Raw genomic sequence first — 57,671 nt, forward strand, 5'->3', positions numbered from 1 at the left:
CTGGCCGTCGCGCACCGCGACAACCGGCGGCCGGGGCACATGGTTGTAGTTGCTGGCCATGCTTCGGCAGTACGCACCAGTGCCGGGCACTGCGACAAGATCTCCGGGCTGCACGTCGGCGGGCAGGAATTCATCCTTCACCACGATGTCCCCGGACTCACAGTGCTTTCCCACCACGCGGGCGAGCAACGGCTGCGCGTCGGAGGTCCGCGAGGCGAGTGTGGCCGAGTAGGACGCGTCGTAGAGGGCGGTACGGATGTTGTCGCTCATCCCACCGTCGACGCTGACGTACGTGCGGAGGCCGTCGAGGGGCTTGACCGTGCCGACCTCGTAGAGGGTGAAGACGGCCGGCCCGACGATGGCCCGGCCCGGCTCGATCGACAGGCGCGGCACGGCCAGGTTCTCCGCCGCGCACTCCGAGTCGACGATCTTGCGGAGCCGCTTGGCCAGATCCTGCGGTGCCGCCGGGTCGTCCTGCGTGGTGTACGCGATGCCGAAGCCGCCGCCCAGGTCCAGCTCGGGCAGCTCCACCCCCCGGGCGTCGCGGATCTGCGCCTGGAGGGCGAGCACCCGACGGGCCGAGACCTCGAAGCCGCTGGCGTCGAAGATCTGCGAACCGATGTGCGAGTGCAGACCGCGCAGCTCCAGCACACCCTCGTCCAGGATCTTGAACGCGGCGTTGGCGGCGGCACCCCCGGCCAGCGAGAAGCCGAACTTCTGGTCCTCGTGGGCGGTGGCGATGAACTCGTGGGTGTGCGCCTCGACGCCCACCGTCACCCGCACCAGCACCCGGGGCCGGACCCCACGCTCGCGGGCCAGCGCGGTGAGCCTGTCGATCTCGGTGGACGAGTCGACGATGATCCGGCCCACCCCGGCGTCCAGTGCCCGGCTCAGCTCGGTGACCGACTTGTTGTTGCCGTGGAAGCCGATCCGCTCCGGCGGCATCCCGGCGGAGAGCGCGGTGGCCAGCTCGCCACCCGAACAGACGTCCAGGTGCAGCCCCTCCTCGGCGATCATCCGGACCACCGCCCGGCAGAGGAACGCCTTGCCGGCGTAGAAGATGTCCTCGGTCGGGAAGGCGGCCCGGAAGTCGCGGCAGCGCGAGCGCAGGTCGGCCTCGTCGAGGACGTACACCGGGGTGCCGAACTCGGCCGCGATGTCGCGGACGCTCAGGCCCGCGACGGCGACCGCGCCGTCCGCGCCGCGCGCCACGCTGCGCGGCCACAGCGTCGGGAGCAGGGCGTTGACGTCCTCCGGGGTACGCAGCCAGGCCGGCCCCCGGTTGTTGATGTCAGCGTGCAGCGCACCCGCCTCATGAGCCCTCATGTCACATCCTCTCGGGTGCGGAGACGCCCAGCAGGAACAGGCCGTTGGCGATCACCGTGCGGGTGGCGTTGTTGAGCCAGAGCCGGGCCCGGTGCCGGTCGGTGATCTTCTCGTCGCCCAGCGGCAGCACCCGGCAGTTGTCGTAGAACCGGTGGTAGGAGGCGGCGACGCTCTCCTCCAGGTAGCGGGCCACCCGGTGCGGCTCCCGCAGCTCGGCGGCGGTCGCCACCACCGCCGGGAACTGGGCGAGCGCCTTGAGCAGCTCGTTTTCCTTCTCGTGGTCGAGCAGCTCGGGGTGGAACGCGTCGGCGTCGCCCGGAACCAGCCCCACCTCGGCGGCGTTGCGGGCCACGCCCGCCGTCCGGGCGGCGACGTACTGCACGTAGTAGACCGGGTTGTCGCGGGTCGCCCGCGTCCACAACTCGATGTCGATGTCGATCGGCGAGTCGCTGGAGTAGCGCGCCAGCGCGTACCGGGAGGCGTCCACGCCGATCGCCTCGACCAGGTCCTCCAGGGTGATCACGGTGCCGGCCCGCTTGCTCATCCGCATGGGGGCGCCGTCGCGCAGCAGGTTGACCAGCTGCCCGATGAGGATCTCCAGGTTGCGTTCCGGGTCGTCGCCGAAACAGGCCGACATCGCCTTCATCCGGCCGATGTAGCCGTGGTGGTCGGCGCCCAGCATGATCACGACCCGCTCGAAGCCGCGCTCGCGCTTGTCCAGGTAGTAGGCGCAGTCCGCGGCGAAGTACGTCCACTCGCCGTTGGACTTGCGCAGCACCCGGTCCTTGTCGTCGCCGAAGTCGGTGGTGCGCAGCCAGGTCGCGCCCTCGGACTCGTACAGGTGCCCCTGCTGGCGCAGCCGGTTCAACGCCAGGTCCAACTCGCCCCGGTCGTGCAGGTCCTTCTCATTGAAGTAGGTGTCGAACTCCACCCCGAAGTCCCGCAGCGAGGAGCGGATCTCGTCGAACATCAGCGCGACGCCCTCGACCCGGAAGACCTCCTGGGCGGCGTCGTCGTCCAGCGAGCGCACCTCCGGCCGGCGGGCCTGCACCTCGGCGGCGATCTCGCCGATGTACGCCCCGCCGTAGCCGTCCTCCGGCGCCGGCTCACCCTTCGACGCGGCGAGCAGCGACCTGGCGAACCTGTCGATCTGCGAACCGGCGTCGTTGAAGTAGTACTCGGTGCCGACGTCGGCACCGGTGGCCCGCAGCAGCCGGCTCAGCGCGTCACCGACGGCCGCCCAACGGACCCCGCCGATGTGCACCGGCCCGGTCGGGTTGGCCGAGACGAACTCCAGGTTGATCTTTTCGCCGGCGAGCCGGTCACTGCGGCCGTACTCCGCGCCGGCCTCGACGATCACCCGGGCGAGCTGGCCGGCGGCGGCCGCGTCGAGCCGGATGTTGAGGAAGCCCGGCCCGGCGATTTCCACCGACTTGACCCCCGGTGCCCGACCCAGCTCGTCGGCCAGGGCCGTCGCCAGCTCCCGGGGCGGAACGCCCACCTTCTTGCTCAACTGCAGCGCGAGCGTCGAGGCGTAGTCGCCGTGCTCGGGGTTGCGCGGTCGCTCCACCACGGTGCTCGCCGGCAGTGCGGCGAGGTCGAGCCCACGCTGCTCGAAGACGGCGTGGGCGGCGGTAAGGACGACCGAGGCTAGTTCTGCAGGAGTCACCCAACCATGTTATCGGGGGTAGACTCGGGCACTCGGCGGCTCCCCTGCGCGTCATCCGGCCCGCCATTCCCCTGACCGACCGACTTGACGAGGCACGATGAGCATCAGCACCCCGGGTGGCCCTGAGCGCCGCCAGACCGTGGTCAGCACCGGCAAGAAGCCGGCCGCGGGCCGGCCGGCGTCCGGCGCCAAGGCCGGTTCCGGCAAGCCGACGGGCTCCCCCCGCGCCGGCGGCAAGGGCCCGCGCAAGCCGGTCACCCCGGTCAAGGTGAGCCAGGGCCGCGCGTGGGGGCCGATCGCGCTCTTCGTCGCGGTGGGCGTGCTCGCGGCCGGCATCCTCGGGTACGGCGCCTGGGCGTCGTTCCAGGGCTCCAAGCCGTGGGACAAGCGGGCCGACGCCATCGACGGCATCGTCAACATCCGCAAGACCGACAAGACGAGCCTCGACTACGAGTCGCACAAGGCGGGCCCGCTCACCTACAAGTACTCGCCACCGGTGGGTGGCGTGCACAACGCCGCCTGGCAGAACTGCATGGGCGACGTCTACGACGCCCCGATCGCCAGCGAGCACGCGGTGCACAGCCTGGAGCACGGCGCGGTGTGGGTCACCTACCGCCCGGACCTGCCCAAGGACCAGGTCGAGAAGCTCGCCGGCAAGGTGCGCGGTGTCGAGAAGATGCTGATGAGCCCGTACGACAACCTCGACAAGCCGATCTCGCTGCAGGCCTGGGGCTACCAGCTGAAGCTCGACAACGCCGACGACCCGCGGATCGACGAGTTCATCAAGGACCTGCGGGTGAACGCCTCCGTCGAGGGCCCGACGGCGCTCTGCAACACGGGCATCACCGCCACCGGCACCACGCCGCGTGAACTCCAGCAGCAGCAGCCCACCCAGTAAGGACGGCAATGACCGCTCCGGCCACCACCGACAGCGAGTACGACGAGATCCCGGCCGACCCGGACGAGGGCGGCCGGGCCCCGGCGTCGCGCTACGGCCTGCTGGCGCTCGCCATCATGCTGGTGGTCGGGCTCCTGCTCGGCTACGCGGGCGGTTTACTCACCCCGCGGATCACCCGACCCGGTGACGCCTCGGTCGAGGCGGGCTTCGCCCGGGACATGACGACCCATCACGCGCAGGCGGTGGAGATGAGCCTGATCGCGTACCGGTCGGCGACCCTCCCCGAGGTGCGGCAGATCGCCGTCGACATCGCCACCGGGCAGCAGGGCGAGATCGGCGCGATGCAGACCTGGCTGCGTGAGTGGGGCCTCAGCCCGACCGGGTCGAAGCCGCCGATGTCGTGGATGTCCGACGGGGCGACGACCACTGACGGTCTGATGCCGGGCATGGCGACGCCGCAACAGATGACCGCCCTGCGCAACGCTCAGGGCATCGAGGTGGACAGGCAGTTCCTGACCCTGATGTACGCACACCACCTGGGCGGCATCCACATGATCGACGCGGCGCTCGACGCTACCGACAACGCCGAGGTGGTGCGGGTGGCGCAGACCATGAAGAACACCCAGCAGAGCGAACTCAACAACCTCCGGCAGCTCCAGGCGCAGGCCAAGGGCTGACCGGCGGGCAGGCGCATCCGGCCCGCGTCACCACCGCAGGACGGCGGTGACGCGGGCCGCACCATGCCACGACCTGGGTGTGGGGCCTTGATCGACTCGGGTTGCAGGAAACCGCGCTGTCCGCGTGATCCGGACGCCCCGACTTCCGTGAAACCGAGTCGATCAACGCGGACAGACCGCCCCACATATCCCTAACGTCCCATATTGCCCTTTGTGGGTGTTTTGCGTGGCACAGGCGATTACGTTGCTTAGAGAGTTTTCTCCCCACATATCGTGACCAGTTGCGATTCGGGCTCGTTGCCCAAGACGTGGGGGTTGCACTCAGAGACGCACGGCGTTCGGTCACCAGCTGGTGCCGACGCCACACCATCGGTGGTGACGGGGCGGTGGCAGCCGTCCGTCGCGGACAGCGGCAGGGCGAGCCGGGATTGCTCAGTCGCGAACAGGAACTCGAGCTGATCGACATGCTGCGGGGCGTTCACCCCGATGAGTTCGACCTGGACGAGGAGTTGTGGACGAGGCAGAGCCTCACCACGCTCATCCAGCGGCGTTTCGAGCTGCCGTTGGACGTCGGGGCGGTCGGGGCGTACCTGCGGGCCTGGGGGTTGGGTCCGAGGGAGCCGCGCGAGCGGGCCTGCGGGCTCTGCGTCAGCGCGGTCGAGCGGTGGGTCCGCAGTGAGTACCCGGGGATCACCCGGGCCGCCCAGGAGCACCTCGCGGAGGTCTACTGGATCGGCCGGGTCCGGCTGCGCGGCACGATGCCGGCCGCCGACGTGATCTCCGCGGTCTCGTCTCGCGGCCGGGTGCGCTTCATGATCACTACGCCGACCGTGGACCCGCCGCTCCCCCGCGACTTCGTGTTGCGGCTCAGCGGCGAGGAGCAGCGCACCGTGCACCTCATCGTGGACGGCTCGTGGCCACGCAACGAGTGGCCGCGCCGGCTTCCGCGCCGGATCGTCCTCCACCCGCTGCCCAGCTGCGGGCGGGCGGTAGCCGCCTGAGCACCGGGTGGGCCGATCCGACAGGATCGGCTCACCCGATACCGATTCGGCGTACCCACTGGAGGTTTGCTAGTCTTCTCCAGTCGCTGAGCCCCCGTAGCTCAGGGGATAGAGCACCGCCCTCCGGAGGCGGTGGCGCAGGTTCGAATCCTGCCGGGGGCACACTTGTCAAAGAAACTTGATCACCACCAGAGGCTCCTGACCAGCAACTCGGTCAGGAGCCTTCATCGTGTTGACCAGACAGCCGTCGGCACCGGGGGTGGGACGAGCGTCGGCTGGTGCCGGTGCTGCCCGCGGCCGGGGCGCTGCCACCAGGTGCCGGGCTGACCGTCGGCTCTCACCAGCAGCAGGAGCGCGAGCAGCAACCACACGACCGTCGCGCAGCGGTTGGCGGTGAGGGCGGGCAACCCGGTGGAGGCGCCGATGAGCAGCAGGATCAACGCGCCGGCGAACGGCGACTCGGGGCGGTGACTCCGGTTCCGCAACCACCCCACGGCGAGCGAGGCCAGGACGGCGGTGTGCAGGACGACACCTATGACGCCCGCGACGACGAGCGCCTCCACCCAGCCGTTGTCGTACGCGACCCGCAACCCTCCGAAGCCCATCCCGGACGCCGGGGACAGCGCGGTCATGACGTCCACTGCCTGCTGCAAACTGGACTGGCCGCCGACCCGGCCGGCGGTGTACAGGCCGAGCTGGTCGTCGCCGCCGCTGCCCGGCAACAGGCGCATGGCGAACCGTTGCCCGTCCCACTGGTCCAGGTAGGCGTGGGCGGTGAACCAGACGGCGACGCTCGCGGCGGCGGCTGCCGACAGTCGCCGTCGCCGGCCGCTGGCCAGGATGACGTAAGCGATCCCGATCGGTGCGCCGACCAGCAGGAAGATCTTCGAGACGGAGAGGACCCCGCCGACGCTGAGCAGCAGCAACACGACCGCCAGCTTGCCGACCTGCCGCTGGTAGAGGTAGAGGGCGGCGAGGACGGCCACCGAGTACAGCACCCCCGCCTCGGCCGGCTGGTTGAAGATTCCCGAGTAGCGGCCCAACTGTTCGGCGCGGTCAGCGACGCTCTCCGTCTCACCGAAGAGCCGGAAGCGGGCCAGCAGATCACTCTCGACACCGGCTGCCGAGAACACGGCGACGAGGGCGTTCGCGGCCATCGCCAGGACGGTCACCGTGCACACCGCACGGAGCATCCGGGCCGGGTCCGCACCGGCTCCCACGAGCATCGCGACAGCCGCGACGACCACGAGCGGCAGGGCGATGTTGTCGAAGCCCGCCACGACGTCGCCGGCCTTGTACAACGTGTGGTTCTGGGGCGGGAGGACCACCCCGATGGTGGCGACCGCGAAGAGACTGAGGTGCGCCCCGAGGGCCCAGACGGCGGTGCCGGTGAAGCGGGGTCGCATCCACAACCCGGCCAGGCACAGGACGGCGGCGGCACCGTAGACGGCCACCTGCTCCGTACGCAGGCCCGGCGCGAGGTACGGGCCGAACGCGGCGGCGGTGAGCCCGATGACGATGCGGCGTCCCCAGCGGGTTGCGGTGGGCGAGTGAGCCGGGACGGAGGTCACACAGTGTGCAACGACAGTCCGACACCTCGCGTCGCGTGTGGTCCGCGTTGCCGTCCGGACCCCGGACGAGCTGGCGGCGCGGCCCGTCAGGTGCCGACGTACGCCGCCAGGTGCTCGCCGGTGAGGGTGCGGCGGGTGGCGACGAGGTCCGCCGGTGTGCCCTCGAAGACGACCCGGCCACCGTCGTGGCCGGCGCCGGGGCCGAGGTCGATGATCCAGTCGGCGTGCGCCATGACCGCCTGGTGATGCTCGATGACGATCACCGACTTACCGGCGTCGACCAGGCGGTCGAGCAGGCCGAGTAGTTGCTCGACGTCGGCCAGGTGCAGGCCGGTGGTCGGCTCGTCGAGGACGTAGACGCCGCCCTTCTCGGCCATGTGGGTGGCCAGCTTGAGTCGTTGCCGCTCGCCGCCGGAGAGGGTGGTGAGCGGCTGCCCCAGGCTCAGGTAGCCAAGCCCGACGTCGGCGAGACGGTCGAGGATGGCGTGTGCTGCCGGCGTACGCGCCTCGCCGGCGCCGAAGAACTTCTCGGCCTCCGTCACCGACATCGCGAGCACCTCGCTGATGTCGCGACCGCCGAAGCGGTACTCCAGCACCGACGCCTGGAACCGCTTGCCCTCGCACTCCTCGCAGGGGGCGGCGACGCCCGCCATCATCCCCAGGTCGGTGTAGATGACGCCGGCGCCGTTGCAACTCGGGCAGGCGCCCTCGGAGTTGGCGCTGAACAGCGCCGGCTTCACCCCGTTGGCCTTCGCGAACGCCTTGCGGATCGGGTCGAGCAACCCGGTGTACGTGGCCGGGTTGCTGCGCCGTGAGCCGCGGATCGCGCCCTGGTCGATCGACACGACACCAGCGCCGGCCGGGATCGAGGAGTGCACCAGCGAGCTCTTGCCGGAGCCGGCGACGCCGGTCACGACGACGAGCACCCCGAGGGGTACGTCGACGTCGACCTCCTGCAGGTTGTTGGCGGTGGCGCCCCGGATCTCCAGGGTGCCGGTGGCCGTCCGCACCGTCTCCTTGAGAGCCGCCCGGTCGTCGAGGTGGCGACCGGTGATGGTGCCGCTGGCCCGCAGACCTGCCAGGCTGCCCTGGTAGCAGATTGTTCCGCCGTCAGTGCCAGCGCCGGGCCCGAGGTCGACGACGTGGTCGGCGATGGCGATGGCCTCGGGTTTGTGCTCCACGACCAGCACCGTGTTGCCCTTGTCACGCAGTTGGAGCAGCAACTCGTTCATCCGTTGGATGTCGTGCGGGTGCAGCCCGATCGTCGGCTCGTCGAAGACGTAGGTGACGTCGGTGAGCGAGGAGCCGAGGTGGCGGATCATCTTGGTGCGCTGCGCCTCGCCGCCGGAGAGCGTGCCGGACGGCCGATCGAGTGACAGGTAGCCCAGCCCGATCTCCTCGAAGGAGTCGAGGAGGTGTTGCAGGCCGGCGATCAACGGGGCCACCGACGGCTCGTCGATCTCGCGTACCCAGGCGGCCAGGTCGCTGATCTGCATCGCGCACGCGTCGGCGATGTTCCTGCCCTTGATCTTGGACGACCGGGCCTCCTTGCTGAGCCGGGTGCCGGCGCACTCGGGGCAGGTAGTGAAGGTCACCGCGCGCTCCACGAAGGCGCGGATGTGCGGCTGCAACGCGTCGATGTCCTTGGCGAGGAAGGACTTCTGGATCGACGGGATCAGGCCCGCGTACGTCAGGTTGATGCCGTCGATTTTTATCTTGGTGGGCTCCCGGTGGAGCAGGTCGTGCAGCTCACGCTTGGTGAACTTGGCGACCGGCTTGTCCGGATCGAAGTAGCCGCAGCCCCGGAAGATCCGGCCGAACCAGCCCTCCATGCTGTAACCCGGGATGGTGATCGCACCCTCGTTGAGCGAGAGGCTGTCGTCGTAGAGCGCCGACAGGTCGATGTCGGTGACCGCGCCCATGCCCTCACAGCGCGGGCACATGCCGCCGAGACGGTTGAAGGTCGCCTTCTCGGTCTTCGTCCTGCCCACGCCGCGATCGACGGTGATCGCCCCGGTCGCCTTCACCGAGGGAACATTGAAGGAGTACGCGTTGGGAGAGCCGATGTGCGGCTGCCCGAGGCGGCTGAACAGGATGCGCAGCATCGCGTTGGCGTCGGTGGCGGTGCCGACGGTGGAGCGGGAGTTGGCGCCCATCCGCTCCTGGTCCACGATGATCGCCGTGGTCAGGCCGGCCAGCAGGTCGACATCGGGCCGCGCCAGCGTCGGCATGAAGCCCTGCACGAAGGTGCTGTAGGTCTCGTTGATCATCCGCTGGGACTCGGCAGCGATGGTGCCGAACACGAGCGAACTCTTGCCGGAGCCGGAGACACCTGTGAACACGGTCAGCCGCCGCTTCGGGATCTCGATGCTGACGTCCCTCAGGTTGTTGACCCGCGCTCCCTGCACCCGGATCAGGTCATGCCTGTCGGCGACGTGCGGCGCGGACGGCTGGCTGGCCGTGCTCATCGTGTCTCCATCTGTCTGGCGCGCAGGGATCAGCGCAGTTCCTGAATGCGGACCATGTTGCCGGCCGGGTCCCGGAAGGCACAGTCGCGCACACCGTACGGCTGCTCGGTCGGCTCCTGGACCACCTCGGCGTCGCTGGCCTCCAGCTTCGCGAAGGTGGCGTCGAGGTCGGCGGTGGCCAGGTTGACGCCGAAGTAGCTGCCCTTGGCCATCAGCTCGAGGATGGTCTGCCGCTCGTCGTCGGTGATGCCCGGATTGGCGGCCGGCGGGTGCAGGACGATGGCGGTGCTGGGCTGGCCGACCGGCCCGACCGTGATCCACCGCATCCCCTCGTATCCGACGTCGAGGCGGACCTCGAAGCCGAGGATGTCGCGGTAGAAGGCAAGCGAGGCCTCCGGGTCGGTGTGCGGCAGGAAACTCGAATGAATGGTGATGTCCATGCTGGTCACGCTAGTTGCGCCTCGGTGACCCGCGCTTCTCGATTCCTGACCGGTCTGGTGACCTGCTTGACCACGCACGACGGCATCTCGGCCGTCGCCTGCGCCGTCCGCCGCCGGTAGACGCTCGGCGGCACACCCACCAGCTCGGTGAAGCGGGTGCTGAAGGTGCCCAGCGACGAACAACCGACGGCGAAACAGACGGCGGTGACGCTCAGGTCGCCACGGCGCAGCAGGGCCATGGCCCGCTCGATCCGCCGGGTCATCAGGTAGCTGTACGGAGATTCGCCGTACGCGAGGCGGAACTCGCGGCTGAGGTGACCGGCTGACATGTGCGCGCCATCGGCGAGCGCCCCGACGTCGAGCGGCTGCGCGTACTCCCTGTCGATCCGGTCGCGGACCCGGCGCAGCCGCGCCAGGTCGTCCAGTCGCTGGGTCGCCTCGGATTTGCTGCTCACCTGCGAAATCGTGCCACAACCCACCGACAGTCGGCCGCTCGCCGGGCGCGGGCCTGCCGTCATCCCCGACGCGTCCCGGCCCCACGATCGAGCCCGGCTGACCCGGGCCCCCGTTCCGGGTCCGGGTCAGCCGTCTGGAGAAGCCGGCCCGGTCAGCCGGCGTCACGGCGGGCGCGGGCCCGGCGCTTCCCCTCGTGCATGGCCTGCACCCGAGCCACCGGGATGGTCCTCCCCTCGGCCACCAGGTCGGCGGGGAGCGGTTGCGGGGCCGGCATCAGCGCCGCCCACGGGTCGCCGTCGGCGAGCAGTGCGGGCGCGGTCCGGATGGTGAAGTCGGCGGGGGTCACAGCGGTCAGGTCGGCCCAGTCGACCGGGAACGACACAGGCATCCCGGGGCGCAGCCGAGGGCTGTACGCGGCGGCCACCGTCGCCCCACCCGCCCGGGTGGCGTCCACGAACACCCGGCCACCCCGGTCCTCCTTGATGTACGCCGTGGTGGCCAACGCCGGGTCGAGCCGCTCGGCGCGGACGGCGAGCGCCCGGGTGGCAGCGGCCAACTCCTCGGCCGTCGGCTCGTCGGTCACCGGGACGAAGACGTGCACGCCCTTGGCACCGCTGGTCTTGACGGCACCGGCCAGGCCGGCGTCGGCGAGTGCCTGGCGGACCAGCAGGGCCGCGTCGACGGCCGCGCGGAACCCGTCGCCGTCCGGCGGGTCCAGGTCGAGGATCAGGTGGGTCGGCCGGTGCAGGTCCGTCACCGTGGCAAGCGTCGGGTGGTACTCCACGGCCCGCTGGTTGGCGAACCAGAGCAGGGTGCGGCGGTCGTCGCAGAGGGCGTACGAGATCTCCCGGTGCGACGCCTCCGCCCACACCGGCGCCCGGCGTACCCAGTCCGGGGTGTAGCGGGGCAGGTTCTTCTGCATGAACGGCGGCTGGCCGGGGCGGACCCGGATCACCGACAGCGGCCGACCCCGCAGCTGCGGCAGGATCCGGTCGCGGACGGCGTCGAGGTAGTCGACCAGGTCACGCTTCGTCGCGTCATCGCGGTCGGACAGCGGCTGGTCCAGGTTGGTCAGGGCCACGCCGTCCCGGGTCTCGTCAGCCTCACTCACCCGACCACCCTCCCGGCCCCGGTGCCGTCGGTCAACCGGACGCGGCGCTTCGGTGCGTATCGGTTCCGGCGCCCACCACGGCCGGGCCGCCGGATCGGTGGTCTGCGACGACCCGGTCGAGCGTCGCGGCAGGGTGGTGAGCGCCACCAGCCACGCGACGACCACGAGTGCGGCGGCCACGGCGAACGCGGTCCGGTAACCGCCCGCGAGCGCGGCGGTCTCGGCCCAGCCGGCGGCCCGCAGCCCGTCGCTACGCGCGGCGGCCAGGGTGGCCAGCGCGGCCAGGCCGACCGCCCCGCCGACCTGTTGGGTGGTGTTGGCCAGGCCGGAGGCGAGCCCGGCGTCCGTGTCGGTCGCGCCGGCCATGGCCAGTGTGGTGACCGCCGGCAGGGTCAGACCGCCGGCCACGCCGAAGATCAGCATTGCGGGGAGTACGTCAGCGACGTAGGCGCCGTCGGCGGGCAGCCGGGCGAGCACCAGGAAACCGACGGTCGCCAGGCCGAGCCCGACCAGCAGTACGGTGCGCGCACCGAAGCGGGCGATCAGCGGGCCGGCCAGGCCGAGCGAGACCACAGCGATCACGACCGGGGTGGGCAGGAACGCCCAGCCGGTCGCGGCGGCGTCCAGCCCCAGCACCAGTTGCAGCTCGACGGCGAGCAGGAACTGGAACCCGAAGTACGCGCAGACCATGAGGAACTGCACGGCGTTCGCCGCCAGCAGACCCGGGACACGCAGCACCCGGGACGGCACCAGCGGGGCCGCCGCCACCCGTTGCCGTAGCGCGAACCCGCCGAGCAGCAGCGCCGCGAGGGCCACCGCGCCGAGCGTCCGAGGGCTGGTCCAGCCGTGCTCGCCCGTTCCCACGATGCCCAGCACGGCGGCCATCAGGCCGGCGGTGGCGAGCAGCGCGCCGGGCAGGTCCAGGCCGGCGCGCAGGCCGATCCCCCGTTCGGCCGGGAGTCGGCGGAGGGCCGCGACCAGGATGACCGCCCCGATCGGCACGTTGACCAGGAAGATCGTCCGCCATCCGGCCGCCTCGGTGAGCACCCCTCCGGCGACGGTGCCGACGGACGCGCCGGCCGCACCGGTGAAGCTGAAGACGGCGATGGCGCGGGCCCGCTCGGCCGGTTCGGGATAGAGCCGGACGATCATGCCGAGGCTGACCGCCATGGCCAGCGCCCCGCCGACCCCCTGCCCGAATCGCGCAATCACCAGCAGGGCCGGTCCGGTGGCGACAGCGCAGGCCAGCGAGGCCACTGTGAACAGCACGACGCCGGCCAGGAAGACCCCCCGCCGCCCCAGCAGGTCGCCGAGTCGGCCGGCGAGCAGCAGCAGCCCGCCGAACGCGACAAGGTAGGCGTTGACCACCCAGGCGAGGCCTGCGGCGGTGAAGCCCAGGTCGCGTTGCACGGCGGGCAGTGCCACCGCGACGACTGTGCCGTCCAGGATGATCATCAGGCTGCCGGCGCAGAGCACGAGCAGCGCTGGCCAGCGGGACGGGGCGACACGCTCCACGAGAACCCTCCTTGGTGCACGGTTTGTTACCGAGGTCATCGTCTGTGACCATGAACCGGAGCGGAAGGAGGCACTTTGATGTCCCAGAGGAACAGCGATGTGTCCGCCGAGGTCGCAGCCGAGCTGACCTGTGCGGCCGAGAACGTTCCGTTCACCCCCGGGCAGGCGCGGGCGTGCACAGTCCGCGAGGTGCTCGACCGGGTCGGCGGCAAGTGGAGCATCAGCATCCTGGTGTCCGCCTCGCACGGCCCGGTGCGCTTCACCGAGTTGGAGCGGCACGTCGAGGGAATCAGTCGCCGGATGCTCACGCTGACGCTGCGCAACCTGGAACGGGACGGCCTGCTGCACCGCACTGTCTACCCGACGGTTCCGCCGAAGGTCGAATACACGGCCACCCCGATGGCACTGGAGCTCTACGAGTCGCTCGTCGCGCTGACCAGCTGGGCCGAACGGCACCGCCGGGCCATCGCCGAGGCGCGGACCAGGTACGACGCCCGGCACACCGACTGAAACCGGGCTGCGGTGTGGTGAACGCCACCGCCTCGGTCTGACCGATCGGTCAGGGTCTGACCGATCGGTCAGGCATGCTGGTCTGCGGGAGGTGGACCGGGCATGGCCAGAGCGGTACCCGACACGCACGGCGAGATCCTCGCCGCGGCGGCGCGGCAGTTCACGGTGACCGGCTACCGGGGCACCTCCCTGCAGGACATCGCCCGCGAGGTCGGCTGTTCCAAGGCCACCGTGCTCTACCACTTCGCCAACAAGGAAGCCCTGCTCGCCGAGCTGATGGCACCCGCGATCGACGTGCTCCGCAGCCTCGACGACCAACTCGACGGCCTGACCGGCGCGGCCGCCCAGGAGGTCGCCGCACGGGGCTTCGTCGACCTCGCCGTCCGATTCCGGCAGGAGATCGCCGTGCTCCGCGGCGAGTTCCCAGAGCTGCTGTGCCAGCCGGCCTTCGCGCACATCCAGCAGATCTCCGACCGGCTGCGGGACGCCCTCGCCGGGCACTCCGCCCGACCGGGCGCCCAGGTCGCCGCGCTGGTGCTCCTCGCCGGCATCTCCGAGGCGTGCGCCGCGTTCGTCGACATCCCCGACGACGAACTGCGTGCCGCCCTGCTCACCCTCGCCCGGCGGGCTGTCGAACCCGTCGACGCACCCCTGCCCCTTCCACCCACGACCGAGGACAAGGACTCCTGATGGCCACCCTGCTCTACCGGCTCGGCCGGGGCGCGTTGCGCCGGCGACGGCTCGTCGTCGCGCTCTGGCTCGTCGTACTCGTCGGCGCCGGCCTGGCCGCGGCGACCCTGCGCGGCCCGACGGCGAGCAACTTCACCATGCCCGGCACCGAGAGCCAGCGCGCACTCGACCTGCTGGCCGACCAGTTCCCCGCGGCCAGTGGCGCCACCGGCACCATCACGATCAAGGCGCCCGCCGACGGCCAACTGGCCACCCCGCAGGGGCAGGCAGTGGTGCAGGAACTCGTCCAGCAGGCGTCGACACTGCCCGGCGTGGTCGGCGCGGTGAACCCGCTCCAGGTCGGCGCGGTCTCACCGAACGGCCGGTACGCGCTGGTCCAGGTTCAGTTCGCCACCGGCGGCGACGACGTGACCGACGCGCAGCGCACCGCGTACGAGGAGGTCGGCGCGGCGGCCAAGGCCCAGGGTTGGCAGGTCGCCCCGGGCGGTGAGGTGCTCGGCGGTGAGCCGGAGATCGGCTCCACCGAGGCGCTCGGCGTCCTGGTCGCCGCGATCGTCCTGATCATCACGTTCGGGTCCCTGGTCGCCGCCGGCATGACGATGCTCAACGCGCTGATCGGCGTGGGCGCCGGCATGGCCGGCCTGTTCGCGCTGAGCGGCGTCGTCCAGCTCACCAGCACCGCACCGATCCTGGCGCTGATGCTCGGCCTCGCGGTCGGCATCGACTACTCACTCTTCATCACGTCCCGGCACCGGCAGAACCTGCTCGACGGCCTGTCCCCGGAGGAGGCTGTCGGCCGGGCCGTCGGCACCGCCGGCTCGGCAGTGGTCTTCGCCGGCGCGACAGTGGTCATCGCCCTCGCCGGGCTCGCCGTGGTGGACATCCCGTTCCTCACCGTGATGGGTCTCGCCGCCGCCGGCACTGTCACCGTCGCCGTCCTCGTCGCCATCACCCTGCAGCCGGCGCTGCTCGGCTTCGCCGGTCGCCGGGTACTCCCCCGGCGGCTCCGCTCCGTCCCCACCGACGGCACCGTTCCCACCGACGGCGCCGCCGAGGACGACTCGGACGTCACCGACCGGCCGGCGGCGATCGACGAGCACAACAGGTTCGGCTTCCGCTGGGCGCGGCTGATCACCCGCTTCCGCGTACCTGTCATCCTGGTCGGCCTGCTCGGCCTGGGCCTGCTCGCGCTGCCCACGCCCGACATGCGGCTGGCCCTGCCGGGCGCCGCGACGGCCGCCGTCGGCTCACCCGCCCGGGTGGCGAACGACCTCACCGTCGAGGGCTTCGGCCCGGGCTTCACCGGCCGGCTCGCCGTGGTGGTCGCCGGTGACACGCCGCAGGCCACCTCGGCCGCCGTACCGCAGGTCACCGCCCTGCTCCAGCGCACCGAGAACGTCCTCGCGGTGGCACCGCCGCAGCTCAGCCCGGACGGTCGGACCGCGCTGCTCGGCGTGGTGCCGAAGACCGGCCCGACCGACGAGGCCACCGAAACCCTGGTGCACGACATCCGGGGCGCGGTCGGCGGGATCTCCGACGCGGACGTGCTGCTCACCGGCGTCACCGCGATCGGCATCGACGTCTCCGAGAAGCTCTCCGACGCGCTGCCGGTCTACCTGCTGCTGGTGGTCGGCCTCTCGGTGCTGCTGCTGATGCTCGTGTTCCGCTCGCTGCTGGTGCCGATCAAGGCGGCGCTGGGCTTCCTGCTCACCGTCGCCGCCACGTTCGGCATCACGGTGGCCGTCTTCCAGCAGGGGCACCTCGCCGACCTCGTCGGCCTGGACACGCCCGGCCCGCTGATCAGCTTCCTGCCGATCCTGCTCATCGGCATCCTGTTCGGCCTGGCCATGGACTACGAGGTGTTCCTGGTCAGCCGGATGCGGGAGGACTTCGTCCACGGTGAGACCGCCCGCCAGGCCACCATCAGCGGCATGGGGCACGGCGCGCGGGTGGTCACCGCCGCCGCGCTGATCATGATGTCGGTCTTCGGGGGCTTCGTCTTCCTGGAGGACCCGGTGATCAAGTCGATGGGCTTCGCGCTCGCCGTCGGCGTTGCCATCGACGCGTTCGTGGTCCGGATGACGATCGTCCCGGCGGTGATGTCGCTCCTCGGCGACCGGGCCTGGTGGCTGCCCCGCTGGCTCAACCGCGTCCTGCCCAACGTGGACATCGAGGGCGAGGGCTTGCGCCACCACCTCGAAGACCGCACGCCGACGCACGTCTGACCCGCTCGACCTGGTCGATCATGGAGTTGTGGTGCCCGTCGTGCCCCGATGAAGGGCATTCCGTCAAGCACCACAACTCCATGATCGGCGCACCCGGGCGGCGTCAGACTCCGGCGGGGTAGGTCTGCATCTCGCCGGGGGCCGCCCCGACCGGCAGCGGGTGCAGGGCCGTGGTGTCGTCGCACCAGATCAAAGCGTCGTAGCGGTCACCGAGCCTGGTCGGCACGTAGTTCCCCCAGGACTCGAACGACGGGTCGTAGACGACCCCGATCGCCCGGTGGTCCGCTGTCTCGGTGACCCAACCCGGCTGGTCGTCGCCGCCGAAGATCAGCACCGCCCGTTCCGGCATCAGCTCGTGCAGCCGCCGCTCGATCGACCCCTCCCGAGCCGGCGGCACCACCATCGCCTCCGGCGGCGAACCCCACCGGGGTGCGGCGATCACCGTTCCCCGGTAACTGCCGAAGCCGACCAGGGCAACCGCGTCCTCCCCGTGCCGCTCCCGGGCCAACTGACCGATGTTGACCATCCCGTCCGCGGCCATGTCGGTGGCCCGCGCATCACCGATGTGCGTGTTGTGCGCCCAGACGACGCCCCGGGCGTCCGGGCCGTACCGGTCCAGCAGCCGGTCCAGGGTGTCCTGCATGTGGGTGTCACGGATGTTCCACGAGTCGGGCCCGCCGGCCACCATCGCCCGGTAGTACCGTTCGGCGCCGGCCACCACCTCCGCGTTCTGCCAGGCGGAGAAACGATCCGGGCCGCCGGAGATGGCATGTTCGCGGGTCCGGGCAAGCAACCGGACGACCTCCTCCTCACAGCGGGCGGAGACGAACCGGCTGGCCGCGCCGTACTCCTCGACCCTCTTGCCGTACGGCTCGAAACACCGGTACGCGTCCTGCGCTGCCTCCAGCGACTTCGGGTCCTCCTCCCCCAGGTAGTCGAAGATCGCCTGCATCGACTCCCAGAGGCTGTACACGTCGAGCCCGTGGAACCCGGCCCGTTGCCCCTCCGGCCGCTCCACGTTCCAGGCCCGCAACCAGGTGGCGAACCGGGACACCTCGGCGTTTGCCCACATCCAGGTCGGCCAGCGCTCAAACTGGTCGAGCGCGAGCTGCGGTTCGAGCGCGCCGCCGGGCGCCGCCGTCACCGACCGGTGCACCCGATCACAGTCGGGCCAGTCGCCCTCGACGGCGACGAAGGAGAAGCCGCACTCCGCTATCAGCCGGCGGGTGAGCTGTTCCCGCAGCCGGTAGTAGTCGTAAGTGCCGTGGGTCGACTCACCGATCATCACCACCCGGGCGTTGCGAACGCGCTCCAGCAACGGGTCGAAATCGCTCGGCGCGCCGAGCCGCTGAACCAGCATGCCAGCGGCTACCCGGCCGCCACTGCGGCAAACCGTGGGCGCGTCGCGGGCCGACACGCCGGCTGCCGGGTCGTCGTGGGTGCACGATCCGGCCGGTGTACGGCCACCGCGAGCGGGTAGCCGGCCGACATGACGGTCACCGGGGTTCAGTTGCAGGAGTATCTGGCCGGGCTCGACTACCCGGTCTCCCGGGAGGACCTGATCCGCTGGGGGCAGGAGAACGGGGCCAGCACGGCGATGCTGCAGATGTTGCAGGCCCTTTCCCCGGACCAGTTCAACTCGCCCGACGAGTTGAACGCCGCCCTGTCCACCCTCACCTGACCAACCCCCACCCCGCCCGCCCCGCCCCCGCCCCGCCTCATCCCGTTGATCAAGACGTTTGCGTCAAGCCGAGCGGCTTTTTTGACGCAAACGTCTTGATCAACCCGGGCTGGGGGTGGGGGGTGGGGGGTGGGGGGGTCGTTAGGGGACGGGGATGGTGCGGGATTCGGCTCGGGCTGTTTCGGCGGCGGCGATGATGGTGACGACCTCGCGGCCGAAGTGGACGTCGCAGCGGTGGTCCCGGGTGCCGGCCCGCACCTGCTCGACGAGCTGGTCGATGGCGACGCCGAACGCAGTGGCGGCGTCGTTCTCGCCGAACGGGACGTTCTCGATGCCGTTCTCGCCGTAGAACACGAACTCCCGGGCCATCGACTCGGTCGGGGCGTCCAGCGAGAGCGAGGCGCTGCTCGTCGCACCGCCCTCGTGGGTGAGCAGCAGGTGCACCATCCCGCTGGGGCCGTCCATCGCCGCCACCTGCGTCACCCGGCCCAGCACCGGCAGGAGGATCGAGAGCGCGTGCGGAGCGATGTCCCAGAGCGCCCCGTGCTCCCGACGCCACAGCGAGCCGCCGTACGGGCTGCCGTCCTGGAAGATCGACGCGAACGCGGTGGTCCGGCCGTGCTGCCAGCCCCCGGCGGCGGCGGTGGCCGCGAGAAACGCTGTCACGTTCGGCTGGAACCGCTGGGTGAAGAAGACGACCGAGGCGACCCCGGACTCGTCGGCGGCGGCCACCACGCGGTCGGCGTCGGCCACGCTGAGCGCCAGCGGCTTGTCCAACAGCAGGTGCCGGCCGGCACGGGCGGCCCGGACCGCGATGTCGGCCTGGATGTCCGGCGGCAGGGCGACGGCGACGGCCTCGCACTGCTCGATCAGCGCGTCGACGTCGGCGTAGGCGGGCACCCCGTACCGCTCGGCCAGTGCGGAGGCGCGCTCCGGGTTGCGACCCCACACCCCCACCAGTTCCGCGTCGGGATGAGCGTGCAGCGCCTTCCCGTGCGTCTCGATCGCCCAGTGACCGGTGCCGAACAACCCGAACCGCAGCACGTGTACCTCCGCTGTCTCCCCCGCACCGTGGCAACGCCACGGACGTGATTCACGCTAGTCGCCCCGGCGGTCATGATGGCGGCGGGTTGGACCAATCGAAGCAGCCCACCGCCGTTGAGGTTCTCGGTAACGCCAGGTCCGATTGCCGCCAGACACACCGGGTGCGGCGCGGCAGTCTCGACGACATGCCGAACGCGAATCCAGCGATCACCAGCGGTGTCGTGACGTTTGACCACTGGTACGACTTCACCGAGGGTGGCCCCGTGCACCGCGGGCTGCTGCCGTTTGCGTCGACGGCGCCCGCCCCGTTCGAGGTCGCCCGCTGGTCGGTGGCCCCGCACACCTCGAATGACCTGGACGTCCATCGGTCTCGTGAGATGTGGATCATCGTGTCCGGGACCGGAACGTTGACGTTCGCCGACCAGACGTGTGTCCTGCGGGCCGGCGACGTCGCGGCGTTCGACAGCCGGGTGCCGCACCAGCTTCGGAACGACGGGCCCGACGAGCTTTCCGCCGTCTCGGTCTACTGGCTGCAGGCAGGCGACTGAACGCTCGCCCTCGCCCCGTCACGCGGGGCGAGCGAGCAAACGGGCCGCAGCACAGATGCGCCGCCTTTGCTCTGCACCCGCCCACGCGCCAGTCACGCAGCGTGAGTGGTGCACGGGCGGGTGCAGAGCAAAGGGCGAACCCCGCGCGCGACGCCCCCGCCCGAGAGCCAGCGATCCGCCGGGCGGCGTCGGGGCGGAGGGCGGCGGCAACCGTGACGGGCGTGCGTCACACGCGGAGAGGCAGGGCACTCCTTTACTACGACGGTTAGTAGGCTGTGCCGGTGACCGAGGCAACGACCGGGTGGTGCCGGTGACCAGCGTGGCCACCGACTCACCGGTGGATGGGATCGTCGCGACAGTGTCGATAGTGCTGTCCCTGCTCGTGGCGGTGTGGGCGCTGGTGGCGGCACTACGCCACCGGCCGCCGGACCGGGTGCAGGTCGTCGGTCTGGGCGTACTCGAAGTGGCGTTGCTGGTGTTGACGGTGCTGGCGCTCGTCGCGGTGGGCGGCGGGGATCGCCCCGGCGAGCCCGGCGCCTTCTTCGGCTACCTGGTCACGCTCGTGAGCCTGCCGCCGCTGGCCTGGGTGCTGGCCCGGATGGAGCCGACCCGCTGGGGGTCGGCGATCGTGTGCGCGGTCTGCCTGGTGGCCCCGGTGGTCGTGGTCCGGTTGCAGCAGACCTGGGAGGTGCTCGGTGGTTGAGACAGGACCGGCCCCGCGGCGGACGAACTCCGGCCCGGGTCGACTGCTGATCGCCGTCTACCTGCTGTTCGCCATCGCGGCGACGAGTCGGGCGGGCCTGCAGATCGCCACCAAGTTCGACGAGGCGCCGGTGGCGTACCTGCTCTCCGGGGTGGCCGCGCTCATCTACATCGTGGCGGCGGTGGGGTTGGCCCGCGCCGGGCACACCGGCCGACGGGTCGCGCTGGTGTGCTGCTCAGTGGAGCTGGTCGGGGTGGTGGCGGTCGGCATCCTGAGCCTCGTCGACAAGGAACTCTTCCCGGACGAGACGGTCTGGTCGCAGTTCGGCAGCGGGTACGGCTACATCCCGTTGGTGCTGCCGGTGCTCGGCCTGCTCTGGCTCTGGCGCACCCGCCGCACCCCGGCCTGACCCCGCGACGAGGGCGCCGCCCGTTCAGGGAAGCGCCCTCGTTTGGAGTACGGGTCAGTCCCGTGGGCCGCCGGCGACGTAGATGACCTGACCGGAGACGAACCCGGCGCCCTCGCTCGCCAGGAACGAGATGGTGTGCGCGACGTCCTCCGGCCGGCCCGGCCGACGGACCGGAATCTCGGCGGCGGCGTGCTTCTGGAAGTCGTCGAAGTCGACCTTCATCCGGGCGGCGGTGGCCGCCGTCATGTCGGTGACGATGAAGCCGGGCGCGACAGCGTTGACAGTCACCCCGAACGGCCCCAGCTCGATGGCGAGCGTCTTGGTGAAACCCTGCAGACCGGCCTTGGCCGCGGCGTAGTTCGCCTGGCCCCGGTTGCCGAGCGCGGAGGTGCTGGAGAGGTTGACGATCCGCCCCCACTTCCGGTCCACCATGTGCTTCTGGGCGGCCTGACTGAACAGGAACGCACCGCGCAGGTGCACGCCCATCACGGTGTCCCAGTCGGCGTTCGTCATCTTGAACAGCAGGTTGTCGCGGAGCACACCGGCGTTGTTGACAAGCACAGTGGGCGGGCCCAACTCGGCGGCGACCCGGCTCACCGCCGCTTCGACCTGGTCCCGGTCGGACACGTCGGCGCCCACCCCGAGCGCTCGGCCCCCGGCAGCGACGACGGCGTCCACCGTCTCCTTGGTGGCCGCCTCCTCGATGTCGACCACGGCGACAGCCATTCCGTCGGCGGCCAGCCGTCGGGCGGTGGCCGCGCCGATGCCGCGTGCGGCTCCGGTGACGATGGCGACGCGGGGCTCCTCCGACATGATTACCTCCCGGTAACGTGGGGTCGATCGGAGGAGCTTAACGTCAACAGGCCGACCCTCGGCATAGGCGAATCCACCGGTATCCGTGGCCGGAGACCTTCACCGCGCCGAGCTTCCCCAACTCTCCGTAACCACGGTCGGCGAGCACGTCGATCGGCAGGTCAGCTTCCGACTCCAGACTGCTGAGGTCGACCTCGACGTCGTCGGTGCCCAGGTTGTGCAGGAAGACCATCGTTCCCGTCGGCCCGTCGGCCCGGTGCGCCAGCACACCAGCCGGCATCGCCACGTCGATGTGGGTGGTCGAGCCGGAGCCGATCTCCGGAGCCTCGCGCAGCGTACGGATCATGCGCTCGAACCAGGCGAGCAGCGACTTCGAGTCGCCCCGCTGGGCGGTGACGTTCACCGTCTGGTAGCCGAACTCACCCTTGTCGATCACCGGGCGGAGCAGCTTCTCCGGGTCTGCCGTGGAGAAGCCGGCATTCGGCTTGTACGACCACTGCATCGGCGTACGGATCGCCTCCCGACCGGGCAGCGACAGGTCCTCGCCCATCCCGATCTCCTCGCCGTAGCGCAGCACCGGCGTGCCGCGCATCGAGAACTGCAGGGCGTACGCCAGCTCGATGTGCCGCCGGTCGTTGCCGAGCATCGGGGCGAGCCGGCGCCGGATGCCCCTGTCGTAGATGCGCATGTTCTCGTCCGGGCCGAACTTCGCGTACACCTGGTTGCGCTGTTCGGTGGTCAACCGGGACAGGTCGATCTCGTCGTGGTTGCGTAGGAAGGTTGCCCACTGCCCGCCGACCGGCAGCTTCGGGGTGTCGCGGAGCGCCTCGATCAGCGACTCCGGGTCCTCCCGGGCCAGGGCGAGCATGAGTCGCCCGTTGAGCATGAAGTCGAAGAGCATGTGGATGCGGTTGCCGGAACCGCTGGCGTCACCGAAGAACGTCGGCAGCTGGTCCGGCTCGACGTTCGCCTCGGCCAGCAGGACGGCGTCGCCGCGACGCCACTGGACGTGCTGGCGCATCTCGGTGAGGAACTCGAAGTCCTTCGGGGAGTTCGGGTTGCCCGGCTCGGTCAGCTCGATGATGAACGGCACCGCGTCCATCCGGAAGCCGGATACGCCGAGCTGGAGCCAGAACGACATGATCTTCTTGACCTCGGCGCGAACCTGCGGGTTGGCGAAGTTGAGGTCCGGCTGGAACTTGTAGAACCGGTGGTAGAACCACGACTTGGCGGTCCGGTCGTAGCTCCAGGTCTCGTCCTGTTCGCCGGGGAAGACCATGCCCTGGTGCCGGTCGGCAGGCTCGGTGTCGGACCAGACGTACCAGTCCCGGTACGGCGAGTCGGGCGACGAACGGGCGAACTGGAACCAGGGGTGCTCGTCGGAGGTGTGGTTGACCACCAGGTCGATGATCACGCGGATGCCCCGGTTCTGCGCCTGGTGCAGCAGCTCGGCGAAGTCGCCGAGCGTGCCGAAGCGCGGGTCCACGTTGTAGAAGTCGGTGGCGTCGTAGCCGTCGTCGCGGTTGGGCGAGGGGTGGATGGGGTGCAGCCACAGGCAGGTCACCCCGAGCCGGGCCAGGTAGTCCAGCCTCCCGATCAGCCCACGGATGTCACCGACCCCGTCGCCGTCGGAGTCGGCGTACGTGTCGATGTCGAGGCAGTAGACGACGGCTTCGGAATACCAACGGTCACCCATGCCGAAGAAATCTCTCCAGTTGATCACTGTGGCAAACCAGCCGGGCCGACCGGCGAGCACGGTGGGCTACCGTGCCGGTCATGGAGAACGACCTCGTACCGCCGACTGAACTGCTGGACTGGTCCCGGGGCACGTGGCTGCACCCGCCGGTCCGCGTCGAGGAGGGCCCGACCGGCGAGCTGGTCGTCGAGCCGGCCGCGGACAGCGACTTCTGGCGGCGGACCAGTTACGGCTTCGTCCACGACAACGGCCCGGCCCTGCTGGCGCCGCTGCCGGTCGGCACCGCCATGGAGGTGAGCTTCCGGCTCGACTTCTCCGCGCAGTTCGACCAGGCCGGCGCGTTCGTGCGTGTCGACGAACGGACCTGGACGAAGGCGGGTGTGGAGATCAGCGACGGCGAGGTGCAGCTCGGCGCCGTGGTGACCAGGGAGTTCTCCGACTGGTCGGTGGCGCCGGTGCCGGAGTGGGCGGGCCGGGAGGTGACCGTCCGCGTCAGCCGGGCCGGCGACGCGCTCACCGTCCGCGCCCGGGTCGACGAGGAGCAGTGGCTTCTGGTCCGCCTCGCCCCGCTGGACCCGGCCGCCGACGCGATGGCCGGCCCGTTCTGCTGCGCGCCGTCCCGCGCCGGCCTGACAGTGGTGTTCACCGGCTGGCGGCAGGGGCCGGCGGACACCGCGCTGCACCCGGAGGTGTAGATCGCGCCCAGGTGGGTATGACCCTCCGATCCCCGACAGCCGACCGGAAGGACGACAATGGCGTACGCCCAGGCTGGCGACCCGTCCGAATTCACTGGGTTGACCGGTTGGGTGGCCACTGTCATCGAGGCGATGGGCCCGGTCGGCGTGGCGCTGCTGGTGGCGCTGGAGAGCATCGTGCCGCCGATCCCCAGCGAGATCGTGCTGGCGCTCGCCGGTTTCCTGGCGCACGAGGGCAAGTTCAACGTCCTGCTCGTGGTGCTGGCCGCGACGGTCGGCTCGCTCGTGGGCGCGTTGGTGCTCTACTGGCTGGGCGCGGCGCTGGGTGAGGAACGGCTCAAGCGCTGGTTGGACCACATTCCGCTGGTCGACAGCGACGACCTGGAGAAGGCCGACAGGTGGTTCGAGCGGCACGGCCGGTGGGCGGTGCTGATCGGCCGGGTGGTGCCGGTGGTCCGCAGCCTGGTCTCCGTGCCGGCCGGGGCCAACCGGATGCCGCTCGGCGAGTTCATCCTGCTCACCACCATCGGCAGCGCGGCGTGGAACGGTCTCATCGTGGGAGCCGGTTACGCGCTCGGCAGCCGGTGGCAGGACGTCGCGCGTTACAGCGACTGGTTCAACTACGCGATCATCGCGGTGTTCGTCGTGATGGTGGCCAGCTGGGCGATCCGTAAGGTCCGCAAGCGCCGCAAGCGCGACGACCGGCGGTCGGTGACCGCCGGTCGCTGATCCGCGACACCGCCCGTCGCCGACGCCCCGCCCGGCGTCGGCGACGACGGTCAGGGCAGGGTGTCCAGGTGCGGGCCCACCGTGTTGGCGAAACCGTTGCCGTTGCTGACGTCCCAGTTCACCGACCAGGTCATCGCGCCGCGGATGCCCGGGTAGGTGCGTGGCGGGCGGAAGCTCCCGCAGTTGGTGCCCCGGGCCAGGCAGTCCAGGGCGGCGTTCACCACGCTGGGCGCGACGATGCCGCCGCCTGCCGCACCCGCCCCGGCGGGTAGGCCGAGGCCGACCTGGTCGGGGCGCAACCCGGCCTCCAACTGGATGCAGGCCAACGCGACGATGAAGTTCACCGTGCCCTGGCCGTACGCGGCGTTCTGGTCGCAGCCGAGCATCGCGCCGGAGTTGTAGAACTGGGTGTTGACGACGGTCAAGATGTCCTTGATGTCGAGCGCCAGCTTGAAGTAGCCGCCGGCCGGGTTCTGCATGTCGATGGTCTGCGGTGCCATCGCGATGATCAGGCCCGATCCGACGGTGGCCCGCAGCGCGCGCAGCGCCTGCGCCATGTACGTCGGGTTGAGTCCGTTCTCCAGGTCGATGTCGATCCCGTCGAAGCCGTACCTGGCGATCAGGGCGGCGGCCGTGTCGGCGAAGACGGCGGCTGATGCGGCGTTGTTCACTGCGACCCGGCCGGTCTCGCCGCCGACGGAGAGGATCACCCGTTTGCCCCTGCTGTGCAGGGTGCGGACGTCGGCGGTGAAGTCCGCGTCGGTGTAGCCGCCGAGCGAGGCGGCAAGTCCGGGGTCGACGCCGAAGGTGAGCGCGCCGGGTGTCGAGGTGGCCTCGGCGAAGGCGACAGCGACCAGGTCGTACTCGTTGGGGACGTCGCGCAGCCGCAGTTCGACGGCGGGGTTGTCGAAGTTGTGCCAGTACCCGGTGAGCAGGTGCTTGGGCAGCCCACCGGTGGGCGGGTCGGTCGGTGGCGGCGTGGTCGGCGGCGGCGTGGTCGGCGGCGGCGTGGTCGGCGGAGGCGTGGTGGGTGGGGTGCCGCCGCCGCAGGACGCGCCGTTGAGCTGGCAGCCGCTCGGCGAACCGGAGCCGCTGGCCAGGAAACCGAAGGAGACCGACGCGCCCGGGGCGATGGTGCCGTTCCAGGACCTGTTGGTGAAGGTGTGCCGTTGGCCGGTGGAGCTGAGCAGCGCGTCCCAGTAGCTGCCGAGGGTGGTGCCGGACGGCAGGTCGAAGGTGAGGTTCCAGCCGTTGATCGTCGAGCTGCCGCCGTTGGTGACTGTGTACTTCCCCTCCCAGCCGGAGCCCCAGTCGGCGGTCTTGACGAAGCTGGCGGTGGCTCCGGCGGCGTACGCGGGCAGCGCCACCCAGGCCGCGCCGAGGGTTGCCGCGAGGGCGGCGACGAGGGACAGGACAAGAGTTCTGGAGCGTTTCATGCGACCCTCCGGGCCGGGACGGGCATTTATGGACGTCAACATTGTCACTTATTATTAAGACAGTTAACTGTTTCTGTCCAGAGCACCCGTCGGGGCGGCCTGTGGGCGGCGGAGCACCGCCTGCTCAAGAGCCGACTGGACGCGCCCGCTGCCACCTGCCCCAGCCGAATCCGGCGGCCCGCACCGAGGACGACGTGTCGCCGCCACGTTTCCCGGCATCGCCACGTTGGGTAACCAGCGGTGGACCGACGCGGACGGACCGCGAACGGTGGAAACGGACGGGTGATGTCGATGACGGGTCAGGTGACGGAGGAGCTCAGCGACAGGGCTGCGGCCACCGGATTGCTCACCGTTGGTGTCGAGGAGGAGTTCCTGCTCGTCGACCCGCACACCGGGGCCGCGGTTCCGGCCGTGGACCTCGTCATGGAACAGGTGCCGGCCGAACTTCGCGGACAGGTGGAGCGGGAGTTCCAGACCAGTCAGATCGAGATCGGCAGCCCGCCCGGCTTGGAGCTCTCGTCGATCCGGCACTCCCTCGGCGTACTGCGTCGGGCGCTCTCCGACGCCGCCGAGCGGGCCGGCGTACGCCTGCTCGCCATCGGCACCGGCCCGGTGGACGGCCCGGTCCCACCCGTGGTGGACAAGCCCCGCTTCGACCTGATGATCGAGCGCTTCCGGCTGCTCGTTCCCGGCCCCGGCAACAACGGCATGCACGTCCACGTGGGGGTGCCCGACCCGGACACCGGCGTGCAGGTGCTCAACCACGTACGGCCGTGGCTGCCGCTGCTGCACGCCGTGACCACCAACTCGCCGTACTCCCGGGGCGAGGACACCGGCTACGCCAGCTGGCGCTCGGTGGAGTGGGAGCGCTGGCCGTCGGTGGCGCCGACGCCGTTCCTGGAGTCGCACGAGCACTACCAGCGGCTGATCCGGCAGTTGATCTCCAGCGGGGTGATGCTCGACGAGGGGATGCTCTACTGGTACGCCCGGCTGTCGGCGAAGTACCCGACGGTGGAGCTGCGGATCGGCGACGTCTGCCCGTCGGTGGACGACGCGGTGCTCGTCGCCGCGCTGGTCCGGGCGGTCGTGGCCACCGCAATGGCGGATGTCGAGGCCGGCCGGCCGGCGGTGCAGACCGACCACCACCTGCTGGTCGGGGCGCACTGGCGGGCCGCCCATGACGGCCTGGAAGGCGAGGCCGTCGACGTCACGAGCGGTGAGCTGCGCCCAGCCTGGGAGCTGTTGGACCGGTTCGTGGAGCGGATGCGGCCGGCGCTGGAGCAGCACGGCGACTGGGCCGAGGTGACCGACCTGCTGGGCGGCCTGCGCCGGCACGGCAGCGGCGCGGCACGGCAGCGCGCGGTGTTCGAGCGCACCGGCCGACTCACCGACGTGGTACAGGACGTCGCACGTCAGACCCGCGGCTGATCACCACGTGACAGGATGAGTCCGTGGCGCAACGGCTGATCGTCATCGGCGGGGACGCCGCCGGAATGTCGGCGGCGTCCCAAGCCCGACGCCGCCGCAACCGTGGCGACCTGGAGATCGTCGTCTTCGAACGCGGCAACTTCACCTCCTACTCGGCGTGCGGCATCCCGTACTGGATCAGCGGCCTGGTGCCCGGCCCGGAGGCGTTGATCGCGCGCGACCCGGAGACGTTCCGCACCGAGTACGCGATGGACGTCCGGATGCGCCACGAGGTCACCGCCATCGACCTGGAACGCCGCGAGGTGGTGGCCCGGGACCTGACCGGCGGCGGCGAGGTCCGCGAACGCTTCGACGACCTGATGTACGCCACCGGCGCGGTGCCGGTGAAGCCGTCGTGGGCGGACACCGACGCGGGCGGCGTGTTCGGCATGCAGACCCTCGACGACGGTGCGGCGCTGCGGCACTGGCTGGATGCCGACCCGCAGCCGCACCGGGCCGTGGTGGTCGGCGGCGGGTACATCGGCGTCGAGATCGCCGAGGCCCTGATCCAACGCGGCCTCTCGGTCACCCTGGTGGAGGCCGGCGAGCAGCCCATGGCGACGGTCGATCCCGACATGGCCGAGCTGGTCACCGACGCGATGCGCGGGCTCGGCGTCACCATCCGCACCAGCCTGCCGGTGACTGGTCTGGAACAGCGGGACGGCCGGGTCACCGCCGTGGTCACCGCCGAGGGGCCGATCCCGACCGACGTCGTGGTCCTGGGTCTCGGCGTACGCCCCAACACCGCACTCGCGAAGGCCGCCGGCATCGCCCTCGGGCCGACCGGCGCGATCCGGGTGGACCGCCGGATGCGGGTGCCCGAGTATCCCGGCGTCTGGGCGGCCGGTGACTGCGTGGAGACCCTGCACCGGGTCAGCGGGTTGCCGGTGCACGTGCCGCTGGGCACGCACGCCAACAAGCAGGGCCGGGTCGCCGGAATCAACATCGGCGGCGGATACGCCACCTTCACTGGCGTGATCGGCACGGCGGTCACGAAGGTCTGTGACCTGGAGGTGGGGCGGACCGGCCTGCGTGAACGGGAGGCCGCGTCCGCCGGCTTCGAGTTCGTTTCGGTGATCGCCGAGTCGACGAACCGGGCCGGTTACTACCCGGGTGCCCGGCCGATGACCGTCAAGCTCATCGCCGAGCGCCCCAGCGGTCGGCTGCTCGGGGCGCAGATCGTCGGCTGGTCCGAGGCGGCCAAACGGATCGACACGCTCGCCGTGGCGTTGTGGAACGGCATGACGGTGGACGATATGACGCAGCTGGACCTCGGCTACGCTCCGCCGTACGCGCCGGTCTGGGATCCGGTGCTCATCGCCGCCCGAAAAGCGGTCGACGCGCTCGCCGCCCTCGACCGCTGACCCGCGCCCGCCGTGGAGGACCACCCCGTGACCCAGACCCCGACCCGCCCGACAGTGCGTCGGCGTCCCACGATGGTCGACGTGGCGAGGCGCGCCGACGTCAGCCTGAAGACGGTCTCCCGGGTCGTCAACGACGAGCCGGTGGGGCAGGAGTTGGTCGGCCGGGTGCTGGCCGCCATCGCCGAGCTGGGCTTCCGGCGTAACGACATCGCCCGTAACCTGCGCTCCCGCCAGCTCAACGCCACGGTCGGGCTGCTGATCGAGGAGATCGCCAACCCGTTCTACGCGACGATCGCCAGCGTCGCCGCCGAGATCGCCGCCGCCCACGGCACCATGCTGATCACCGCGTCGTCGGAGGAGGACCCGGAGCGGGAACGCGCCCTGCTCCAGGACTTCACCCAGCGCCGGGTCGACGGCCTGCTGGTGGTGCCGGCGGGCCTGGACCACTCGTTCCTGCGTCGTGAGGTCGAGCTGGGCATGCCTGTGGTGTTCCTGGACCGGCCGCCGCAGGGGCTGCACGCCGACGCGGTGCTGTTGGACAACAGGGGTGGCAGCCACGCCGGGGTCAGCGCGCTGCTCGACGAGGGGCACCGACGGGTGGGGCTGCTGCTCGGCGCGCCGAGCGTGCCCACCATTCGTGAGCGGCTGGCCGGGGCACGGGCGGCGCTGGACGCCGCAGGGGTCGCACCCGACGAGTCACTGATTCGCGAGCGGCTCATTGCTCCCGAGGAGGCCGGAAGGGCGGTCGCCGCGCTGCTCGACTTGCCCGAACCGCCCACCGCGTTCTTCTGCGCCAACAACCGGCTCACTGTGGGTGCGCTCCAGGAGCTGCACCGGCGGGGCAGCGACGCCGCGCTCGTCGGCTTCGACGACTTCGAGCTGGCCCACCTGATGCCCCGACCACTGACCGTCGTCGCCTACGACACCCGGGAGCTGGCGAGGGTAGCCACCGAGCGCCTCTTCCAACGAATCGCCGGCGACGACACCCCACCCACCACGACAGTCCTCCCCACCAGGCTCCTCGAACGCGGCCTAGCCTGACCCCGCCCCGCCCCCGCGATCTTGCACTTACTGTTGGCCAATTGCGCGGATTGCGTCTTTTGCCGGGACAGAAAGTGCAAGATCGCGGAGGCGGCTGCGGTCAGGGCGTGGTGTTCAGGAGAGCTTCGAGTTCTGCTCGCGTCGGCGGGTTGGCGCCTCGGCGGGCGCAGGTCAGCGCGGCCACCGTGGCCGCCTGCCGGAGCACCACACCCCACTGCTGCGGGGTGACCGCGGCGAGCCGGTCGGCCGGCCGGTCACCGAGCGCGTCGAGGTCGGCCAGCGCGGCCAGCAGGCCCCCGGTGAAGGAGTCGCCGGCACCGACGGTGTCGACCACCGTCGTACGGACCGCAGGCTCCTCGTGCAGCGAGCCGTCGGGCGCGAGCAGCCAGGCGCCGTCCCCACCCCGGGTCACCACGGCACCGGACACTCCGGCCGTACGCCACTCGGTCATCACGTCGGCGACCGAACGGTCCGGGTAGAGCCAGGCCAGGTCCTCGTCACTGGCCTTGACCAGGTGCGCGAGGCGGATCTGCCGGCGTACCCGCTCCTGCTCGGCTGCCCGGTCGGTGACGATGCTCGGCCGCAGGTTGAGGTCGATGGAGACGGTGAGCCCGTCCCGCTGGTGTTCCCGGGCGAGCAGGCCCTCCAGCGCCTCCGCGCCGGGAGCCAACGCGAGCGCGAGGGACCCGCTGTGCAGCGCGATCGCCGGTGACGCGGCCAGCTCGGGCAACTCCTGGGGTGTCCACTGCCAGTCCGCCGCACCGGCCAACCGGAACTCGTAGCTGGCCTGCCCGGCGGCGTTCAGGGTGGCCACCGCCACCGACGTGGGTTCCTCGGCACGGACCGCCCACTCCAGGTCCACCCGGTTGGCGCTCAGGTGCGCGACGAGCTGCCGACCGTAGTCGTCGTCGGCGAGCCGGGCCAACAGCCGTACCGGCTGGTCGAGCCGGGCCAGTGTCACGGCGACGTTCGCCGGGGAGCCACCGGGCACGGCCCGCTGCCCCTCGGCGCTGACGACCAGGTCGATCAACGCCTCACCCGCGACGACGATCACGCGGTCACCTCCCCTGGTGCGAGCGGGCCGGGGCCGCCCAGCCCGTCCGCCGCGCGGGACAGCAGTACCGCCTGGTAGGCGTGGTAGACGTCCGGTCGGCCGTGCCAGACCGTGTCGGAGGGCAGGTTCTGGGCGTCCAACTCGTGCCGCCATCCGGTCCGGTCGATGAGGTTGCGGCGGGCGTACGCCCAGAAGACCTGGTACCAGTCGAGGTAGACCGCGTCTCCGCTGCGGCGGTACAGGGTCATCGCCGCGCCGATGGCCTCGGCGAGCACCCAGTGCATCCGGGAGCGGACCACCGGCCGGTCGTTCCAGTCGATCGTGTAGACGAAGCCGTCCGCGCCGTCGACCGCCCAGCCGCGACGAACCGCCGCGGCGAACAGGGCGCGGGCGTCGGCGAGCAGCCAGCGGGGTGGCTTCGGCAGCACCGCCTCCAACTCGAGCAGCAGCCGGGCCCACTCCAGCCAGTGCCCGATCGTCGAGCCGTACGGCCGGAACGGGTCGGCGGGCTGGTCCCGGTTGTAGTCGGGCAGCGGCGTCCAGTCGGTGGTGAAGTGCTCGGGCAGCCGCCAGTCGTGCCGGGCCGCCTCACCGTGGACGAGGTGGGTGGCGATACGCAGGGCCCGGTCGGCCCAGCTCGCGTCGCCGGTGGCGGCGGCAGCGGCGAGGAACGCCTCGACCATGTGCATGCTGCTGTTGGCGCCCCGGTAGTCCTCGGTGACCGTCCAGTCCCGGGTCCACGACTCGCGGACCGCGCCGGCGTCGTCGTCCCAGAACCGGTCCTGGACGACAGCCAGCGCGTCGGCGAGCAGAAGGTCCGCGCCGGGGCGTCCGGCGCGCGCGGCGCTGGAGGCGGCGAGCAGCACGAACGCGTGGTCGTAGCCAGCCTTGCGGTCGTTGACGGGTACCCCCTGCTGGTCCACCGCGCCGAACCAGCCGCCGTACCGCTCGTCGCGCAGCAGCGTGCTGAGCGCGGCGATCCCGTGGTCGACCAGGGCGGCGGCGTCCGGGTCGCCGTTGCGGTGGGCGAGGGCGGCGACGTGGGTCATCCGGCAGGTGATCCAGGTGTGGACCGGTTCGCCGCGATCCGGGGTGCGGTCGTCGGTGAGCCACCAGAACCCGCCCTCGGGCCGGACCGAGCGGCGGGCGGTGTCGAGCAGCATGCGGGTCTGGTCGACGAGGAACTCGTCCAGATCGGGCAGGTCTGGCGACCCCTCCGGAGCGGGGGTCGTTGCGGCGTCGGATCGGGGCACGTCGGTCATTTCAGCTGGTCACCGTCGAGTAGGAATGGAACATACGGCCAGGATCGGCGTACGGACCGGGTCCGCGCCGCAAAACCGCCAACGGTACGCCACGAATCGACCGGCGGGGGCCGACGCGCGGTAGGAAGCTTTTGTTCCTATTTGCCCGTTGACATCGTTGTCACCGTTCAACCCTGCTCCGGTAGCCGGCCGACTGTCAATTCCGGCTACGTCACAGCGCCCCGCGACGGTTCCGGTCAGTAGTAGTCGTCAATCGGCTGGCGTGCCTCGTCGAACAGCGCCGGCCCCTCGTACGTCACCGGGGGCAGCGGCGGGGTAGCCGGCTTGACCTCCTCGAACTGCTCGGTCGACAGGGCGAACACCACCCGCCCGAGGCCGGACCGCTCGATCGCCGTCGCGCACATCGCACACGGCTGGCAACTGGTGAACATGGTGGTGCCGGCGGCCACCTCGGGAGACAGTTCCCGAGCCGCCCAGCGGGCCAGCTTCAACTCCGGATGGGCGCTGATGTCCGAATCGGAGACCACTGTGTTGTGGTCCTCGATCAGGACCACTCCCGCCGCGTCGACAAGCAACGAGCCGAACGGCCGCTCGCCGGAAGCCCCCGCCCGCCTGGCGATGTCCACGGCGTGGCGGAGAAACTTCTCGTCGTCAGGGGTCATCGATCCTCCTGGGTCTTGTGGTGTGCGGCCACTGGCTGCGCCCACCGACGCAACACGTCAGGGTCGGTGCCCGGAGCGAAGTTCGGTACGTTCACGCCAATCTGCACCCGCTCCACGCTAGCCACTGTGGACCGGCGTGGGAACGCCGTGGCCCGGCCGAAACACCCGGCAGCCGGCCCGAACCGCCACACCGCTCAGGAGGGCCAGATGGACCTACCCGAAGGGCTCGACTGGGTACGCGGAACACCCGCCGGTCGCGCCTGGCTGGCCGCACTCCCGACACGGCTGGCGGAGTGCGCCGAACGGTGGTCGCTGCGGGTCGGCCCGCCCTTCCGACGGGCGTACGCCTCACTGGCGCTCCCCGCCGACCTGCCCGACGGCACTGCGGCGGTGCTCAAGCTCCAGTACCCCGACGAGGACAGCAGGCACGAGGCCGACGCGCTGACCCACTGGGACGGCGACGGGGCGATTCGTCTGCTCGCCCACGACCCCGAGCGGCGTGCCCTGCTGCTCGAACGCTGCCAGCCCGGCACTCCCCTGCACGACCTCCCGCCGGACCGGGCGCTGGACGTGGTGGTCGGACTGCTCCCCCGTCTCTGGCGACCCGCCGGCGCCCCGTTCACTCCGCTCGCACGTGAAGCCGCCGGCTGGATCGAGCGGATGCCCCGAGCCTGGGACCGGGCCGGCCGACCGTACGAACGACGGCTGCTCGACGCGGCGCTCGACCTGCTCAGCGACCTGGCCTCCAGCCAGGGCGAGCAGGTGCTGGTCAACCAGGACCTACACGCCGGCAACGTGCTCGCCGCCGGCGGGCTGGCCGGTGACCTGCTCGCCTCCGACGGGCTGCCCGACAGCGCGCTGACCGATAGCAGGCTGAGCGGCGGCGGGCTGACCGGTGAGCGAGGGCCGTGGCTGGCGATCGACCCGAAGCCGCTGACCGGGGAACGGGAGTTTTCGGTCGTACCGATGGTGCGCGGCCCGGAGTTGGGCCACTCGCCGGCCGCCGTCCGGCACCGACTGGACCGGCTCAGCACCGACCTGGGGCTGGACCGGGAACGGATCCGAGGTTGGACGATCGGGCAGACACTGGCCTGGAGCGTCGCCGACGGCATCGTCTTCCCTCAGAAGATCGACGTGGTCCGCTGGTTGCTCGACGGCGACTGAGGTCCGAGGAGCGTCGCACGTGGCCCGACCCCAAGCCCGTCAACCGGCCCGACATGGTCGATCAAGGAGTTGTGGTGGGCGACAAAGACCCCGTACAACCCCAGAACCGGCACCACAACTCCATGATCGCCGAGCCAATCCGGCCCCAACTCCCGCGATCTTGCACTTTCTGTTTCGACTTACGGGGCACATCCGGCCATTTCAGCAACAGAAACTGCAAGATCGGCGCGGTCCTGTTCCTGGCGGGGGCAGGGCGGCCGGGGGCACAGGGGCCGGGGTGGGTGGGTGGGTGGGTGGGGTGGGTCAGCTTGGCTGGCAGGTTCGGCACCAGTAGAGGTTGCGGCCGGCCAGTTCGCCGCGGCTGATGTCGGTGCCGCAGACGTGGCAGGGTGCCCCCGGGCGGCGGTAGACGTACACCTCGCCGCCGTGCCGGTCGACCCGCGCGGGCCGGCCCATCGCCTCCGGCAGGTGCGCGTCGCGGACCGTGTCGATCCGGCCGTGCGTGACCGCGTGCCGCATCAGCCCGACGAGGTCGGCCCAGAGCGCGTCCCAGCCGGCCCTGGTCAACTGTCGGCCCGGCATCCTGGGCGACACCCCCGCCCGGAACAGCGCCTCGGTCACGAAGATCAAGCCGGTGCCAGCCACCACCGACTGGTCCAGCAGCAGCGCCGCGAGAGGGGTGGGGCTCCGGGCGATCCGGGTGTACGCCCGTTCCGGGTCGGCGTCGCCGCGCAACGGGTCCGGCCCGAGACGGTCCCGCAGCGCGGCCACCTCGGGTGGAGTGAGCAGCTCACAGGCCGTGGGCCCGCGCAGGTCGAGCCAGTGCCGGTCGCTGGCCAGCCGCAGCCGCACCTGCCCGACCGGCTCAGGCGGCTCCCCCGGCCCATCGGTGAACTTGCCGTACAACCCAAGGTGTACGTGCAAGGTCAACTCACCCGCGTAGTGGTGCAGCAGGTGTTTGCCGTACGCCTCGGTGCCGTTCAGAACGGTCCCGGACAGTCGGGCGGCGCCCTCGGCGAAGCGGCCCTGCGGGCTTGCGGCGTGCAGCTTGTCCCCGGCGAACAGCTCGGCGTGCCGGGCCGCCAAGCGGTGGATGGTGTGTCCCTCTGGCACGGGTGCCAAGGATAGACAGCAATTCTCAGAGATACCGACGGGCCTGCGAGAACGTGACCGCCGTCAACCGCTGGCCAGACCTGGCAATCTCGGGCCGGGGTGGGGCGTGCGTGCACTTCTGTCGCGCGCCTGGTAAGGCCGGGCACACAGAGCTGAATGGTGCGCGAAATACGGCTCCCCAGAATCGACCGTCCGAAGTAGATAAAGAGGGCGTACCTGCTTTCCTGGCCAATACGGACAAAGGAGCGCACGTAATGGCACCAGGCGGTGTCGGCATTGCGCCGATTCGGTCCGGCGCGATAGGGACGGCATCCTGACCACGTATGCCACCAACCGCTCACACCTTCCACCGCGTTGGTGCATGCCGCATACTCTCACCGGTTCCGCCGACGTCTCGGCGGACGACGGGCGGGGGGAGAACGGTCGGATGTCGGTCGGCCACACGACGTACGAGCAGCAGCGGGCCGATCCGGTCGATCCAGCGCCGACCGCGAAGCCGACCACGTTCCGCCCGGACGTGCAGGGGTTGCGGGCCGTCGCGGTGCTTGCCGTCATCGCCGACCACCTCGTGCGGTACCCGTCGGGCGGGTTCGTCGGCGTCGACGTCTTCTTCGTCATCTCCGGCTATCTGATCACGTCGCTGCTGCTGCGCGAGCACGATCGCACCGGGACCATCTCGTTCCGGGGCTTCTACGTCCGCCGGTTCAAGCGGATCATTCCAGCGTCGGTACTCGTCCTCGTCAGCACCGTCGTCGCGGCGTCTTTCCTGCTCGACACCGTACGGTTCGGTCAGCTTGTGCGCGACGTGGTCGCCTCATTCTTCTTCATGGCGAACTGGCGGTTCGCCCGCGAAGGCACCGACTACTTCCAGGAGGGGTTGCCGCCGTCGGCGGTGCAGCACTTCTGGTCCCTCGCCGTCGAGGAGCAGTACTACGTCGTCTGGCCCTGGCTGATGCTGGGCATCCTGCTGTTCGGGGTCCGCCGCTTCGCGTGGGGTCTACGTGCACGGCGGCTGGCGATCGGCACCACGATCGGTGCGATCACCGTCGCCTCGTTCGCATGGTCGGTGTGGGAGACCCGTACCGACACGACAGTGGCGTACTTCTCCACGTTCTCCCGCGCCTGGGAACTCGGGGTCGGGGCGCTCGTGGCGGTCCTCGGCAGCACTCTCGCCATCCGGTCGGTGGCTGGCCGTACGCTGCTCGGCTGGCTCGGCATGGCCGGCATCGTCGCCGCGCTCTTCCTCGTGCCAGCGACGCCCGGCTTCCCGGCGCCGTGGGCGACCCTGCCGGTGCTCGCCACAGCCCTCGTCATCGCCGCCGGTGCTGGGGGTGACCAGCCGTACCTGTGGCCGCTGACCAACCCGGTGAGCCGCTACGTCGGCGACATCTCCTATTCGCTGTACCTCTGGCACTTCCCGGTCGTCGTGCTCCTCGCGGCGCTCATGCCCAGCGACAGCATGGCCTACTACGTGACCGCGGCGGTGCTGATCACCGCACTCTCCGTCGTCGGGTATCACGGCGTGGAAGACCCGCTGCGCAAGGTGACCTGGGGCCGCCGCCCGGCGGCCGGGACGGCACCTGCCGCTTATCCGGCCTCGCGGATCCCCACCCACAGGGCGCCGCGTCCGCCCCGGCCCAGTGGGCTCACCGCCGTCCTGCGGCCCGGCCTGGTCGCCGCAGCGCTCGTGTTGTCGGTAACCGTCGCCGCGGCCACGCCGGTGTGGAACACCACGCCGGCGGATGCACAGCCGACCGCTGGTACCGAACGCTGCCTCGGTGCCGCCGCCCGGGACGCGAGCCTCGGCTGCCCGCCGGTGCAGGGCAACTTCATCCTTCCGGCCTCGGCCAACCTGACGAAGGACACCGCCGGTGCCTTCGACTGCTGGATCGCCGAGCGGGCACCGATGCGCACCTGCACCTACGGCGAGTCAGGCCCGGGGACCACCTCGGTCGCGCTGCTCGGCGACAGCCACGCCGCGATGCTGCTGCCAGGGCTTCGGACCCAACTGGCGACGTACGGCTGGAAGCTCGACAGCTACGTCGGCTGGGGCTGCCAATGGATCCAGACCGGCACCGGCAGCACCTGCGACGAGACGATGAAGGACATTCAGCAGCGGCTGGTCACCGGCCCGCGGTACGACATCGTCATCGTCACCGCGGCACGGCACAAGACCGCGCCGGACAAGGACTGGGTGTCGCGGATGTACGCGGAGGCATGGAAGCCGGTCGCCGCGCGAGGGACGAAGATCGTTGTCGTGGCCGACAACCCCGGCGTCTCCGAGGCGGCCCTGGAGTGCGTGCGACGGGTCAACTTCTCGGTCCTCGATCACGACTGCGCCACCCCGGTGTCGCAGGCGTACGCCGAGACCGACGCTCTCGTCGCGGCGGCCGCGATGGTGCCTGGCGTCGAACTGGTGGACCTGCGGCCGTACTTCTGCGACGCGACCTCGTGCCCGGCCGTGATCGGCAACGTGATCACTTACCGGGACACAGTCGGGCACATCACCGGGACGTTCAGCCGTGCCCTCGGGCCGTACCTCGCAAGGGCGGTCCATGACGCGGCGGCCGCGTGACAGGCAAGGCGGCAGGGCGGCCGTACCCAGGATTGGTGTCAGGAAACGCCCAGGTGGGTATTCGAGGGGCGACACCGCGTGGGTGCCACCCTTTCCGTCGGCCACCACGCATTCATCAGGAGGTGTGTAGTGGTCAGGATTCCTTCGCTGTCCCGCCGGTCCGAGCCGGCGCCGACGCGGGACGAGAACCTCGACGGCCGCGTTGACGGCGGCGACACCCCGGTCGCCGAGACCGCCCAGTCCGACGACAGCGCCGGTCGCCCGGTGGTCACCGACCGGGACGGCGACCAGACGACGTACCGCAGCGGCGGCGCGACCGGCGGCCAGACCAGCGAGGCTGAGCGGCGAGCCAACGAGCGGGCGGCGGTGGCCCGAGCTGCCACCGGTCGGCCGGTGGAGGCCGACTCCCGGGGCGGTGCCCGCCCGGTTGCGCCCGAGCCCTCGAACGGCACGACCCGCCCGGTCGCACCGGAGCCCGTGAACGGCACGACCCGACCGGTCACGCCCGAGCCCCGCACCAGCACCGCCGGCAAGGTGGAGACCGAGGCCCGGCCAGCCGTCGCCGCGAGCGCGACGCGCACCGCCGAGCGGGACGCCGACCTCGACAGCACGACCCGTCGGCCCGACACCACCGACCGGGCCACCACGGACCGGGCCACCACGGACCGCCCGGTCGACCCGACCCCGGGCGAGATCGCGCCCGAGCCGCCGGTGACGCGTGGCCCGAAGCCGCGTGCCAGCCTGCTCGCCACCCTCGGCCTGATCGTGTCGGTCGCCGGTGCGGCGTTCGTGCTGACCGGGACCCTGGCCGGGTACGGCATCGGGCTCGGCGCGTTCGGCGCGGTGCTCTCGGTGCTCGGTCTGATGGCAACCCGTCGTCGGCACGTCGCCGGCAAGACCGACGCGCTCTTCGGCGTGCTGATCGGGCTGGCCGCAGTAGTGATCGGGGTGCTCGCGATGACCGGTCAGTTCGACTGGCCGACCACTGACGGCGACTGGGTGCAGCGCTTCCGCGAGTGGCTTGACTCACAGTTTGTGGATCGTTTCTAGCGGGCACTGTTCCGCTCGCCGGTGATGCACCGGTGAACAACCGGCGGTTCGCCGGCAGCCCGATCAGTCCGGTGGTTCACCGGCCGGGAAGACACCCTTTCAGGGGCGGCGGTTCGCCGCCCCTGAAGTGTGTCCAGGGTTCGACGGTTCCGGTTCAGGTCGCCGAGCGGCGACCTCGTGCGTCCCACTCCGCCCCCAGGCCCACCGCCCCCAGCCCGGCCGTCGGGCCACTCGGCCACCGACACGGGATCCGGCGCCTCCACGCTCTGACGCAACGAATCGCCTCGGACGGCCCGCCACACGCAACGGATCTACGGCCTGCGCAACTCTCAGTGGTGGATCCTGCCGCTGACGCCGCATACCGTTGAGCAACGGCGCCAGCCCGTGGGCCATGGTGGCCGGGCGCGCCCGACCCCTGGGAGCAGGACAATGACGATGGACGCCACCAGCCAGCGCCTGTTGATGTGCCGGCCGACGTACTTCGCCGTGGATTACGCGATCAACCCCTGGATGGACCCGAGCGCGCCGGTCGACGCCGCGCTGGCCGTCCGGCAGTGGGAGCAGCTGCGCCAGACGTACCTTGACCTGGGCCACACCGTCGAGGAGATCACTCCGGTGCCCGGCCTGCCCGACATGGTCTTCGCCGCCAACGGCGGCACGGTGATCGACGGCAAGGCGATGGCAGTGCAGTTCCGCGACCCGCAGCGCGCCGACGAGGCTCCGGCGTTCCGGGCCTGGTTCGAGGCCGCCGGCTTCGAGATGTACGACCCCAAGCACGTCAACGAGGGCGAGGGCGACGTCCTGCTGGCCGGTGACCACCTGCTGGCCGGCACCGGCTTCCGCACTGCGCACGCCGCGCACGCCCAGTTGCAGGAGGTCTTCGGCTACCCGGTGATCACCATGCAACTGGTCGACCCGCGCTTCTACCACCTGGACACCGCGTTGACAGTGCTCGACGAGCGGACCGTTGCGTACCTGCCGGAGGCGTTCTCCCCGGGCAGCCAGGCCGTGCTGCGTCGGCTCTTCCCCGACGCGGTGCACGCCACCATGGCCGACGCCGAGGTGCTCGGGCTGAACGCGGTGAGCGACGGACGGCACGTGGTGCTGCCCGCGCAGGCCACCGACCTGGCCGCCAAGCTGCGCGACCGGGGCTACGAAACCATCGGGGTCGACCTGTCCGAGCTACGTAAGGCCGGCGGCGGACCGAAGTGCTGCACGCTGCGACTCCGTCAGGGAAAGGCAAGCAAGTGATCGTGGATGACAAGCTGCGTACACCGGAAGCGGTCCGGGACGCCGAGCGCTGGACTGCGCACAACTACCACCCCCTGCCGGTGGTGATCTCGTCCGCCGAGGGCGCCTGGCTGACCGACGTGGACGGCCGCCGCTACCTGGACTGCCTGGCCGGCTACTCCGCGCTGAACTTCGGTCACCGGCACCCACAGTTGATCGCCGCCGCGCACACCCAACTGGATCGGCTGACGCTGACCAGTCGGGCGTTCATCCACGACCAGTTCGCCGACTTCTGCCGGGAGTTAGCCGAGCTGTGCGGCAAGGACCTCGTGTTGCCGATGAACACCGGCGCCGAGGCGGTGGAGACCGGGATCAAGGTGGCCCGCAAATGGGGCTACCAGGTCAAGTGCGTGCCCGCCGGGCAGGCCAACATCGTGGTCGCCGAGGGCAACTTCCACGGCCGGACCACCACCATCGTGAGCTTCTCCACCGACGAGGATGCCCGCGCCGACTTCGGGCCGTACACCCCGGGGTTCACTGTCGTGCCGTACGGCGACCTGGACGCGCTGACCGCCGCGATCGACGAGAACACGGTGGCCGTGCTGCTGGAGCCGATCCAGGGTGAGCAGGGTGTGGTGGTGCCGCCGGAGGGCTACCTGCCGGGCGTACGCCAGGTCTGCACCGACCGCAACGTGCTGTTCATCGCCGACGAGATCCAGTCGGGTCTGGGGCGTACCGGCGCGACCTTCGCCTGTGACCACGAGGGCGTCGTGCCCGACATGTACCTGCTCGGCAAAGCGCTCGGCGGCGGCATCGTGCCGGTGTCCGCGGTGGCCGCGAACGCCGACGTGCTCGGTGTGCTCAAGCCCGGCCAGCACGGCTCCACCTTCGGCGGCAACCCGCTGGCCTGCGCGGTGGCGATCGAGGTGGTCCGGCTGCTGGCGACCGGCGAGTTCCAGCGCCGCTCGGCCGAGCTGGGTGAAAGGCTGCGATCCGGCCTGGAAGGGCTGGTCGGCAAGGGCCTCATCGGAGTACGCGTCCGTGGCCTGTGGGCCGGTCTGGACATCGACCCGGCGCTGATGAGCGGCCGTGAGGCGTGCGAGCGGCTGGCCGCGCGTGGGGTGCTCGCCAAGGACACCCACGGGTCCACGATCCGGCTCGCCCCACCGCTGGTCATCACCGAAGAGGAGATCGACCTGGCGGTGACCCAGTTGGCCGAGGTGCTGGCCGGCTGACCGAGGAACCTGCTGGCAGGCGGGCGCCGGGGTTCCGGCGCCCGCCTGCCGCGTCAGGGTCGAGGTAGGCGCATGGCCATTGTCGGGGCCTCCGCCATCACCGAGGTGGGGGTGAACGGGGCACCGGTCGGCAACTCCTCGGCCCGGCCGATCTGCACCCCCGGGTACAGCTCCACCATGTCGTTCTCGCCCAACACCCGGGACTGCTGAGGCGCCAGCGGGATCCGGTCCGACTCGGCCATCGAACCGGCCGGGCGGATACCGGAGCCGTTGGTGCTGACGTCGGTCACGATGACCTCGCCGACCCGCAGCTCGAAACTGACGTGACCACGGCTGATCCACCGCCGGGCCTCGTCGTTGAGCCACTGCCCGAGCATGATCCCGCCGTCCTGCTCGGGGGCCCGGCCGGCCACGATCGGCTGCTCCTCGCTGAGCACGAACCGCCGTCGGACCAGGCCGCCGACCCGCACCGCGAGCACTTCGGTACGCGGACGCGGGCCGCCGTCACCGAGCCGTACGCCGTGCCGAGGGCAGGTCGGTACGCCGTTGCGCAGCGCGGGCGGCGGCTGCGCGGCAGGGCTGCGGTCAGCACCTCCGGCCAGGTCGGCGAACGCGCCACCTCCGCCACCTCCGCCGAACAGCGCGCAGCCCGACTCCGGGCAGCGCCACTGGCGGGCCAGCAGCTTCACTCCGGTCGGCGACCGCTTGCCGGCCACCGGCGAGTGCCCACCACCGACGTGGGCGATGAACACCGGCCCGCCGGCGCCCGGCACCGGGGCGACCACCCGACCGGGCTGCTCGACCAGCCACGGGAACCGACCGCGCAGCCCGTCGAAGCGGACCCGGCTGAGCACCGGCAACCCGAGCAGGTCGGCGACCTCCAACATCCGGTCACCCGGGTTGTCGAGCACCTCGACGAGCCCGTCGTCGGCCCAGCGGCGAACGACCATCCGCTCGTTGGAGGTGAGGTCGGCGTCGGAGAGCAACGCCCGGTGGACCACCGCGTAGACCTGGACGCTGTCCTCCTCCAGCTCGCGGGAGAGCGCGTCGATGACCATGCCGAGGCGGAGCAGGCTGGCCGGCCGACCACCGTCGATGTCCTGGTAGCGGATCACCTCGGCCAGGTCGACCACGGCACGGGCCAGGGACGGGTCCGTGCAGACCCGACCTTCGATGGCATCCAGAACCTTGCTGATCTCGAATCTCATGCCGCACTCCGGACGATGTCGTCAATGCGCCGGGCCAGCTCGACGTCCCGGTGGGTGACCCCACCGGCCGAGTGCGTGACACAGCGGAAGGTCAGGGTCCGCCATCTGATGTCGATGTCGGGATGGTGGTCGAGCTTCTCCGCAACCGTCGCCACCCGGTCCACCACCGCGATGGCCGCCGGGAAACTGCCGAGCTGGACGGTACGACCGAGGCCGGTCGGGTCACCCGACCAGTCGGGCAACCGGCTCAGCTCTTCTCGCACCGCGTCCGCGGTGAGCAGGTCTGCCATGACCAGACCCTACCGGTGGCGCGTCCGAAGAGCCGGACGCGCCACCGCTGGGCAGCTCAGCCGCGCAGCGGCCGGCCCACCTCGTGCAGGTGACCCAGTGCCTGCCGGTACGACTCGACAAGCCCGGTCTCGGCGTACCGGATGCCCTGCTCGACGCAGTAGGCCCTGACGATCGGCTGGGCCCGGCGCAGGTTGGCGCGGGGCATGTTCGGGAAGAGGTGGTGCTCGATCTGGTAGTTGAGGCCACCCAACGCGGTGTCCACGAGTCGACTGCCGCGTACGTTGCGGGAGGTCAGCACCTGCTTGCGCAGGAAGTCCAGCTCGTCCTCGGCGGTGGGCATCGGCATGCCCTTGTGGTTCGGCGCGAACGCGCAGCCCATGTAGAGGCCCCACAGTGCCTGGTGCACGACGGCGAAGAGCAGCGCCTTGAGCGGGGACATGACCGCGAGCAGCAGCGCGACGTAGCCGACGGTGTGAGCGACGAGCAGCGCCGCCTCGACCGCCCGGTGCCGCATCGGGACGGTGTACCCGCCGTTGGGCTCCCGACCGACGATCGCCCGGATGCTCGCCACGTGCAGGTTCAGGCCCTCCAGGAGGAGCATCGGGAAGAAGAGGTACGCCTGCCGCCTGGCCATCCAGCGACCGATCCCACGGGTCTCCATCGCCTGCTCGGGTGTCCACACCAGGGCGCCCGCGCCGACGTCCGGGTCCTCGTCCTCGTGGTTCGGGTTGGCGTGGTGCCGGTTGTGCTTGTCGACCCACCAGCCGTAGCTGAGGCCGACCGCCGCGTTGCCGGCGAACAGGCCCACCACCTCGCTGGGGCCGCGTCGACGGAACATCTGGCGGTGCCCGGCGTCGTGGCCGAGGAACGCGACCTGCGTGGTGGCCACCGCCATCAGGGCGGCGAGGGGCAGCTGCCACCAGGAGTCGCCGAGCAGGAACACGGCCACCCAGCCGGCCACGAAGGCACCGAGGGTGAGCACGATGCGGGTGACATACCAGCCGGGGCGCCGCTCCAGCAGGCCCGCCTGGCTGATCCGTCGGGACAACTGTGCGTAGTCACTGCCTCGCCGTCGTACCGGCGGTTCTGCCACCGCTCCGAGCGCCATCGCTGCTCCCGTTCGACTTGCGCCCGTACCGGGGTGGTTCGGGCTTAATGTCAGTCTCCCGATCGGGGTAGCGCTGAGTAACCCCGACAGCCCCCGAATGGGGGGTAGTGCAGGCCCTACCCCCACTGGTCCGGCTCAACCCAGTCGGCCCACCGCGGCGCGCAGTCGAGCCAGGTCACGCCGCCGCCGCTCGTAGGTGGCAGCGAGCCCGACCAGCGCCAACCCGCCGACCCCCAGGTAGATCCACCGGGGCAGCAGGTCCCACCCACGGGCCAGCTCGTGCAGCGCCAACAGCGTCAGCACCCCGCCGCCGAGCAGCACCGGCGCCTGCCAGCGACGGGTGGCGCCGGCCAGCACCGCGCCGGTGGCCGCCGCGCCGAGGAGCAGTCGTCGCCACGGCTGCGGGTCCGCCCCGGCCAGGACCGACACGAGGCTGGGCAGCAACGCCGCGACCAACCCCGGGCCGAGGGCCGGCCAGCTGGTCAACCCCGGCCGGGTACGCAGCGCCAGCAGGCCCGCGCCGACGGCGAGCGCCGCGGCCGGCAGTGTGTACGCCTCCGGCACCGTCACCCCACCGGCGGCGAGCAGCACCCAGGCCCCGAGCAGCTCGCTGCCGGCGGCGATCCCAGCGAACGCCCACCGCCGCCCGGCCGGTTCCCCCCGGCGCAGCAGTCGCAGCGCCACGGCCACACCCCAGAGCACGCAGATGGTGGCGAGGTGCCGCGCCACCTCGACGGCGAGCAGCGCCGCCACCAGCACGACGGCCTGCGCGGCGGCGTCCAGGACGCGCCCCAACCGGGCTTGCGCCGACGTGAGCGCGGCGGCGGCCAGCACCACCACGGCCACCGCCAGCAGTGGGTACGCGGCAGCCCGCAACGGCAGCCCACCGGAGAGCGGGGCGGTCACCGCCAACGCGGACGCGGCACCAACGGCGGCGAGACAACCACCGACCCGTACCTCGAATCGGCGCGCCCCGACGGCGACCGCGACCGCCGCCACCAGTAGCGCGCCCTCGGCCGCGAGCGTCAGGGCCCGGGTGGCCAGGAGACCGAGCACCCCGGAGCCCACCAGCACCACGCCCACCGGCACGGCGACCGGTGTGAGTGCCGGGCGGGCCGCCGCCAGCGCGGTGAACAGCAGCGCGGCCAGGCCGGCGAGCAGGACGGCCGCCGGCAGCACCGGCCACGGCACGCCGACCGCCGTGAGCAGTACCGGCAACGCCGCCGCGACGAACGGCAGCGCGGGCGGTACCGGCCGGCCGACCCGCCGACCAGCCAGCGCGGCGGCCACCGCCAGCACGACAAGCGCGAAGCCGACCGGGAGCACCGACAGGTCGGCGACGACAGTGGGCGCCCCCGACCACACCCGACCTCGAGCGCCATCGGGCGACACGAGCGCGGTCAGCACCGTCGGCAGCGCCGCCAGGACAGCGACCACCGCCAGGACTCCGCCGGCCGTCAGCAACAGCGCCGACCGGACCGAACCGATCTCAGCCGCCGACTGGATCGGCTTCGCCTCAGCCGCCGACCGGGTCGGGTCGGCCTCAGCCGCCAACCGGGCCGGCACGTCGGCCGCCGACCGGGCCGCCTCGCGTTCGTCAGCCACCGGCCGATCCCCGAGGGCGACGAACGTGATACCCAGCGCCGCCAGCGCGGCGTACAGCGTGAGCGGCTCGTCACCCGCCCCCACCAGTGGCGCGAGGCCCGGCACGGCCACCGCGACGACGGCACCGGTCACCGCGTACCCGATGAGGTCCATCCGATGGCGACGGGCCGCGAGCGCCGCGACGAGCGACAGCCCGGCGGCGGCCAGCGCGAGCCGGGCCTGCCACCACGGCGGCCCGCCCGCGGCGAACAGCGCCACCGCCGCGATACCGGGCAGCGCGAGCTGCCCGGCCAGCAGACCCAGGCCGGCCACCTCCCGGTACGCGCCGGCCCCCCGTCGCACGGCAAGGGCCAGCCCGACCACAGCGACCACGCCCAGCACCACCAGGGCACCGGTCGGGGCGGCCAGGGCGACGAGCAGCCCGTGCCCGAGCAGCAGCGCACCACCGAGGGCACGGATGCGCAGGGCGAGCGGTGGGGTGGTCGGACGGGCCAGCACGGCGAGCAGCAGCGCGACCCCGCCGACCAGGTCGATGGCCACCACCTGCGGCCAGGAGGCCGTCCAGCCGGCGGGTACGGCGAACAGCACCGCCACCGTGCCGGCGGTGGCGAGCACCGCCCGTGTCGTCCGGGGCAGCAGCAGCGCCGTCGCGCCGACCGCCACTGCCACCGCCACCGCCACCTGCCAGCCCCAGCGCAGGTCCGGCCCCGTCCCCGCCCCACCCCAGGGCGGCAGCGACCGGCCGACGGCGGCGACCGCCAGCCCGACTGTGATCAAGACGCTGACCTGCGCCGTGCCCGCCGCGACGAACAGCGCGCCGGCCCGCGGGCCGGTCCGCCAACCGCCGCCACCGTCCACCGCCGCCCCAGCCGGCACCGGCAGGAGCCGCACGGCGACGGCCAGCCCGAGCGCCACCATCGCCGCCGCGAGCAGCAGCACTGACGGCCGCAGCTCCGCCACCGGACGCAGCAGCGCGGCGGCGAGCACCGGCACCAGCAGCCCGGCCGCCACCGCCCGTAGCGCCCGACCTCCGACCAGCCAGGCCGCGCCGAACCCGGTGAGCGCGACAAGCACCAGCGGCACCCCGGCCAGCAGTGGCGAACCCCCCGCCCGCCCGGCGACGAGGGGCACCACGGCGCACGCCGCGGCACCCACCAGCGCGGCGACGTGACCCGCGCCGGCCACCAACCGACCGACGAGCTGCGCCGCCCCGTCCCGCTCCCGCAGCGCGGCCCACACGGCCAGGTTCAGCGACGCCACCCCGAGCAGCACCAACGCCCACCCCGCCGCACCCAGCCCGGCCTCGGCGGCGAGCAGCGGCAACGCCGGCTGCGCGGCCACCAGGGCAGCGAACCAGGGCCCCGTCAACCCGCTCCACCGGCCGTACGCCACGGCGACCGCCGCGCTGGCCCCCCCGACCAGCGCGGCGTACCGACTGCCCGGCCAGTCGGACACGCCGGCCAGGTCCACCGACCAGGCCGCGTAACCGTCCAGCACCACAAGCAGCAACCCCACCGCGGCGAACGTCTCCGCGGTCCCCCGCAGGCCCCGGCGGACCGCCAGCAGCGGCACACCCAGGGCGAGCGCGGTGAACGCCGCCAGGATCAACGCCCGCCCCGCGACCCCCACCGCCGCCCAGGCCACCGCTGTGAACACCACCGCCGCGGTGCCCAGCAGCAGTCCACCGAGGACGAAGAGCAGACCCTGGATCGTCCGCGTCGACGTCTCCGCCGCACCAGGCCGGGAATCCGCCGCCACCCCGGGGCCCGGACCGATCGACGGCACCGGCCCGACGGGAGCCACCGGGCGCGCCACCACCGAGGCGGCCATCCCGGCGCGGACGACCGCCGCCAGTTCGGCCCGCCGCCGCGACACGGCCGACAGACGTCCGGCCAGCTCGGTGTACGCGCGGCGCGCCTGCTCCACCTTCGGCTCGAGCTCGGCGGCCTCCCGGCTCAGCCGAACCACCTCGGCGGCGATCGGGTCGGGCGCGCGATGGCAGCCCGAGCAACCGGCGCTCAGGTCGGCCGGTGCGCCGCAGGCGGGGCAGGGGTAACGGGTGTCGTCCACCCGGTCATCATCGACAACCGACCCCGGTGCCACCCAGAGTGCGCGTACTCAGGAGCGGGTGTGCTCGTACACCCAGGTGGCGTAGTCGGGGTTGCCGCTCTCCATCCTGGACACCAGGATCTCCGGAACCTCGTACGGGTGGCTGACCCGGATCTGGTCCAGCAACGCGGCAAGCCGGTCCGGTGCGGTCTTGAACTGCACCGACCACTCGGTGCTCGTCTCCATCCCGGACCGCCACCAGTAGGTGCTGTCCACCTGACCGCCCACCTGGGCGCAGGCGGCGAGCCTGCCGGCGACGGCCGCAGCCGCCAACACGTCGGCGACCGCACGTGCGTCCACCACAGTTGTCACCACGCAGATCTCGTCCACGCAGGCACCCTACGCGGCCAGACGCAGCAGAGCCCGCCTTTCGTTCGCGACTGCGGGGCTCCGCTCCGCTGCACTCCTCGCACTCACCGAAGCCCGCCTTTCGTTCGCGACTGCGGGGCTCCGCTCCGCTCAGCGGTTGGCGGCGATCCAGGTGTCGATCTGCGCCCACCAGTCGAACAGCCAGTCGATGCGTTGCTGCCGTCCGGTGGGGACGTCCTCCGGAGGCACCGACCAAAACCGCATGACGATCCGCTTGTCCATCGGCAGTTCCCGCCACACGTCGGCGACGGTCAGCATCCGGTCCAGCCCGGTGTGGGCGACGAAGATGACCCCGGCGTCCGGCGCGGCGTCCAGTGCGGCGAGCATCCCACCGGGCTGCGGGGCGAGCACGTGGCGCATCCGCTCGGCGCGCTGGGCCATCCGTTCCAGGCCGAGCGAGCGCAGCCGGGCGATGGCGCGCAGCCGTCGCCCGGGGGTGAAGTTGCCGCCCTCGGGAAAGATCACGAACGCGTCGTTGTCGTCCAGGCCGCCGGCGAGGTGCCCGACCTGGCGTACCGTCTCCTCGCCGCGTTCCGGGGTCGGCGCGATGAACCGGTTGGGCAGCCGGTTGAGCAGCACGTCGATCGCCGGATCCCACTGGAGGCTGTCCTTCAGGACGATCCGGGGCTCGCGGTGGAACCAGTTGACCAACCCGTGGATGAGGATGAACGAGTCGCCCGGCCCGGCGTGCCGGCACAGCACCAACTCGGGCCGGCCGGGCAGCGCAGTGTCCGGGTCGGTGCCCACCACGTCGATGCTCAGGCGCAGTGTCCAGCGGGCCTGCCAGAACAACACCCGCAAGAACCAGCCGGCCAGCACGTAGTGCGCGCGCTGGAAGGCCGGGGACCGGGCCCGCCAGCCGAAGCCTGAGGCGACCCAGAGCACGAACAGCGCGAGCAGCGCGGCAGCGTCCCAGACCAGGTAGACGCAGCCGATCCAGAGCAGTCGCAGCGGGCGCAACCGGCCCGGGACCAGCGGGGACGCGGCAGCGGCGAGCAGCGCCCAGACCGGCAACGTGGTGACCACGAAGAAGGCGAGCACCACGACGGCGGGGGCGAACAGCAGCCGACGCAACCACCGGGGAGGCAGTGGCATCACTGCTCCAGGTGGGTGGCGAGGTAACGCCGGGAGGCGGTGTACGCGCGGCTGATCCGCCGCCCCACCGCTGCCATGTCCCGATACGCCCAGGGCGTGTCGTCGCGGGGGTTGAGCCCGCCGGTCGGTAGGACGTGCACCTCCACTCCCTCGGGCAGCGCCGCCAACTCGCGAAAGAAGCGGTGCCGGCGGGAGATCTCGAACGCGACCTGCGCGATCTCCCACGGCCGGCGGGGCGGGGTCAGCTCCCGTTCGATCCGACCCACCTGGAGGACGTAGATCCGGCGGGCGCCGACGGCCACCGCCTCGCCGATCGGGATGGAGTTGACGATCCCACCGTCCACGTAGTGCGCGCCGTCGATCTGCATCGGCGGAAGCAGCCCCGGCACGGACGCCGACGCCATCACCGCCGGCACCACCGGGCCACTGTCGAACCAGTGCTCGGCGGCCCGTTCGATGTGGGCGGCGCAGCAGCGGAACGGCACCCGCAGGTCGGCGAAGGTGGTGTCCACCCCCAACTCGGTTTCCAGCAGGCGGCGCAGCGGTCGGGGTGAGTGCAGGTGGGTGCGGGCGGCGAAGCGGCGCAGCTGACGGGCGACCGAGTCGCCGTACACCTCGCTCGCCTCCGGTGAGGCCCACAGCCGCACCAGCCGGTCGGTCACCGCCTCCGACGGGTCGGCGGCGACCAGCGCGCCGTTCACGGCGCCGATCGAGGTGCCGAGCACCATGTCGGGTTGGATGCCGGCGCGGAACAGCGCGCGCAACATGCCCACCTCGACCGCGCCGAGCACTCCCCCGCCGCCGAGCACGAACGCCACCGGTCCCGCCGCCATGTCTCCCATCCTGGCACGGGCCCGCTCTGGACCGGTGAGCCGCTGTCGACCGGTGAGCTGCTGTCGACAGGCGGGCCACTGTCGACCGGCGGTCGGCGCACGGCACGCACCGCCCGTCGACGGCCGGCGGCGACGGCGTTGACAGGCCGGACACATTCGCGCAACCTGATACCGCTCCCACCCCTGAGGCAGGTGCGATCCGTGAAGGCAGCGCTGCATCCGGGCCGATTGCTGGCTCGCAGATACCGACTTCTGGACCAGATCGGCGCCGGTGGCATGTCGGTCATCTGGCGTGCCCGGGACGAGGTACTGGACCGGGTGGTCGCGCTCAAGGTGCTCGCCCCGTCCCTCGCCGCCGACGCGCGGTTCCGGGGCATGGTGCGCGAGGAGGCCCGGGCCGCCGCCCAACTGGTGCACCCGCACCTGACCTCCGTGCACGACTACGGCGAGACTGTCGACCCGGACGGCTCGATCACCTCGTTCGTGGTGATGGAACTGCTCACCGGCGAGGAGTTGAAGCTGCGGCTCACCGAGGGGCCGTTGCCGTGGGCCGAGGCGGTGCAGGTGGGCGCTCAGGTCGCTGACGCGTTGGCCGCCGCGCACCGGCTCGGCATCGTGCACCGGGACATCACCCCGGCGAACGTGATGATGACCGGGACGGGCGTCAAGGTGCTCGACTTCGGCATCGCCACCCGGATCGGAGCGCCCGACGAGGACGAGGACGGCGAGACCTTCGGCACCCCGGCGTACGTGGCTCCGGAACGTCTCGACGGCGCGCCGGCCCAGCCGTCCACCGACGTCTACTCGCTCGGCGTGCTGCTGCACGAGGCGCTCACCGGCCGGGTCCCGTATCCGGCGGACACCTGGGAGCAGCTCAGCGTCGCGCTGGCCAGCGGCCCGCCGCCGACCCTTGCCGACCTGCCGGACCTGCCCGCGGCGGTGGCGGAGATCTGTCTGCGCAGCCTGGCCCGGAACCCGGCCGACCGGCCGACGGCCCGGCAGGTCGCCACCGCGCTGCGCGACCACTCGTTGCCCGCCGAGCCCCCGACGGCGACCATCCGGGTACCCACCCAGCCGCTGCCACCGCAGTCGCCCGCCGTCGCGACGGTGAGCGTCCCACCGGAGGGGCGACCGGTCGGCGACACCTCGGACGAGCCGACGCCCCGATCGGGCTGGTCAGGGCGGCGGCTGGTGTTGCTGCTGGTACTGGCCGTCGGGGTGACGGTGGCCGGGGTGGCTCTGCTGCCCGAACAGCAGCCGACCCGCCGGGCCCAGCCCTCCGCTGGCCCGGTGACGATCCCGTCGACCGGGCCGACGACCATCGAGTCGTCCGCGCCGATCACACCGACCCCGCCACCGCCGACGAAGCCGACCACCGGCGCGCCCACCTCGAACCCGGGCACCCTGACCGCTGTCGCGAACCGGGTCGACGGGTTGATCGGTGCCGGGCTCAGCGCCGGGGAGATCCGCGACGACGTGGCCCTCGACCTGCGCAACGAGCTGCGAAACCTGACCGTGGCGGTCAGCTCCGGCCGGGAGGAGCTGGCACCGCCGGTGGCCCGGCTACGCGCCAAGGTCACCGTCCGTCTCGGTGAGGGCGGCATCAGCCCGGCGTACGCCTCCCGGCTCGACGCCGCCATTGCCGAGTTGGGCGCGACCGGGGCCTGACCCGGCTACCCCCGGTGGGTCAGCGCACCGGCACCCGGGCCGGTGCGGGGGCGTCCTGCCGGCTGAGGGCGAAGCGCCGGTAGACCTCCGCGTAGCCGCTCGCCATCCGCTCGACCGAGAAGCTTCGCGCGACGTGTGCCACGCAGTCCTCCGGGTCGAGCCGCTCCGCCGCGAGCAACGCCGCAGGTAGCTCCTCGGACCGCTCGACCACGAGCCCGGTCAGCCCCGGCCGGACCAGCTCGGGCACCGCGCCGCGGTTGAGCGCGACAACAGGCGTGCCGGTCGCCATCGCCTCCAGCATCACCATGCCGAACGGTTCGTCCCACTGGATCGGCATGATCAGACAGCGGGCGTCGACGAGCATCCGCAGCGTCGTCGCGCGGTCCGCGTTGAACACCACAGTCACGTCGTCGTCGACCATCGGCGCGACGACCTGCTCGTAGTAGCGGCGTTCGGCCGGCTCGTTGCACTTGCCGGCCAGCAGCAGGGGCAACCCGGCCGCCCGGCACGCCCGGATGGCGGTGTCCGGGCCCTTGTCCGGGCTGAACCGGGCCAGCCACAGCACGGGCCCCGCGCCGGGCGTGTGCTTCCGCGGGAAGCCGCGGATGTCGAGGGCGTTGTGCACAGTGCCGGCCCAGGGCAGGTTCGGGTTCAGCCGACGCTGGGCGTGCGAAATGGCCACCAGAGCGACGCCCTCGTCGATGTCGCTCAGCACGTCGCCGTACTCCCCGACGGGGTTTCCGTGCACCGTCGAGACCGTCGGCACGGCCCGGCGGCCGGCGACCAGCGGACCGATTGTGGTGTGGTCGTGGATCACGTCGAAGTCGGCCGCGCTGATCAGCCGATTCAGCCGGGCCAGGTGGGCCAGCTCGGGCAGTGACTCACCGAGCCGCTCGTACTGGACCTCGGCGACCGTCGAGACGAAACCGTCGGCCGCCGTGCCGTGGTCAGCGCCGGCACCGAACAGGGTCACCGCGTGCCCCTGCGCGCAGAGCGCGTCCACCAGGGCGGCGACGACCTGCTCGAGGCCGCCGTAGCCGGGTGGCGGAACGGACAACCACGGTGGAACCACCATCGCGATGCGCAGCGACCGCTCATCGGAGCGCCCCGCAGGCGGGTGGTTCACTGCCACGAGTCCTCCCGTTGGTCCCCGGCGGCACCGCCGGTCGGCGGCGGTTTCCCAGTGACGTCACGGGTAAACCGGACATGCCGGACGCTCACCCGCCCACCAGGAGTTGGTCGTGGACCACCCGCACCCCGGGCGCGGACCACGCCACCCGCTCGACCTGGTCGCGTTCCCACCAGGAGCGGACCACCCCGGCGAGGACCAGAGTGTCGCCGTCCACCTCGACTGTCACCCGCTCGCCGCCGAGCGTGCGCGACAGCGCCCGCTGAACGTCCCGGCGCAGCAGCTCGGCCTCCGGCGGCGCCGCAGGTCGTACCTCGATCAGGTTGGTGATCCCCCGCACCCCGTCGAGCCGGCGCACCTCACCCTCGGCGGCCCGCCGCTGCCACCCGAACTCGACCTCACCGCGCAGCATCAGCCAGCCGTTGGCCACCGTCACGTCCAGCCGTTCGGCGGGAACGAAGCTGTCCCACTCCAACGCCCGGGTGGCGGCGATGGCGACCTCGGCGTCGGTACGCCCCGGAGTCCCGGGCAGGCGCACCTCCATCGCGTCGGCGACCGCCCGTACGCCACGGACCCGCTGGGCGCACCGGGTCGCCGCCCAACCACGAGCGGCACCGTCCACGTAGCCGGTCAGGGTGACCACGCCCTGGTCGACGGTCACCCCGATCTCGTTCGGTTGCAGCTGGGCGTCCCAGGCCAGTTCGGCCAGGACGTCGCGTTGGATCCGCTCGTCGTCGCGGACATCCAGCACCTCGGTCACGGCACCCCACCCCCGGTTCCGGTCGTCGCCCACCGAACCTGCCGGGCGGACGGGTGACGGCGGTTCACCCGATCCGGGTGAACCGCCGTCCGGGCGGAAAGAAGCGGCGGGTGACGGAGCCGACCCCCTCGGCCCCGCCACCCGCCGCCGGAGGGAGGAAGCAGGTTGGATTACCGGTCAGGACGTCTCGGCGAGGGTCACCGTCGCCGACTTCTCGGCACCGTTGCGCTTGAACTGCACCTCGACCCGGTCGCCGACCTTGCCGGCCTGCACCGCGCCGACCAGGTCGTCCGAGTCGTTGACCGCCTTGTCGCCGAACTTGGTGACGACGTCGCCGCGCTGGAGGCCGGCCTTCTCCGCGGGGCTTCCCGGGGTGACCGAGGCGACGAGCGCGCCGCCGCCCTCGGCCTGGTTGACGCCGACCCCGAGTGACGGGTGGCTGACCTTCTCGCCGCGCTGGAGCTTGCCGGCGACGTCCTTGGCCTTGTTGCTGGGGATGGCGAACCCGACACCTATGTTGCCGGTGCTCTGCCCGGAGGTCGCGATGGCGGTGTTGACGCCGATCACCTCGCCCCGGGTGTTGACGAGCGCGCCACCGGAGTTGCCGGGGTTGATCGGCGCGTCGGTCTGGAGCAGGCCGGAGATCGAGCTGACCGGCTGGCTCTGCTGGTTCGGGTCCTGCTGCTGGCCCTCGCCGGCCCGGATGGTGCGGTCCCGGGCGCTGAGGATGCCCGAGGTCACCGAACCCTGGAGGCCGAGCGGGCTGCCCAGGGCGAGCACCTGGTCACCGACCTGCATGGCGTCGCTGTCGCCGAACTTGGCCGGCTTGAGGTCGCTCACCCCGTTGGCCTTCACGACGGCCAGGTCGGTCTTCGGGTCGGTGCCGATGATCTTCGCGTCGGCTGTCTTGCCGTCGGCGAAGACCACCCGTACGGCGTCACCAGCGGCGGACGCGACAACGTGGTTGTTCGTCAGCACGTACCCGTCGGCGCTGAGCACCACCCCGGAGCCCTCACCGCTGTCGGTGGTGATCGAGACGACGCTGTCCTGCACCGCCGCAGCGATCTTCGGGAGGTCGGCGCCATTGATCACAGGTGCCGCGGAGTAGGTGCGGGTGACACCGCCGCCGTCGCCGTCGAGGGCGAGCGCGAGCGCCCCGCCGGCCACGCCGGAACCGAGCATCAGGGCGAAGACCGCGACGCCGGCACCGGCGAACTTGGCGATCCGGCCCGGCCGGGGGCCGCTGCCGGGCGGCGCTACCTGCGGGCCCCACGGCGGGACCGGCTGGCCCGGGTGCTGCTGGTGCTGCTGGGGGTGCTGGCCGGGGTGCTGCTGGTGCTGGGCGTACGCCATGCCCGGCTGGCCCCCGCCGGCCCAGCCGGACTGCTGCCCCGGATACCACTGGGCACCGGGGTAGTGGCCGGCGGCCGGCTGTGGGTAGCCGGGCTGGCCGGGCGTCTGGTGACCGGCGACCGGGTACGGCGGCGCGGACGCGGCCGGGGCCGGGCGCTCGTAGCCGGTCGACGGCTCGTAGCCGGTCGGCTGCGCGGCGGCCGGCGGGCCGGCGGGCGCGGCGGAGCCGGCGTACCCGGCGGCCGGGGCGGCGGCGGTGGTGTCCGCGGCGTCGGCGGTCGGGACGACAGGTACGGGAGCGGTCGGGGAGTCGGACTGCACGCGCTCGTCGCGCGGCAGCTCGGCGGTGGGGTGCGACGGCTCGGCGTCGGTGGGGGCCGGCCGGCGCTGCGGGTCGGACTCGAACTCGGTCATGTCACTACCTTCTCCCGCGGCACTGCAATCAACCTGGAACCGTCCTGGAAGTTGGCTGAAAGTCACTCGCCCGCTCCGTCGACCTGCGGCAGCAGCGGCAGCCGAACCCGGAAGGTGGCCCCACCACCCGGTGTCTCGACCACCTCGACCGAGCCGTGGTGAGCGGCGACCAGCGCCGCCACGATGGCCAGGCCGAGGCCGGTACCGGTGTTGCCGTCGGCCCGACGGGTACGGGCAGCGTCGGCCCGGTAGAACCGCTCGAAGACCCGTTCCGCCTGCTCCGGGGAGAGGCCGGGACCGGTGTCGGCCACCTCCACGATGGCGAAGCCGCCCGGTTCGGCGCGCAGCCGTACCCGGATCTCGGCCTCCGGTGGGGTGTGGGTGAGCGCGTTGGTGACCAGGTTGCCGATCACCTGACGCAGCCGCGCGTCGTCGGCGGAGACGACGAGCGGGCCGGATTTGGGTGCGATCTCCAGCTCGATCTGCCGGTCCGGTGCGATCGCCCGCGCGGCCTGCACCGCGTCGGAGGCGAGCACCGGCAACTCCACCGGGGTCAGCGAGAGCGGCCGTTCCATGTCCAACCGGGCGAGCAGCAGCAGGTCCTCCACCAGCAGCCCCATCCGGGACGCCTCGTCCTCGATCCGGCGCAGCAGGCCGGCGGTCTGCTCCGGTTCGCGGGCCGCACCCTGTCGGTACAGCTCGGCGAAGCCCCGAATGGTGGTCAACGGAGTCCGCAGCTCGTGCGAGGCGTCAGCGACGAACCGCCGCATCCGTTCCTCGGAGCGGATGGCCCGCGACTCGGACGCCTGAGCGGCGGCGGCGGCATCCCGGGCGGCGCTCTCCGCCCAGCGCGCCGAGGTCTCCGAGGCGGCTCGGGCGGTGAACGCCGCCTCGATCTGGGTGAGCATCGCGTTCAGCGCACGGGAGAGCCGGCCCAGTTCCGAGGTCGGCTCGGCCTGACCCTCCTCCGGGTCGGGCACCCGGCGGGTCAGGTCACCGCCGGCGATCGCGGCGGCGGTCTGTTCGATCTCGACGAGGGGCTTGAGGCTGGTCCGGACGACCGCCGCGCCGATCGACGCCAACATGATCAGCACCGCACCGCCGACCAGCAGGTCGATCCAGGCCAGCCGCTTGACGGCGAGGTCGACGTCCGTCAGGTGCTGACCGATCGCTGCCATCTGGCCGGTGGGCAGCTCCGTGTAGAGCATCCGCCAGCGCACCGAGCTGTCCCGGGCCCGGGCGGTGAACGGAGCACCGTTGCGGGCCTCTTCCACGGCCCGGAACCCGTCCGCGTCGCTCGGCCACGACGGCAGATCGTCCATCCGGAAGTTGGTGGTGTCGAACACCGGGATCAACGCCTTGCCGGTTACCGTGTCGGTCAGCACGATCACGTAGTCGGTCGGCAGCAGGACGGTTCTCGACGACGCCGTGATGTTCTGGATCCGCTTGGCGGAGTCGTGCAACTCCTGGTCGATCTGGTCGACCAGATAGTTGTGCAGGAAGTACGCGGTCGAGACGCTGATCACCAGGAGCGCGACGGCGACCAGTGCCAGCACCGAGGTGACCAGCTTGATCCGCAGCGGAACACCGCGGACCCGCCCCTTCGCCTGCTCGACAGCGTTCACGCCGCCGGCTTGCGCAGTACGTACCCCACCCCGCGCAGAGTGTGGATCAGTCGGGGTTGGGTGGTGTCGACCTTGCGCCGCAGGTACGAGATGTAGGACTCCACGATGTTGTCGTCACCACGGAAGTCGTAGTTCCAGACGTGGTCGAGGATCTGCGCCTTGGACAGCACCCGGTTGGCGTTGAGCATCAGGTACCGCAGCAGCTTGAACTCGGTCGGCGACAGTTGCACCCGCTGGCCGGCCCGGTGCACCTCGTGGGTCTCCTCGTCCAACTCAAGGTCGGCGAAGGTGAGCCTGGACGGTGTCTGCTCGCCGGTCGTGGTGCGGCGCAGCACGGCCCGGATCCGGGCGGTCAACTCCTCGAGGCTGAACGGCTTCGTGACGTAGTCGTCGCCGCCCAGGGTCAGCCCGCGGATCTTGTCGTCGGTGGCGTCCCGGGCGGTCAGGAACACCACAGGGGTACGCGTGCCGCCCTCGCGCAGCATCCGGATGACCTCGAAGCCGTCCAGGTCGGGGAGCATCACGTCGAGGACCACCAGGTCGGGCCGGTGGTCCTTGGCGGCGTGCAGCGCCGCG

At 71.6% G+C, this 57,671-nt stretch carries 49 protein-coding genes, 1 tRNA gene and 1 pseudogene (2 of these 51 cut by a window edge); 22 read left to right on the forward strand and 29 right to left on the reverse strand.

The window, feature by feature from the left end:
- Together lysA and argS are read right to left on the reverse strand one after the other, a co-directional pair.
- A protein-coding gene (lysA, locus tag ABZ406_RS05475) for a diaminopimelate decarboxylase (RefSeq protein WP_357756113.1) crosses the window boundary here: on the reverse strand, positions 1–1,326 show its 5' portion. Its footprint begins 60 nt before the window's first position; 1,326 of the gene's 1,386 nt are visible here — the first part of the coding sequence; its start codon is at positions 1,324–1,326; the stop codon falls past the left edge of the window.
- 1 nt (position 1,327) lies between these two features.
- Complete coding sequence (gene argS, locus ABZ406_RS05480) at positions 1,328–2,995, reverse strand: arginine--tRNA ligase (RefSeq protein ID WP_357756114.1); 1,668 nt, start codon at positions 2,993–2,995, stop codon at positions 1,328–1,330.
- Between the two features lie 97 nt (positions 2,996–3,092).
- Between argS and ABZ406_RS05485 the strand changes: the two genes are divergently transcribed.
- The 4 genes from ABZ406_RS05485 (at position 3,093) to ABZ406_RS05500 (ending at position 5,733) form a co-directional block, all read left to right on the forward strand.
- Positions 3,093–3,893, forward strand: a complete 801-nt coding sequence (locus ABZ406_RS05485) for a DUF3105 domain-containing protein (protein WP_357756115.1) — start codon at positions 3,093–3,095, stop codon at positions 3,891–3,893.
- Between the two features lie 8 nt (positions 3,894–3,901).
- Positions 3,902–4,570 (forward strand): DUF305 domain-containing protein, encoded by a 669-nt coding sequence (locus tag ABZ406_RS05490; RefSeq protein WP_357756116.1) that lies wholly within the window; start codon positions 3,902–3,904, stop codon positions 4,568–4,570.
- Positions 4,571–4,878: 308 nt separating this feature from the next.
- Entirely contained in the window at positions 4,879–5,571 is a 693-nt protein-coding gene (locus ABZ406_RS05495; protein WP_357756117.1) for a winged helix-turn-helix domain-containing protein, read from the forward strand.
- Between the two features lie 90 nt (positions 5,572–5,661).
- A tRNA-Arg gene (locus tag ABZ406_RS05500) sits at positions 5,662–5,733 on the forward strand.
- A gap of 62 nt (positions 5,734–5,795) precedes the next feature.
- On the opposite strand, the gene ABZ406_RS05505 is transcribed toward ABZ406_RS05500, so the two are convergent.
- From ABZ406_RS05505 to ABZ406_RS05530, 6 genes and pseudogenes are all read right to left on the reverse strand, one after another.
- Positions 5,796–7,142 (reverse strand): hypothetical protein, encoded by a 1,347-nt coding sequence (locus tag ABZ406_RS05505; protein WP_357756118.1) that lies wholly within the window; start codon positions 7,140–7,142, stop codon positions 5,796–5,798.
- Positions 7,143–7,228: 86 nt separating this feature from the next.
- Complete coding sequence (locus ABZ406_RS05510) at positions 7,229–9,610, reverse strand: excinuclease ABC subunit UvrA (RefSeq protein ID WP_357756119.1); 2,382 nt, start codon at positions 9,608–9,610, stop codon at positions 7,229–7,231.
- A gap of 29 nt (positions 9,611–9,639) precedes the next feature.
- Complete coding sequence (locus tag ABZ406_RS05515) at positions 9,640–10,050, reverse strand: VOC family protein (RefSeq protein ID WP_357756120.1); 411 nt, start codon at positions 10,048–10,050, stop codon at positions 9,640–9,642.
- Between the two features lie 5 nt (positions 10,051–10,055).
- Positions 10,056–10,505: a helix-turn-helix transcriptional regulator gene (locus ABZ406_RS05520; RefSeq protein ID WP_357756121.1), complete on the reverse strand. Its 450-nt coding sequence runs from the start codon at positions 10,503–10,505 to the stop codon at positions 10,056–10,058.
- Between the two features lie 152 nt (positions 10,506–10,657).
- The gene (locus ABZ406_RS05525; protein WP_357756320.1) at positions 10,658–11,617 is read right to left on the reverse strand and encodes an ATP-dependent DNA ligase; all 960 of its coding nucleotides are present in this window, start codon (positions 11,615–11,617) and stop codon (positions 10,658–10,660) included.
- A gap of 345 nt (positions 11,618–11,962) precedes the next feature.
- Positions 11,963–13,171, reverse strand: a pseudogene (locus tag ABZ406_RS05530) (MFS transporter); the annotation flags it as partial.
- 36 nt (positions 13,172–13,207) lie between these two features.
- Between ABZ406_RS05530 and ABZ406_RS05535 the strand changes: the two are divergent.
- The 3 genes from ABZ406_RS05535 (at position 13,208) to ABZ406_RS05545 (ending at position 16,557) form a co-directional block, all read left to right on the forward strand.
- Positions 13,208–13,642, forward strand: a complete 435-nt coding sequence (locus ABZ406_RS05535; RefSeq protein ID WP_357756122.1) for a helix-turn-helix domain-containing protein — start codon at positions 13,208–13,210, stop codon at positions 13,640–13,642.
- Between the two features lie 102 nt (positions 13,643–13,744).
- Entirely contained in the window at positions 13,745–14,332 is a 588-nt protein-coding gene (locus ABZ406_RS05540) for a helix-turn-helix domain-containing protein (RefSeq protein WP_357756123.1), read from the forward strand.
- Positions 14,332–16,557, forward strand: a complete 2,226-nt coding sequence (locus tag ABZ406_RS05545; RefSeq protein WP_357756124.1) for an MMPL family transporter — start codon at positions 14,332–14,334, stop codon at positions 16,555–16,557. Before ABZ406_RS05540 ends, ABZ406_RS05545 begins: the two co-directional genes overlap by 1 nt.
- 103 nt (positions 16,558–16,660) lie before the next feature.
- On the opposite strand, the gene ABZ406_RS05550 is transcribed toward ABZ406_RS05545, so the two are convergent.
- The gene (locus tag ABZ406_RS05550; RefSeq protein ID WP_357756125.1) at positions 16,661–17,917 is read right to left on the reverse strand and encodes an erythromycin esterase family protein; all 1,257 of its coding nucleotides are present in this window, start codon (positions 17,915–17,917) and stop codon (positions 16,661–16,663) included.
- Between the two features lie 129 nt (positions 17,918–18,046).
- Here ABZ406_RS05550 and ABZ406_RS05555 point away from each other — a divergent pair, with 129 nt between their 5' ends.
- On the forward strand, positions 18,047–18,238 hold the full coding sequence (locus ABZ406_RS05555; protein WP_357756126.1) for a DUF2795 domain-containing protein: 192 nt from the start codon (positions 18,047–18,049) through the stop codon (positions 18,236–18,238).
- Between the two features lie 141 nt (positions 18,239–18,379).
- Here the strand turns inward: ABZ406_RS05555 and ABZ406_RS05560 are convergent, their stop codons facing one another.
- Complete coding sequence (locus tag ABZ406_RS05560) at positions 18,380–19,282, reverse strand: Gfo/Idh/MocA family oxidoreductase (RefSeq protein ID WP_357756127.1); 903 nt, start codon at positions 19,280–19,282, stop codon at positions 18,380–18,382.
- 185 nt (positions 19,283–19,467) lie between these two features.
- Between ABZ406_RS05560 and ABZ406_RS05565 the strand changes: the two genes are divergently transcribed.
- From ABZ406_RS05565 to ABZ406_RS05575, 3 genes are all read left to right on the forward strand, one after another.
- Positions 19,468–19,830 (forward strand): cupin domain-containing protein, encoded by a 363-nt coding sequence (locus ABZ406_RS05565; protein WP_357756128.1) that lies wholly within the window; start codon positions 19,468–19,470, stop codon positions 19,828–19,830.
- Positions 19,831–20,140: 310 nt separating this feature from the next.
- Positions 20,141–20,533, forward strand: coding sequence for a hypothetical protein (locus ABZ406_RS05570; protein ID WP_357756129.1), 393 nt, complete (start codon positions 20,141–20,143; stop codon positions 20,531–20,533).
- The gene (locus tag ABZ406_RS05575; protein ID WP_357756130.1) at positions 20,526–20,942 is read left to right on the forward strand and encodes a hypothetical protein; all 417 of its coding nucleotides are present in this window, start codon (positions 20,526–20,528) and stop codon (positions 20,940–20,942) included. Before ABZ406_RS05570 ends, ABZ406_RS05575 begins: the two co-directional genes overlap by 8 nt.
- Positions 20,943–20,996: 54 nt before the next feature.
- On the opposite strand, the gene fabG is transcribed toward ABZ406_RS05575, so the two are convergent.
- Together fabG and ABZ406_RS05585 are read right to left on the reverse strand one after the other, a co-directional pair.
- Entirely contained in the window at positions 20,997–21,755 is a 759-nt protein-coding gene (gene fabG, locus ABZ406_RS05580; protein ID WP_357756131.1) for a 3-oxoacyl-ACP reductase FabG, read from the reverse strand.
- A 43-nt stretch (positions 21,756–21,798) separates the two neighbouring features.
- A complete protein-coding gene (locus tag ABZ406_RS05585; RefSeq protein ID WP_357756322.1) occupies positions 21,799–23,451 on the reverse strand; it encodes an alpha-amylase family protein in 1,653 nt (550 codons plus the stop codon).
- A gap of 80 nt (positions 23,452–23,531) precedes the next feature.
- On the opposite strand from ABZ406_RS05585, the gene ABZ406_RS05590 reads away from it, so the two are divergent.
- Both ABZ406_RS05590 and ABZ406_RS05595 read left to right on the forward strand, forming a co-directional pair.
- On the forward strand, positions 23,532–24,146 hold the full coding sequence (locus tag ABZ406_RS05590; RefSeq protein ID WP_357756132.1) for a DUF1349 domain-containing protein: 615 nt from the start codon (positions 23,532–23,534) through the stop codon (positions 24,144–24,146).
- Positions 24,147–24,203: 57 nt separating this feature from the next.
- Positions 24,204–24,875, forward strand: coding sequence for a DedA family protein (locus ABZ406_RS05595; RefSeq protein ID WP_357756133.1), 672 nt, complete (start codon positions 24,204–24,206; stop codon positions 24,873–24,875).
- A gap of 50 nt (positions 24,876–24,925) precedes the next feature.
- Here ABZ406_RS05595 and ABZ406_RS05600 read toward each other — a convergent pair whose 3' ends face one another.
- Entirely contained in the window at positions 24,926–26,311 is a 1,386-nt protein-coding gene (locus tag ABZ406_RS05600) for a cellulose binding domain-containing protein (RefSeq protein ID WP_357756134.1), read from the reverse strand.
- Positions 26,312–26,593: 282 nt separating this feature from the next.
- Between ABZ406_RS05600 and ABZ406_RS05605 the strand changes: the two genes are divergently transcribed.
- From ABZ406_RS05605 to ABZ406_RS05615, 3 genes are all read left to right on the forward strand, one after another.
- The gene (locus ABZ406_RS05605) at positions 26,594–27,739 is read left to right on the forward strand and encodes a glutamate--cysteine ligase (RefSeq protein WP_357756135.1); all 1,146 of its coding nucleotides are present in this window, start codon (positions 26,594–26,596) and stop codon (positions 27,737–27,739) included.
- A 23-nt stretch (positions 27,740–27,762) separates the two neighbouring features.
- Positions 27,763–29,142, forward strand: a complete 1,380-nt coding sequence (locus ABZ406_RS05610) for an FAD-dependent oxidoreductase (protein WP_357756136.1) — start codon at positions 27,763–27,765, stop codon at positions 29,140–29,142.
- Between the two features lie 72 nt (positions 29,143–29,214).
- Positions 29,215–30,183 (forward strand): LacI family DNA-binding transcriptional regulator, encoded by a 969-nt coding sequence (locus ABZ406_RS05615; RefSeq protein WP_357756323.1) that lies wholly within the window; start codon positions 29,215–29,217, stop codon positions 30,181–30,183.
- Positions 30,184–30,283: 100 nt separating this feature from the next.
- Here the strand turns inward: ABZ406_RS05615 and ABZ406_RS05620 are convergent, their stop codons facing one another.
- The 3 genes from ABZ406_RS05620 to ABZ406_RS05630 all read right to left on the reverse strand — a co-directional run bounded on the left by ABZ406_RS05620 (position 30,284) and on the right by ABZ406_RS05630 (position 33,161).
- The gene (locus ABZ406_RS05620; RefSeq protein ID WP_357756137.1) at positions 30,284–31,237 is read right to left on the reverse strand and encodes a carbohydrate kinase; all 954 of its coding nucleotides are present in this window, start codon (positions 31,235–31,237) and stop codon (positions 30,284–30,286) included.
- The gene (locus tag ABZ406_RS05625) at positions 31,234–32,499 is read right to left on the reverse strand and encodes an AGE family epimerase/isomerase (RefSeq protein ID WP_357756138.1); all 1,266 of its coding nucleotides are present in this window, start codon (positions 32,497–32,499) and stop codon (positions 31,234–31,236) included. The genes ABZ406_RS05620 and ABZ406_RS05625 overlap by 4 nt, the downstream gene beginning before the upstream one ends.
- Positions 32,500–32,735: 236 nt before the next feature.
- On the reverse strand, positions 32,736–33,161 hold the full coding sequence (locus ABZ406_RS05630) for a nucleoside deaminase (protein WP_357756139.1): 426 nt from the start codon (positions 33,159–33,161) through the stop codon (positions 32,736–32,738).
- A 207-nt stretch (positions 33,162–33,368) separates the two neighbouring features.
- Between ABZ406_RS05630 and ABZ406_RS05635 the strand changes: the two genes are divergently transcribed.
- Positions 33,369–34,325, forward strand: a complete 957-nt coding sequence (locus ABZ406_RS05635; RefSeq protein ID WP_357756140.1) for an aminoglycoside phosphotransferase family protein — start codon at positions 33,369–33,371, stop codon at positions 34,323–34,325.
- A 303-nt stretch (positions 34,326–34,628) separates the two neighbouring features.
- On the opposite strand, the gene ABZ406_RS05640 is transcribed toward ABZ406_RS05635, so the two are convergent.
- Positions 34,629–35,438 (reverse strand): DNA-formamidopyrimidine glycosylase family protein, encoded by an 810-nt coding sequence (locus tag ABZ406_RS05640; protein ID WP_357756141.1) that lies wholly within the window; start codon positions 35,436–35,438, stop codon positions 34,629–34,631.
- Positions 35,439–35,799: 361 nt separating this feature from the next.
- On the opposite strand from ABZ406_RS05640, the gene ABZ406_RS05645 reads away from it, so the two are divergent.
- The 4 genes from ABZ406_RS05645 to rocD all read left to right on the forward strand — a co-directional run bounded on the left by ABZ406_RS05645 (position 35,800) and on the right by rocD (position 41,528).
- Complete coding sequence (locus ABZ406_RS05645) at positions 35,800–38,013, forward strand: acyltransferase family protein (RefSeq protein WP_357756142.1); 2,214 nt, start codon at positions 35,800–35,802, stop codon at positions 38,011–38,013.
- A gap of 129 nt (positions 38,014–38,142) precedes the next feature.
- The gene (locus ABZ406_RS05650; protein WP_357756143.1) at positions 38,143–39,063 is read left to right on the forward strand and encodes a thrombospondin; all 921 of its coding nucleotides are present in this window, start codon (positions 38,143–38,145) and stop codon (positions 39,061–39,063) included.
- Positions 39,064–39,498: 435 nt separating this feature from the next.
- Complete coding sequence (ddaH, locus tag ABZ406_RS05655) at positions 39,499–40,314, forward strand: dimethylargininase (RefSeq protein ID WP_334502249.1); 816 nt, start codon at positions 39,499–39,501, stop codon at positions 40,312–40,314.
- Complete coding sequence (gene rocD, locus ABZ406_RS05660; RefSeq protein ID WP_357756325.1) at positions 40,314–41,528, forward strand: ornithine--oxo-acid transaminase; 1,215 nt, start codon at positions 40,314–40,316, stop codon at positions 41,526–41,528. Before ddaH ends, rocD begins: the two co-directional genes overlap by 1 nt.
- Positions 41,529–41,581: 53 nt before the next feature.
- On the opposite strand, the gene ABZ406_RS05665 is transcribed toward rocD, so the two are convergent.
- The 7 genes from ABZ406_RS05665 to ABZ406_RS05695 form a co-directional block, all read right to left on the reverse strand.
- Complete coding sequence (locus ABZ406_RS05665; protein WP_357756144.1) at positions 41,582–42,736, reverse strand: FHA domain-containing protein; 1,155 nt, start codon at positions 42,734–42,736, stop codon at positions 41,582–41,584.
- Positions 42,733–43,026, reverse strand: a complete 294-nt coding sequence (locus tag ABZ406_RS05670) for a 4a-hydroxytetrahydrobiopterin dehydratase (RefSeq protein ID WP_357756145.1) — start codon at positions 43,024–43,026, stop codon at positions 42,733–42,735. The genes ABZ406_RS05665 and ABZ406_RS05670 overlap by 4 nt, the downstream gene beginning before the upstream one ends.
- A gap of 56 nt (positions 43,027–43,082) precedes the next feature.
- Positions 43,083–44,135: an acyl-CoA desaturase gene (locus ABZ406_RS05675; RefSeq protein ID WP_357756146.1), complete on the reverse strand. Its 1,053-nt coding sequence runs from the start codon at positions 44,133–44,135 to the stop codon at positions 43,083–43,085.
- Positions 44,136–44,270: 135 nt separating this feature from the next.
- On the reverse strand, positions 44,271–47,810 hold the full coding sequence (locus ABZ406_RS05680) for a hypothetical protein (protein ID WP_357756147.1): 3,540 nt from the start codon (positions 47,808–47,810) through the stop codon (positions 44,271–44,273).
- Positions 47,811–47,858: 48 nt separating this feature from the next.
- A complete protein-coding gene (gene cutA, locus ABZ406_RS05685) occupies positions 47,859–48,179 on the reverse strand; it encodes a divalent-cation tolerance protein CutA (protein ID WP_357349055.1) in 321 nt (106 codons plus the stop codon).
- 129 nt (positions 48,180–48,308) lie between these two features.
- Positions 48,309–49,313 (reverse strand): 1-acyl-sn-glycerol-3-phosphate acyltransferase, encoded by a 1,005-nt coding sequence (locus tag ABZ406_RS05690; RefSeq protein WP_357756148.1) that lies wholly within the window; start codon positions 49,311–49,313, stop codon positions 48,309–48,311.
- Complete coding sequence (locus ABZ406_RS05695) at positions 49,313–50,146, reverse strand: patatin-like phospholipase family protein (RefSeq protein ID WP_357756149.1); 834 nt, start codon at positions 50,144–50,146, stop codon at positions 49,313–49,315. The genes ABZ406_RS05690 and ABZ406_RS05695 overlap by 1 nt, the downstream gene beginning before the upstream one ends.
- A gap of 201 nt (positions 50,147–50,347) precedes the next feature.
- Between ABZ406_RS05695 and ABZ406_RS05700 the strand changes: the two genes are divergently transcribed.
- Entirely contained in the window at positions 50,348–51,814 is a 1,467-nt protein-coding gene (locus tag ABZ406_RS05700; RefSeq protein WP_357756150.1) for a protein kinase, read from the forward strand.
- A 19-nt stretch (positions 51,815–51,833) separates the two neighbouring features.
- Here the strand turns inward: ABZ406_RS05700 and ABZ406_RS05705 are convergent, their stop codons facing one another.
- From ABZ406_RS05705 to ABZ406_RS05725, 5 genes are all read right to left on the reverse strand, one after another.
- A complete protein-coding gene (locus tag ABZ406_RS05705) occupies positions 51,834–52,889 on the reverse strand; it encodes a glycosyltransferase family 4 protein (protein ID WP_357756327.1) in 1,056 nt (351 codons plus the stop codon).
- 142 nt (positions 52,890–53,031) lie between these two features.
- Positions 53,032–53,703 (reverse strand): BON domain-containing protein, encoded by a 672-nt coding sequence (locus ABZ406_RS05710; RefSeq protein ID WP_357756151.1) that lies wholly within the window; start codon positions 53,701–53,703, stop codon positions 53,032–53,034.
- A gap of 177 nt (positions 53,704–53,880) precedes the next feature.
- A complete protein-coding gene (locus tag ABZ406_RS05715) occupies positions 53,881–55,470 on the reverse strand; it encodes a trypsin-like peptidase domain-containing protein (protein ID WP_357756152.1) in 1,590 nt (529 codons plus the stop codon).
- Between the two features lie 62 nt (positions 55,471–55,532).
- On the reverse strand, positions 55,533–57,095 hold the full coding sequence (locus ABZ406_RS05720) for a HAMP domain-containing sensor histidine kinase (protein ID WP_357756153.1): 1,563 nt from the start codon (positions 57,093–57,095) through the stop codon (positions 55,533–55,535).
- Positions 57,092–57,671, reverse strand: the 3' portion of a protein-coding gene (locus ABZ406_RS05725; RefSeq protein ID WP_354995316.1) for a response regulator transcription factor. The gene runs 122 nt beyond the window's last position; 580 of the gene's 702 nt are visible here — the last part of the coding sequence; its start codon lies beyond the right edge, outside the window; the stop codon is at positions 57,092–57,094. The genes ABZ406_RS05720 and ABZ406_RS05725 overlap by 4 nt, the downstream gene beginning before the upstream one ends.

Source organism: Micromonospora sp. NPDC005710 (assembly GCF_040630995.1).
In the GTDB taxonomy this organism is placed as follows: domain Bacteria; phylum Actinomycetota; class Actinomycetes; order Mycobacteriales; family Micromonosporaceae; genus Micromonospora.

Bases quoted from the DNA above. Each gene is read 5' to 3' on its own strand.
- ABZ406_RS05615 (WP_357756323.1), top strand. From the start codon at position 29,215: ATGGTCGACGTGGCGAGGCGCGCCGACGTCAGCCTGAAGACGGTCTCC.
- ABZ406_RS05595 (WP_357756133.1), top strand. From the start codon at position 24,204: ATGGCGTACGCCCAGGCTGGCGACCCGTCCGAATTCACTGGGTTGACC.
- ABZ406_RS05515 (WP_357756120.1), bottom strand. From the start codon at position 10,050: ATGGACATCACCATTCATTCGAGTTTCCTGCCGCACACCGACCCGGAG.
- ABZ406_RS05670 (WP_357756145.1), bottom strand. From the start codon at position 43,026: ATGGCAGACCTGCTCACCGCGGACGCGGTGCGAGAAGAGCTGAGCCGG.
- ABZ406_RS05490 (WP_357756116.1), top strand. From the start codon at position 3,902: ATGACCGCTCCGGCCACCACCGACAGCGAGTACGACGAGATCCCGGCC.
- ABZ406_RS05630 (WP_357756139.1), bottom strand. From the start codon at position 33,161: ATGACCCCTGACGACGAGAAGTTTCTCCGCCACGCCGTGGACATCGCC.
- ABZ406_RS05635 (WP_357756140.1), top strand. From the start codon at position 33,369: ATGGACCTACCCGAAGGGCTCGACTGGGTACGCGGAACACCCGCCGGT.
- ABZ406_RS05585 (WP_357756322.1), bottom strand. From the start codon at position 23,451: ATGGGTGACCGTTGGTATTCCGAAGCCGTCGTCTACTGCCTCGACATC.
- ABZ406_RS05550 (WP_357756125.1), bottom strand. From the start codon at position 17,917: ATGCTGGTTCAGCGGCTCGGCGCGCCGAGCGATTTCGACCCGTTGCTG.
- ddaH (WP_334502249.1), top strand. From the start codon at position 39,499: ATGGACGCCACCAGCCAGCGCCTGTTGATGTGCCGGCCGACGTACTTC.
- ABZ406_RS05715 (WP_357756152.1), bottom strand. From the start codon at position 55,470: ATGACCGAGTTCGAGTCCGACCCGCAGCGCCGGCCGGCCCCCACCGAC.
- ABZ406_RS05565 (WP_357756128.1), top strand. From the start codon at position 19,468: ATGCCGAACGCGAATCCAGCGATCACCAGCGGTGTCGTGACGTTTGAC.
- ABZ406_RS05600 (WP_357756134.1), bottom strand. From the start codon at position 26,311: ATGAAACGCTCCAGAACTCTTGTCCTGTCCCTCGTCGCCGCCCTCGCG.
- ABZ406_RS05645 (WP_357756142.1), top strand. From the start codon at position 35,800: ATGCCGCATACTCTCACCGGTTCCGCCGACGTCTCGGCGGACGACGGG.
- fabG (WP_357756131.1), bottom strand. From the start codon at position 21,755: ATGTCGGAGGAGCCCCGCGTCGCCATCGTCACCGGAGCCGCACGCGGC.
- ABZ406_RS05665 (WP_357756144.1), bottom strand. From the start codon at position 42,736: ATGAGATTCGAGATCAGCAAGGTTCTGGATGCCATCGAAGGTCGGGTC.
- ABZ406_RS05540 (WP_357756123.1), top strand. From the start codon at position 13,745: ATGGCCAGAGCGGTACCCGACACGCACGGCGAGATCCTCGCCGCGGCG.
- ABZ406_RS05555 (WP_357756126.1), top strand. From the start codon at position 18,047: ATGACGGTCACCGGGGTTCAGTTGCAGGAGTATCTGGCCGGGCTCGAC.
- ABZ406_RS05695 (WP_357756149.1), bottom strand. From the start codon at position 50,146: ATGGCGGCGGGACCGGTGGCGTTCGTGCTCGGCGGCGGGGGAGTGCTC.
- ABZ406_RS05675 (WP_357756146.1), bottom strand. From the start codon at position 44,135: ATGGCGCTCGGAGCGGTGGCAGAACCGCCGGTACGACGGCGAGGCAGT.
- ABZ406_RS05485 (WP_357756115.1), top strand. From the start codon at position 3,093: ATGAGCATCAGCACCCCGGGTGGCCCTGAGCGCCGCCAGACCGTGGTC.
- ABZ406_RS05510 (WP_357756119.1), bottom strand. From the start codon at position 9,610: ATGAGCACGGCCAGCCAGCCGTCCGCGCCGCACGTCGCCGACAGGCAT.
- ABZ406_RS05705 (WP_357756327.1), bottom strand. From the start codon at position 52,889: ATGGTGGTTCCACCGTGGTTGTCCGTTCCGCCACCCGGCTACGGCGGC.
- ABZ406_RS05625 (WP_357756138.1), bottom strand. From the start codon at position 32,499: ATGACCGACGTGCCCCGATCCGACGCCGCAACGACCCCCGCTCCGGAG.
- ABZ406_RS05690 (WP_357756148.1), bottom strand. From the start codon at position 49,313: ATGCCACTGCCTCCCCGGTGGTTGCGTCGGCTGCTGTTCGCCCCCGCC.
- ABZ406_RS05545 (WP_357756124.1), top strand. From the start codon at position 14,332: ATGGCCACCCTGCTCTACCGGCTCGGCCGGGGCGCGTTGCGCCGGCGA.
- ABZ406_RS05590 (WP_357756132.1), top strand. From the start codon at position 23,532: ATGGAGAACGACCTCGTACCGCCGACTGAACTGCTGGACTGGTCCCGG.